Source organism: Desulfuromonas sp. TF (assembly GCF_000472285.1).
Lineage (GTDB): Bacteria > Desulfobacterota > Desulfuromonadia > Desulfuromonadales > ATBO01 > ATBO01.
Window position 1 is genome coordinate 125,269 of the sequence record NZ_KI421415.1, and the last position, 49,303, is coordinate 174,571.

Here is a 49,303-nt window from a genome sequence, read left to right on the forward strand (position 1 = left end):
TGCGGGGGAAGGATTTGAACCTCCGACCTTCGGGTTATGAGCCCGACGAGCTACCAGACTGCTCCACCCCGCGTCACGAATTCGAGAATCTAAACTTATCGCCGGGCAAAGTCAAGAGATTTTTTGACAGAGATTTTTTGACAGAGATTTTTTTGACGCTTTACCCGGCTCGCACTGCCTTATTTCCGCGCCAGCAGCGAGATACTCAGGGTCTTATCGCCGCAAGTCAGCCAGATTTCGCCATCCTGAACCGTGCACTGCAACGCCATGCTCCGCTGCACCAGGTTCGCCAGCCTCTTGCTCTGCTCTTCGGGAAGCTCGATCACACGAAGGTTGGGAAAGCGCTGAAGTTTGTCAGCGTTTCGCTGCCACCACAGCCCGGCGGCGCGGCCGCCATAGATATAAAGACAGACCTGAGCCGCACGATTGCAGGCCTTGCGCACCCGCCGCTCATCGGGGAGGCCGACATCGATCCACAACTCGATCTCGCCCGTGAGACTCTTCAGCCAGAGATCCGGTTCTTCGTCGACGCACAACCCCTTGGTGAAATTCAGGTTCTCATCGGCGTGCAGGGCAAAGGCGAGCAGCCGCACCATCATCCGCTCCTCGGTCTCCGACGGATGGCGCGCCAGGGTCAGCTGATGGTCGCCGTAATACGGGCGATCGAGGTCGGAGATCTGCAGGTGTGCTTTGAAGATGGTGGCGGTCAGGGCCATGGGGTGTCCTTGGAGAGATAAGAGAAAATTCGGCATCTTGTCGGGTGGTGCAGATGTCCGGGTGCGGGTGCGAGCAGCCAAGCTCCTGCAGAAGGGCGAAGGTACCTTGAGTGATATAGGGAACAACAACTCGGGCCCCTTCAGCGCTGACTCACTTCAAACGGCTTCTTCCAAAGGGTAGAATCGTTCCCCCTCCTGACGGATCTTCTCCCTCAGCCTCTCCTCCGGCAAGCGATCCCAGTGCAGCAGATCGATCTTGAACACCAGCGGCAGGGCATCGATTTTATTCCAGAGCCGGGGAAATTCGCTGTCGCTCAGGGTCGGCGCCACCACGGTCGGGTCGAAGTCGAGCTTACCCGCTACCCGAGGCCTCATCTTATCCGATAACCCCCGGTATTTCCATCGATAAACCTCTGTTCCCATGACCACCAATAAAAGAAACCGCCGCCGGGATGCTGCCCGGCCGGCGGTTTCTTGACTTTCTGTCTGAGGTGGTCGTCTCCTGTTAGGGGATAACTCTCTCACTCCTCCCCGAAGGGAAGGGTCTCCGCCAGTTCCTCGTCCGAGAGGTCAAAACAGCCACCGACCGATTCCAGAACCTCCGTGTACATGAACTCCGGCAGGCGATCGTCCTTGGCGGTAAAGCCGGCCGCCTTGTTGAACTGCTTCTCGAGCGTCAGCGACTGCACTCCGAGCCCCATCAGACGATTCACGTCCCAATCGCCGCCGAACTTGGCCGCCGCCATATCGACCAGATGCCCGAGAGCTTCCGGATCCTCGCAGCAGATTCCGGAGAAGATGCACATGCCCAGCGAATCGAACACGGTCATCACGATTTGCAGATTTCTCGAAAGCTCCACCTGACCGTCCTTGTTCGTTCCGCCCAGGGAGTGGTCGCCGATGGAGTTTCCAGCTGTATGGTCGGCCCCCATGGGGCTCGTCGCATAGGTGACGCCGGTGCCCTTCAGGCCCCGGGGATCATAGGCCGCCATGGACTGCCCCTTCACCGTGGGGATCCGCTTTACTCCGAGGTGGCGGCCGGTAGCTTCGGTGCCGTTGCCGAGCACCCGCCCCAGTTCCGTCCCTTCGATCATCTGCCGGGCCAGGAGCAAGGCGCCTTCGGCATCGCCGAACTCGATCACCCCTGCTTCCATGCACAGGGCGAGCGCACAACCGGTGTCCATGGTGTCGACTCCGAGGTCGTCGCAGAGCTTGTCCAGGGAGGCGATGACGTCGATGTCCCGGATGCCGCAATTGGACCCGAACAGCCCGATGGTCTCGTACTCGAACCCCGAGGTCAGGTAATTGCCGTCCCTGTCGTTATACACCTGGGAGCACCGGATCAGGCAGCCGTGATGGCAGATATGGGACATCTTTCCGCCCCTCTGCGCCTGCAGCTCGGCGATCCGCTCTCCGCTGATCTCCTCGGCATGCTCAAAGCGCCCCCGGCTGAAATTGTGGGTCGGCAGGATGCCCATCTCATTCGTCACGTTCACCAGAAGGGCGGTCCCCAGGGCCGGAAGGCCCTGCCCCGAAAAGGGATGCGCCATGACGGCTTTGCCGAAGGCCCTGTTGGCGGAAACGAATTTCTCCTTGTCCGCATACTCCCAACCTGTTTTTTTCACGTCCTTGAAGACGATGGCTTTCACCCCCTTGGAACCCATCAGGGCGCCGAGTCCGCCGCGGGCGGCGGACCGGGAAGGGTGTCCGTCGAGATCGGTGAACTGGACGGAGGAGTTCAGGTATCCCCGCTCTCCGCCCAGGCCGATCGAGGCAATGGAAATATCGCTTCCCATGTCCTTTCTCAGCTCTTCCCCAAGCCGATAGTTGTTCATCCCGAGGTAAGGCTGGGCCGACACGAACTCGACCCCCGAGGCGTCCACCACCAGCACAAACCACTCGCCTTTTTGCGGCTGGCCTTCCAGAACCAGACCGCGCAGATCGAGGGCGGCCATCCTTTTTGCCATGGTGCCGCCGGAATTGGCCTCCTTGATCGTCCGGGTCAACGGGCTTTTACCTCCCACGGAGATCCGGCCGGAGCAGGGAGCCACGGTGTCGGCAAACAGACCGGGACAGAGAATGAGCTTGTTTCCGGGACCCAGCGGGTCGGCCTTGGCATCGACCTCCTGGTGGAGGATTGTGGCGATAAGGCTGCGTCCCCCGACGAGCGGATATTTCTCGTCAGCGGCTTCGCATGAAGTTGTCTGGCTCTCCATGTTGATACGCAAGAGCTTTTTCATTTCTTTGCCTTTCTTCCTGCAGGGCACAGCCAAGAAGCGGGGACGGTATGACCGTCCCCGCTTGCTTGAGCTGAAAACATCCGATTCAGGGATTACCTTGCTTCTTTGGTTTCAAATTCATAACCACAGGCCGGACACTTCACTTTCATCTGCGAACCACCCTCGCTGTACTTCTTGGAACATGCTGAAAAAGAAAGGGCCATAAGAAGCACCATAAAAACGACGGTTAACTTTTTCATGTATGCATCTCCTCTTCAGGGGTTTAGAAAGAGTAATTCAACCAGATTTGGGCAAAGTAAGTGTCCTGGTCGTCGCCGAAAATTTCCTCAGCCGCATCTCCCGGTTTGGACCAGCCCGTGCCAAGATGAACGAACAGGTGATCGTTCAGCGGGGCATCGACAAACAGATTCACCTCGTCGGCCCATTCGTCCGAAGAAGTCGGAACAAAGAGCCAATAGTTCTCGTCGAGTTTGTGATTGAGGTACATGAGCGTCACGAATACCGCCTCGGCGGGGCTGAAACCGACCTCGGCCACGGCGACCTTCTTGTTGGAGTTGGGCAAATGCAGCTCTCCGGCAATTTCACCGATGACGAACCGGTTCCAGGCTGAGAATCCGCTGAACATCGGATCGTAATCAGAGGCTTCGTCGTCGGCCGGGTCGTCATCCCCCGAGAAGTAGAAATAGGAGCCGCGGACCCAGGGGGCGTAAGCGACGGGCAGGTTGTAGGTCGCGCTGGCGAAGCCGCCGAAAGCGTCCCGATCCCGGTCCTGGCCGGCGAGTACGCCCGCGTCGCCGGTCTGGTAGACGCCCTCGCCCTCCAGGAGCAGGCCTCCTATTCCCAGATGAACACCGAGGTCCCATGCGGTGGTGTCGTTGTCCGCCACCAGTCCTGGACCCAGATAGAAATTGTCATCGGTCGCACGGCTGCCGTCGTCGATCTTTTGATGAACACCGGCGAAAACATAGCTGGTTTCGCTGAAATTGTACTGACCTTGAAGTCCGGCCACTTCGACGTCTTCCACCGGCCCGAACAGGGCGGTCTCATCAAGCTTCTGGAAATAGTTGTCCGAACGGGCCCAGTAGAGGGTCGTGGTCAGATCCCCGAAGTTGCCGTCCAACCGGGCGGCAAAGGGGAAGCTGTCGTGGAAGTTGAGCCAGAGAGCCTGATCCTGACCTTCGCCGTCGGCCACGACCAGCCAGTTTCCAAGCCGGATATCCTGGCGCCCGACGGTCAGGTCGAAGGGGCCGCCGTATATCTCGCTGAACTTGAGCCAGGCCTGGTCGACGCTGACGTCGCTCTGGTCCTTGGCAATCCCGTAGACGTCCTGGTCGATGGTCTGGGTATACAGGGGGGCGAATTGCCCTGAGGCCTTGGCCCAGCCCATATCCTTTTCCGCCGTCAGCCGGAACACCCCGAAAATTTCGCCGAAACCCGTCGAGTCTTTGTCCGAAGACCCCACCGGTGCACCATAATAGGGGTCGCTGTCGTACCGGTAAAAGACGTGGAGGTTCATCCCCAATGACACCTTATCCAGGACATTGCCCAGTTCCTTGATTTCGACATCCGCATGGACCGGACCGGTTTGAATCGTCACCCCCAATACCAATAATAAACACCATACAACTTTTTTCATACTTCTCATTTTCTGCCTCCGCTTCCAAAAAGTGTTAATCCAGATTCCCCCCAAAACTTGAGGCTGGCCTCCAGTGGCCTCGCCGGCCTCACTGCAGCCGTTCCGACATGCCGATGCTTAAAACCTCCCGTGTACCGTATTGATGGTTGATCCGGTCTCCATTTTGAGTGCTAAATCGAGGGTGACCCGGGCGCAGGCAAAGGAATTGCCCCAGAGATTGGCCCCGGGCGGCAGCCCATCGAGGTCTCGCGGCCACCCTGATGCTTCATGGGAATAGGGTTTTCCCGGGTTGACGGTAATTTCCCCCGGTTTAAGATGGTCAGCGGCTACCACTCCGGTCACCCCGGGCAGGGAGGCCGGGAGCAACCCCGCCTTCCCCGGATGGCCGGCCGCCACCAGGACGGATCCGGCTTCCTGAACAGCCCGGCAGGCTTCCGCGAGAACTTCGCCTCCCGGGCCGGGAGACATCCCCAGGCTGAGGTTGATGATCCGGCACCCCTCGGCGGCCGCTCTCAGCAACGCCCGGGCCACCAGGGAGGGGTAGGAATCCAGGGTCTCGTCAAAGACCCGAACGACGAAAAGCTCCGCATCGGGCAGACCCTGGCGCAGGATTCCCGCTACTGCCGTGCCATGGCCGACAAGGTCCCGAAAATCCTCATCCTCCCGTATCCTTCCTCCTGCATCCAGGAAGATGCGCATTCCGCTGACCGCCCCTCGGACATGGGAATGCCAGGGATTCACTCCGGTGTCTACGATGCCGATGCGAAGGGGTTCGGGGGCTGAAGTAAGAAGCGGCTTCATGCGGAACGCCTTTCCGATTGGAGGACCGATTGCGCCGTCGCGGGGAACGACGGATCATCGCCCCCGGGTTCGGATTCCGGTCCCGTTCCCAGGGCGACCTGGAGTTCTTTCTCCCCGACCTTGCGCAACTGTCCGTCACGCAGGAGATAGAGGTGATCATAGGCCTCCAGTCCTCCCAGGCGGTGCGTAATGGACAGGATGATCCGGCCCTCAAACGCCTCCCAGAAATTCCGCCGCACCAGAGCCTCGGTTTCAGGGTCCAGGGCCGAGAAGGCTTCGTCCAGCACGAGGATCTCCGGATTCCTCAAGGCGAGGCGGGCCAGCCCGATCCGCTGTCTCTGCCCGTCGGAAAGGGACTGCCCACGGCCGCCGATGACGGTGGCGTAACCCTCCGGCAAGTCGAGGATGAAGGCATGGGCTTCGGCAAGACGGGCCGCTTCGATCATTTCCTGATGTGTGACGTCCGGGTTGCCGTAGCGCAGGTTCTCCTCCACCGTTGCGTGCAGGAGAAAAGGCTCGGCGCCGGCGTACCCCAGGTCCCCTGCCGCAGCAGCAACATTCGAGCCGAGCTCCGCGCCACCCAGGAAAAGTCTTCCTTCCTGCGGGGTGCGCAAACCGAACAGAATCTGCACCAGGGTGGATTTGCCGGCTCCGGAGGTCCCGAATATGCCCACTCTCTCTCCAGGGGAGACCCGCAAGTTCAGGCGCCGCAGCACCGGCGGATTTCCCGGGTAGGTGAAGCTGACTCCATCGACAGCCAGCTCTCCGCTGCCCATGGCTGCTTCGGCGACTGTGGCATCGAGAGTGCTTTCGCCGGCCAGCACCTCGGAAATCCTCGACAGGCTCACCCGAGCTTCCTGGAAACTGCGCACCATCCCCAACAGCCCTCGCGCCGGTCCGTAGAGCCGCCCCTGGTAAAGGATGAAGGCGACGAAGGTTCCCAGACCGATCTCGCCTGACTCCAGCAGCCTCCCCCCGAGAAGGTAGATCCAGGCAAGGCTCGCGGTCAGGGCCAGACCGGGCGCCCCCGAAGCGACGGAATCGAGGACCTGGAACCGCAGCATCTTGCGGACCATGCCGGCGTTCAGCAGGGAGAAGCGTTTTTGTTCCTCCTTTTGCGAGGCATGCAGGCGCACGGCTCGCAAGGCGCTCATCCGCTCCGAGAGAAAGTGAGACAGGTCGGCCATGGCTTCACGAAGGCCATGGGTGCCCTTTTCGATCGGATTGCGAAAGGCGGTCGTGATCACCAGGGCCACCGCGAGTCCCAGAAAGGACCACAGGGCCAGAGGCGAGGAGAGATTGAGCAGAATCACGGCGGCAACGATCAGGAACAGAACGTTCTGCAGGAAGCCGAGCACACCGTCAACGAGAAGAGCCTGTATTTTGGGAACATCGGCGCCGAAGCGGTGCAGGAGGTCGCCCTGGCGGAACCGCTCGAGTGACTCCAGGGGGGAGTTCAGACAGTGGGCAAAGAGCCTCTCCCGGATGGAGACGAGAACGTCGGCGGAGAGCCGGGCGTGGACCAGGCGCGTCACCGCTCCCAGGATAAGATCGAGTACGGCTAGGCCGACCAGCGCAGCTGCGATCTTCGGAACGACGGCATAGTCCCCCCTTTCGGCGACGGCGTCGATGAAGGTCTTCCCGATCAGCGGCGGCGCCAGAGAGACGGCTCCTCCGGCCAGTCCGAGGAAGAACATGGCCGTGATGAGCCGGCCCTTCCCTTTGAGATGCCTTGCGAACAGCCCCACCGAGGTCAGCATGCCGCCTCCTTCCGCATCGGGCGGTGCCAGACGTCCGGGTAATAACACAGATGCGCGCCCTCGCACATGGGGGCGGCCCCCCGCAGATCGACGACCGCCTGGCGGATCTCTTCCGGACCGCCTCCGTCACGGGCGATCTTCAGGGCCCTGGCGGCCAGTTCGACGGCTTTCTCCTTCCGCGGCAGGGACGCCTCGCGCCCCACCACCTTGAAGCTGGCGATCCCGATCTGCAGCAGGCGCGGCAGGGCGCACAGGCCGCAGGGTCCGACGGGATAGCCCCGGCTCGTCTGGCATCCGCAATGGTTCAAGGTCCATTTCCAGAAGGCATACCGCTCGAAGGTCTCGGGGTTCACCCCTTCAGTCCCTTCCCCGTCACCCAGGCAAAAGGTTCCGACGGCGTGGGTGGTGGCGCAGAGACCTTCCTCGAAGACGCAGCCGTCGTTCAGCAAAAAGGTCTCAAGCTCCAGGCCGGGGACGGAAATCTCTTCGATCTCGCCCAGGGCAAGATGCCTGGGCAGGATGACCCGGGAGACCCCCAGATCCCGGAAAAAGGCCGCTGAACCCGGGTTGTTGCAGGTGGCTAGGCTGGAGACGTGAAGCCTGGAGGCGGCGCCGGCTTCGGCCAGGGCCAGCAGCAGGTCCATATCGGCCACGATCAGGGCGGATGCCCCTTTTTCCAGCAGCAGGACGCCAAACTCTGCGAGCATCTCCACCGCCCCGGGAGGATACCAGGGGGCGTTTAGTGCGACGTAGACCGGTCGCCCTGCGGACGAGTCCACCGCCACCTCGAAGTCGGCGACATCCGGCATGCCTGCCGAGGAGGGAGCGCGGCGGTTGGCCCAGGTCTGGCCGAAACACTTCTCCCAGTCGGGCGGCGTCAGCCCGCAGAAAAATTCATCGGCGCCTGCCTCCAGCAGTGGGATCGTTTCCGCTGAATTTTTTAAGGGCGCTAATATCTTCACGGAGTCGGCCTTTCGTGGAGGACAATCCTGTCGCAGCGGGACAGGTGAGCCCCTGCCGAGACTTCGGAAACCTCGTAAAACAGAGTGTTGCCCGCCCTCCAGAGGGGCGTCGCGGTGTCCGGACGCTTCACGGGGAGGCAACGGTCCCGGCACAAGGCGGGGCAGCTCTTTCCAAGCCCTTTGGAGAAACTGTCCTCGGCATCCATCCCTTCGGCCTTGATCAGGCAATTGCGCCCCGAAACCGCAAAGGCGTAGGGAAGATGGATGGTTCGCTGGAGATCGGAGGCTTCGCTTTTCAGATAATTGCCCTCAAGGTCCGGATCGGTTTCGACGCCGACCACCCCGAAGCGCAGCAGGAGTGATCGCAGCCTGTCTCCCCGGTTCCGCCCCAAGGAACCCGGGGTCGGCGCTTCCCCCCGGGCCAGCCGGGGATCGCGGAGACCCCGATTGATCAACCGTCCGGCTCTTCGCTCGAAGAGGGGGTGGGAGTTTCGGAGCAGATCTAGAACCCCCCAGTCATTGAAGCTCACCGCCGGTGCGTATCCCCGCTGTCCGATCTCTGCCAGGAGCCGGTCAACCCGCTTGAGCCCCCCGGGAGTCACTATCGGGGTCATCAGCACGGCCTCGAATCCCGATTCTCGAGCCAGCTTGCAGAAGGATTCCGCCTCATCCGCGTCCGGCAGCAGGTCCTCGCAGAATTCGGTGCCGAAATAGAGAGCCTGAAGAGAACCCGGAGGAAGGGCGTCTTTCCACCGGGCCCGGCAGATGTCCCTGGGATCGGACGGCAGTTTTCCGGGGCGCGAAAGGCGTAAACCGTATTCCATAAAGTGATTCTTCGAAAGAGGAGCGCGGGGTCCGGCCGTTGCCGGGCGCGGACCCCACTGTTTGCTCAAAGTTTATGCCTGACCAGGGTCATGCCGTCGGTCTCCATGTTGATGACCTTGATGAATTCCATGGTCTCGGTATCGAAGACGGAGATGGTTGCGCTGCCCCCCGCATAAAGCTTTTTGCCGTCGCTGCTGGTCATCACACTGAAGCTGGTCCCTTCAGGGATGATCGCATGGTTGGTAATGGAATTGGTTTTCGCGTCGAGTTTGTATACCTCGTCCATGCCGCCGTAGATCTTGGAGCGATCCGGAGAATAGATCAAACTGTAGACAAAGGGCACGCCCCCCTGGACCATGCTCTGCTTGATCTCCCCATTGTGGGTATTGATCTCCAGCATGCCCAATCCTTCCATGTTGTAGTACGGGGAGAGGAAATACCCGTCGTTCTCATAGGTGTAATGCCAGAGGGGGAAGATGTTCATCCCTTTTTCGAACATGGGATATACCTCTGCAATCTTCATCTGTTCACCGGAGACATCGATCTTGAAGAGATCCTGCCCGATGGCGTAAACTTCCTTGCCGCCCTTGACGAGAACGAGCTGGAAAATACCTCTGGGAACCTTAACGCTCCGCAGGATCTTCCCGCTTTCGAGGTCGATCTGGGCGAGCATGGGCTCGGCGATGACGGCCTCCCCCCCTTCGGTGCGGCGGCCCACCAAATTGGCATAGATGGTTTTACCGTCACCGGCGGAGGTAATCCCGAATTCGAACCGCTCCCAGCCGTCCTCGCCTTTGCTGATGTCGAGCGTCTTCAGCAGTTTCATATCCTTCATGTCGACGATATTCAGGTAACGGCGGCTGGCGGCGACCACCATCCGCCTGTCGTCCGGCAGGACGGTGTAGGCGCGGGTCCAGCCCTTGACCGGTATCCGGGCTTCGATCGTATCGTTCTCTCCATTGATTACCTCGAGGACGTCGTAACCAAGGGAAAAGAGTCGATCCCTGGCCTGGGCCGGCCCGACAGGCGCCAGAAGACAGAACATCAAGGCTGTCAGAATAAAATATTTTGTGTTTTTCATGTATTCTCCTATTGACTTAATTGGACATCGATATGTTCACTGCCCCAGCGGAGGAACTCAGTCGTACTTGATCGTACGCCAGTCCCTGGCCATGTTCGAACAGACTTCATGGTATTCCGGGTTGTTGGTCAGCCCGTCGGGAGTCTGGGCCGGCCACCAGCAGTCGCCGGAGCACCCCATGAAGTCGCGTACCGAGGCCTGACAGTTGCCTATCGGGTGGGTTCCGCGGGGATTAGTTTCCCAGCCGGTGTCGAAAATCGTCGTGCAACCGACCGGCATGGCCAGTTCGGTGCCGCTCTCCAGAAGGGCTTCCACCTTTTTGCCTTCCCCTTTGGCCAACTCTTCCACGGCCTCTGCTTTCTTGTTCAGGGCCTTTATCCTCTGTTTTTTTTCCATCTCGCTCCCTTTCGCTTAATTAATGAGCCACAATTATTTGAATGTCGGATCAACAACCTGTTCTTTTCTCAAACTGTGCAAGCAGCTTGTCGGCCCCTGCGTGTCGCAGGTCGGCATAGAGTTCGATGCCGATCTGAAGCCAGCGCAGGATGAAGTTGCAGCTGCTCCCCGGAGGTATTCCCAGGGTGTTCTCCCTGAGGTGGTTTTCGTAATGACAGCCACCGGAGCAGAGAGTTCTGGCCCAGCACTTTTCACACATTTCGTCCTTTCCCGCCGTAACGTGGCCCAGGCAGGAGCGGATCTTTTCCGGATCGGGTCCGGTCTCCAGATTTCCCACCTCGAAGTCTTTCTCACCCGCCAGTCGATGGCAGAGGTAAAACTCTCCCCCGGCATCGACGGCCAGGTAGCCGTATCCCGCCCCGCAGGCGACGGCCTTGGTCTGCCCCATGTGCAGACGTCCGAGAAGTTCAATGAGATTGGCGAAGGGAAGAATCCTGCCCTCTCTGGCCGCTCTGGAGAAACGGCGGGCCATGGCGGCGAAGCTTTGCAGCAGCACGTCCTCCTGCTCCTGGTCGGGGAACAGGTCTTTACTGATGGGGCTCGCGGGGGCAATGCCGACTTCGTGGAAGCCAAGCCCCATCAGGTGGTCGAATACTTCTTCACATCGCGACCATTGATCAGGGGTCAACGTGACCCGAGCCGCAACCGCAGAGGTATTGTTCTCGAGAAGCGCCTGAACCTGGGGCAGGATCTTCGAGTAGCTTCCTTTGCCAGAGGCGTAGGGCCGGTTGGCATCATGCAGGTCGGGAGGGCCGTCGAGACTGACAGAGACAACGACCCGGTGGTCCCGAAAAAAGCTCACGATATCGGCGTTGAGCAGGGTGCCATTGGTTGTCAACGACACCAGAAGCCTTTTGCCCGCCGCAGAGGCCATTTTCTCCGCCTCCTCCACGGCGGCTTTTATCGCCGGCATGTTGAGCAGCGGCTCGCCGCCGAAGAGGACCAGGGTCAGGTCCTTGAGATCTCCCGATTCCTTGACCAGGTAACGGGCGGCTGCGCGTGCCGTCTCCGAGTCCAGAAGGCGTGACTGCCCTCCGTAGGAGCCGCCCTCTGCGTAACAGTAGGTGCAACGCAGATTGCAGTCCTGGGCCACTTCCAGCACCATGGTGCTCATGGGGAATTCCTCCGGGTCGAACCGGACGGGGGGCCACGATTTTGCGGAGCCCGCTGGTATCAGCAGGCGAATATCCCGCAACCCTTCCAGTACGTCGCGGTCGGATTCGGAGACTTTGCTCAGATCCACCGTGGGGTCGTTGCCCCAGCGGTTGATCACCTCCTGCACAGACGAGTCGATAAGGAACAGACTCGCATGATCGACCCCGTAGAGAATCGCCCCATCTTCCACTTCAAAAATGCGATGGTCGGCCCACTCGTGCGTCATGATTACTTGACCCTTGGAACGTAGTCGGGCGGCACCACGGCCAAGTCGGCTTCGGCGGCATACTGGCGCCCGCCCCTTTCGTATTCAGCCTGGACTTTCACCAGCCCGGTGCCTTCGGTCTTGTACTCACGGGTGAGGATCCGCCCGTAGTCGCTCGTGGGGAAGTAGTTTCCGTTTTTCCCGATACCGCCGACCCAGGCAAGGTCGTCATCTCCCTCTCGGGTGACGTACTCGGTCAGCTTGAATTGGGCGGGAACAGGTCCGAGAAGCAGGTCTCCGGCGTAAGCGAAGGCTTCGAACTGGACCCCTTCTGCCGGGAAATGGACTCCACCGTGCACCCGGGCGCGCCCCAGTCCGGGAGTGACCTTGATATGGTCGATCTGGTCGGCCAGGGTTACGGGGACCGTATTGAGATTTTTCACCTCGAGGTTGGCCCGGGCAGCACCCGCACCCCGATAGGCGACTTTTGCTATGATGGTTTCTCCGTCACGCCTGGCTTCCAGTACTTCTACATTGCCGCCGTTGAATTTAAGGTCTGTGGCCTTGACTTGCGGGAGCTTCACCCCGTCCAGTGTCAGGGTCGTGGTCTCCCCGGCCAGAAGAAAGGAAGGCGTCACCTTGAGGACCCGGGCCGAACCGTCCGCGGGATACCAGGTGCTTGTCGAGGTGCGGAAATCGGGAGCGGGGAAGTGATGCTGGCCCTGAATGACCCCGTTGGTGAAGGCGTAGGCGCCCCGGGTCTCGAAACTGTTGTGCTGGGTCTTGGTGCGCAGGGCGTGTCCGCCGTACAGGACAGCCTCACCCTGGAAGCGCTCGCTCATCCCGTCGTGGAAGTTCAAGGTTCCCATAACGGTGTAGTCGCCGTTCTGATCCGCCTTGATCGAAGCGTAACCGCGATAGTCGCCTTTGCCCGGCTCATTGCCCAGAATAATCCAGGAGCCGGCGAGATTTGCCTTGGGAGCCTCCCAAGCCTTGCCGTAGGGATGACTCTTGGCCAGGGAAGCCAGCATCTTGCCGGCTTCATCGTACCATTTCATTTCGCGCATCTGGCCGTCGATCGCCGGGTCCATGTAATAGTGGAAGTCGCGGATCTTCGCCCAGGCTGACTCGGTCATGCGATAGGAATAGATCTTGCCGGCGCTGTGGCACCGGACGCAGGTGGCGAAGAGTTGCCCCTCTTCGTCGCTCTGAGGCGCCTCAACTGTCTGGGGGTTGTTGTTCAGGTTCAGGTACGAGACCTTCTCCAACTCCTCGGGAGAGAGGATCTGCGTTTCACAGATTTCCTTCAGGAGAGCATCCCTCTCGCCCTCCTTCAGCTCCATCCCGTGCAGCCGAGCCATGCGGTCGATGACGACGCCCCACTCATCGGGAGTGGCGCGGATCTCTTCAACCCTTGCCATTTTTCCTTCCTGGACTGCGTGGCACCCGGAGCACTTCTCCATTGTCAGGGAATCCTTGCCGAATGCCATTGCACCCGTGGCGAGGGCTCCCATCGACACAAGCAACGTGATCAAAGCAATAACCGTTTTGCGCATAAACTTGCTCCTCCTGTTTGTTGTTCGTTTCCCATCCTTTGCCATGACTTCTCCTTTTTTTTCAATAAAATGAATTCTTATCCGCTCCTTGCGTCAGGACAAAATAAACGTACGGAACACACGCCAATCAACAACTATCAAACAATGTTCCATTTTGTTCACATCCCTTGGACAACAGCCCGCATGAAGCATAAGTCAGCGTTTTTAGAGTTTTAATTTATTTATTTTTTTTATCTAATGCAGAACAACGTTATCTTATGGATTTGGCGATTAATGGAATTGGGACGTTTTTGTCTCACATGGGCTGAAAAGCGTGAGACATTCTTGTCCCATCAAGAGGAAAAGCGGAGGAAGGATCTGACCGGTGAGGAAGAAGTTTTGAAGATCGACCACTGAATCTATAGCAATGGGGCGAGGGGTCATTCGTCTTCCGCCGCTTGCCATGTCAGGGCTCTGGATGGAAATCGGCATCGCGATGTAATGAGAAATTTGGGGGTGGGAGCGTTATGGACGGCAAAATTCCTGGGGCATGGGACTAAAATGTCTCAGTTGTTTCGATAGTGAGAGGGGTCGAGTTCGAGTTTCTGCAAAAGACGGTGAAGGTGGCGCCGATTCAGGTCTGCGTGTTCGGCTACTCGCGTAATGTTTCCCTGATAGTATTGCATCAGTTTCTGAAAATATTCGAGCCCCGCTTCCTCTAGCACGGACTCCTTGAGATCGGCGTAATTGCCCGGGGGCAGATCCGGCGCCGATCCGGTTCGCACATGGGGGGGAAGGAGTTTCACGTCCAGGATTTCCTGTTTGTGAAAGGTCATGATTTGCTCGAGCAGGTGGACCAGTTCACGGATGTTGCCGGGCCAGGGATAATGCCGCAAGATATCCATGGCCTCGGGAGTCACCCTTTTGACGTTGCGATTCAGCTTTCGATTCAGCCGATCCAGAAAATGGCGGACCAGCAACGGGATATCTTCCGGTCTTTCTCCCAGGGGAGGAATCTGTATTTCGATCACCTTGAGCCGGTAGTAGAGGTCCTCTCGGAACGTGCCTTCCTTCACCTCTTTTTCGAGGTTTCTGTTGGTCGCCGCCACCACCCGCGCGTCGGTCGATCGGCTCCGGGTCTCTCCCACCCGCGCAAACGTCTTTTCCTGGAGGACCCGCAACAGTTTTTTCTGCAGGATCAGTGGCATCTCGCCGATCTCATCGAGAAATACCGTGCCGTCGGAAGCCGCCTCGAAATATCCGGCCCGATCCTGATGGGCGCCGGTGAAGGCCCCTTTTGCGTGGCCGAACAACTCGCTCTCCAGGAGGGAGTCCGGAATGGAGGCGCAATCGACGGTCACGAGTGGTTTTTCCTTGCGTGAGCCGGAGGCGTGTATGGCCCGTGCGACAAGTTCCTTGCCGGTTCCGCTTTCGCCGGTAACCAGCACGGTGGAGTCTGTATCCGCTACAGCCGATACAGACTCGATGACCTTGCGGATCAGTGTGCTCTTGCCGACGATACCTTCGAATTCAGCCTTGCGGCCCGTGGTTTCCGCCAGGAGCCGGTATCGTTGCCTCTGGCCCCTGTGGTCCAGAGCCCTTTGCAGAGTCAATTCGATTTTATCCAGGTCAAAGGGCTTCTCCAGAAAATCGTAGGCGCCCTCCCGTACCGCCTGTACCGCCGTCTCTATGGTGCCGTGGGCGGAAAGGAGCAGAACAGGCAGTTCAGGCTGCACCTGAAGCGCGCGCCGCAACAATTCCAGCCCGTCCATCCCGGGCATTTTGAGATCGAATATCGCTGCATCTGGACCCCAGGAGCTGATATACGCCAGCCCCTGCTCCGATTCACACTGGCCCACCGCGTCGTAACCCATCGATTTAAGGGCCTGGACGAGTGCCGAGAGGAGAGCCTGGTCGTCGTCGACAACTAAAATTCGAGGTTCGCTCACGGTCATTCCGCCTCTCCTTCAGGAATCAGCACGCGGAAGCGACAACCCCGGGGGCTGAGATTCTGCACCTCGATCTTGCCGGAATGCCCCTCGACGATGCTGTTCACGACCGCAAGTCCGAGCCCGGTCCCTTTACCCACCTCCTTGGTGGTAAAAAAGGGATCGAAAACATGGGGCAGCACCTCTTCCGAAATGCCCGGCCCCTCGTCCTCGACATCGAGGATGAACAGGGAAACCTCACCCCGGGCAAAAACATACCTCGTACGCACCCGAACCACCCCTCCCCTGCCCTGGGCTGCAATGGCATTCCCCAGAAGGTTCCATAACACCTGCTTGATGCCGGATTGGTCGAGATTGAACTCCCGTGGATTCTCATCCAGGAAAAGTTGCAGATCAACCCCGTGGGCCCGCGCTTCATGACCGACCATTTCAACGACATCGTACACCAGGGCATTCGGGTTCAACCGGGTTTTTACGACGCTCTGAAGCCGGGAGAGGTCCAGAAGGTTACGCAGTTTTTCCTGAATCCTGGCGATCTCCGCCATCACCTTCTTCAGGCTGTCGGAGGCCCCGTCGGGAAGGTCGGGGCGACGCAGCAGCAGCTGGGTATAGGTTGAAATGGTCGCGAGCGGGTTGTTGACTTCGTGAGCAACCCCGGAGGCCAGACGCCCGACGGCCTTGAGTTTGCGTCCCTGTTCAACTTCGGCATACACTCTCTTAAGCTCGGATTTTTTCTCTCGAAGGCTCTCTGCCATGGAGTTGAGGGCCTGCGCCAGCTGCCCGAACTCCCCGCCTTCAACAGGCATTCTGCGGGAAAGGTTTCCGGCGCCGAAATCCTGTATCCCTCCCAGGAGGGTGCGAAGGCCCCGGGACTGGTGCGCCACCACCACATATCCGAGGCCAGCTACCGCGAGTATGGCGAAAACCAGGAGATGTACGAAATTGCCCCGGATTCGCTCAGCCTCTGAAAAAATGGCTTGAGCCTTCTCGTTCGCAGGGCCCAGGAGGTCGCTTTCAGGAACAAGGAGAAGAAGCCGCCATCCGAGGGGCTCCAGTTCGGCATATCCGACGAAAGCTCTCAAGTCTTCGGTTTCTATGAACTCTACGCCTGTTTTCTCCGATCTTGGCCTCATTGCGGCCTTTCCTGTTTCCGAAAGGTTATCCAGATCCAGAGTCTCCCCGGAAGACGAGGAGGGAGGTTCCAGGCCAAGGGCGGCAAAGGGAATATTTTTTGAGAACGCGAGAATTTCGCCCCTCGATAGAAGCAGCGAACTGGACCCCTCACTCAGATGGACCTGGCTTATCTCCTGGATAAGGGTCTCGACAGTGATGTCCACCCCGACGGTGGCCAGGTGCTCGCCTTCCACGAAGACCGGTGAGAGGCAGGAAATCATGTTGTGGCGGCTCAACGGATCGGTATAAACCTGGGTGAAAACCTCCTTTCCGGAGGGATTGTGATCAGGATCTGCAAGATAGTAGAAAGGCCAGGAGGTGACCTCCGGGTACTTTGGAAAATGCTGGAAGTCGCGCCAGGGGTATGTGCGGCTGATTCGGTCCTTATGGATGAACCATCCAAGGACCACTCTCGGGTCCAGGTCCACCAGGGGCTTCAGGATGGTATCCAGGCTTTCTGTTGCGGCAATCAATGAATCCAGGGACGAACTGTACCCGGGCACGTAGAGATCCGAATTTTCAATATCGGCATTCTCCATGGCGGGAATCAGGGAATCCAGAGAGAAAGGGCGTCTGGGGACATACAGACTTGAATTCCCGTCATCGACGGGATTGATGTAATCCCCCCCTTCATCCAACCGGTACCGGCTGCCGTTTCTGTACATAAAACGGGACGGATCTTCAAAGATGGCCCGGGACAAGGAACTCAGCAAATGAACCTCATCCCTGATATTGGAGAATTCAGTGGATATCTTTTCCGCTTTTTGAGCCAAATGATTCTTCAGAAATTCGACTTGGGAAGTTATCAGGGCGCTCCGGGCCTCCTGGAGTGAAACCTCCTTGATCGTGCGCAGGTGACGAAAGCTGAGATGGGAGATCAGCCCGATGGGCGCGAGGAAAAGAACCATGGCGCACAGGGAGAGTTTGAAAACAAGCCGTTTTTTACTCCAGAATTCTAAAACCATGATAGTTCAAAAACAGAAGTTGCCTGCTCTCGTTTATCGTTAAGGATCATTGCAGGTATGTGCGACCCTCGCCATGCGAATGGTCAGGGCGGCAGCGTTCCTGAACCGATTCTCTCATCCTGCATTTTGTCGGCCAAAATTGCGGCTTGATTCGTCAGAGTCCACCATTGACAGTTGGAATGAGCGGCCCATTCCTTCCCGTCCTGCCGCGCGTCCCCCCATACGGAAAACTGATTCTTGCCGCTGCGCTTGGCGACGTACATGGCTTCATCCGCCATGCGGAGAGCGCAGGAAAGACCTTCGCAGCTCGCGGGGAAAACCGTCACCCCCAGGCTGCATCCGATCCCCATGCCGATCGCGCCCACGTTCTCCACGATTTTTCCCGCTATGATCCGTGCATGCTCCTCGATGAGTTCAGCAGGGGCGGCGACGCAGACGCCGAATTCGTCACCGCCAAGGCGACCAACCACATCGCTTTCATGGAGCGCAGCTGCCAGGGCCTCGGCTGTTTTGACCAGCATCTCGTCCCCCCTTTCATGGCCCCAGGTATCGTTCACGTCCTTGAAGTTGTCCAGGTCGACAATCATGACAGCCAGCATGTCATTGGTTTGCCGGCAATGGCTGCGGAGGTTGTTCGCCTGCTCAACGAACAACGATCTTGCCGGCAGACCCGTCAGATGATCGAGGAGCGCATGATGGAGCGCCATGTAAGCACCCTCCCTGGCGACCACCGCCTTCTCGCGCTCCGACTGCGCCTGGATCACTTTCCGGATCGAGGCATTGCCCCATCGTGCGGCGAGAATGATAATGACGACACTGAAGACCGCGATCAGGCTGACCCGCATGGTGCGGTCGCGCCAGCCTTCAGTCACGGCTTCCCAGGGAATTCCAACCAGAACCACCATCCCGGAGCCGTCAACGCGTCTGTACGCGTTTATCCGGTCGATGCCGTCCATCGGGGAAGGGGCACGGAAGACGCCGGCAAGCTTCCGCTTCAGACGTTCCTGAAACAGGGGGCGGTCTCCGATATTCTGCCCGATGAATTCTTTGACATGCGGCCGGCGCGCGACAATGTCGCCATCGGCGCTAAATACCGCGATGCCCGGGTCCTTCGTGATCCCGGAGAAAAAATCGGTCAGATGCGAGCTGGAGACGCGGGCGGATGCGACGCCGGCAAATTCCCCTTGTCGATCCATTATGCGGCGACTGACGGTGTAGACAGCTTCGTCCCCATCTTCTTTCAAAACCGCTGGGCCGATAAAGAGAATGTCTTTCCCCACCATGATCTTCATGAATTCCCCTTCGGAAGCTCTGGTCGGGAGAGGATCCGGAGAATTTGAACTCGCCACAATATGTCCGTCCGGGTCCACGATCAGGACGCCGGTTCCCCCCGGTATGCGATCCGCAATCCGGCGAAGCGCCTCCCGCTCCTTCCTCTCCCTGAACACCTCCAATCCGCCCCCCAAACGGACGATCTCGCCAATCTGCGAAAGGGCGAGATCCGTGTCCCGGAGCGATCGGGCGGCCTGATCGGCCACCACGGACACCAGATCGCGCGCCATCACCTCATGTTCCGCTACGGCGCTCTCGTAGTCCCGGAGGATCGAGTAGCCCGCATTCGCAACGACGAAGAGCACCGTTGCAGCGGCGACGAAGAGATTGGCGAAGAGGGGCTTGCTGGTCATAGGGAACAGCGCTTTCTCCAAAGTTGGAAAAACGGAGTTTTAGTCTGACACAAAGGGATAAAAAGGGTCAAGGTTCATGCGTCCGAAACAAGGCTACGGGAGCTCGCCGCAATACGGATGATCGATGATCGGAGATCTGCAGGCAGGCTCATGAAGGGGTAAAGCGCAGGGGAAATAATAGAGGGGAGTCAGCCGAGCGGCTGCTTTTCGGATCATTTTTGTCTTAATTGATTGTTTTGATGTTTTTTTGATCTTTTTTTCACCTTCCGTAGACATCCCAGGGTCTATGATGCTGCACATCTTGCCACGAGTGCAGGCATGCCGATAAACACCGCCGGTTTTTACAACAATCCCATTTTCCCGCCCTGGAGAGTGCAACGTCATGATCATCCGCATTCTGACTTCGAGCCTGCTGCTGCTTTGGTTGACGTCCTTCGCCTCGGCCGAATCCCTCAACGGCACCTGCACGGTCCATTTCTACGGCAAGTCGACCCTGCATGATTTCGACGGCCAGGTCGCCTGCCACCCCTTCGACCTGGTTGTTGAGGAGAACGAATCGGGCACACAGGTCATCCGACAGGCGGTGGTGGAGATCCGTGTGCGGGAGATGGATACCGCCAACGACCGGCGCGACAACAAGATGCGCTCCATGTTCGAAAGCAGTAAATACCCTCTGATCCGGAGCCGTTTCGCCGATCTCGACCTGACGGCCTTGATTGAACGGTTGCAGGCCGGCGGTAGCGACCCTGCTCGGCTCGATTTCAATCTGCAGATCCGCGACAGGAGCCTGCCGATGCAGGCTGAAATCCGCAATATCAAGGCGGCGCCGGAGCAGATTACCTTTGATCTGGAGTTCCCGCTGTCGCTGGCCAGCTACCGACTGGAGCCGCCGAGCGTGCTCGGCCTGATCCGGGTCGACGACCTGGTCCGGGTCGAGGCCAGCGTGCAGCTGCGGCGGGACTGAAATCACCATTCCAGATTCTTCACTTCAACCAGGAGCCCAGCATGTCTGCATGGATTCAGCATATTGAAACGATGACCCCCGGTCTGGCCTATTCGCAGGAGTACGCCAGTCGCAAGATGCAGGAATGGATCGGGGATGAACGCCGCAAGCGGATGATCCGCATGCTTTATCAGAAGTCGGGGATCGCCCGGCGCCACAGTGTGATCAGCTCCTTCGACCAGAACCTGCCGGGCGACTTCTTTCCGATCGATGGCGACGGCCTCCGCCGCGAACCGACCACCGCCGAGCGCAACTCCCTTTACACCCGGGAATCCCGGCCGCTGGCCGTCGATCTGGCTCGGGCGGCGATCGCCAAATGCCCCGGCATCGAGCGCAGCGACATCACCCATGTGGTGACGGTTTCCTGTACCGGGTTCTGCAACCCGGGGATCGACTATCACATCATCACCGACCTGGGCCTCTCCCCGGCCACCGAACGCTACCACCTGGGTTTCATGGGCTGTTATGCGGCATTCCCGGCTCTACGTATGGCCAAGCAGTTCTGCCAGGCCGATCCGCAGGCGGTTGTTCTGGTGGTCTGCCTGGAGCTGTGCACCTTGCACCTGCAGCTCAGTGGCAGTGAAGACTCCCTGCTGGCCAATTCACTGTTCGCCGACGGCGCCGCAGCGGCCATCGTCAGCGGTCGGCCGCCGCAGGCCGGGCGGACGGGTTACCGGCTCGGCGAGTTCCACTCGACCCTGATTCCGAGCGGCAAGGCAGACATGGCATGGACCATCGGTGATCTCGGCTTTGACATCTCCCTGTCGAGCTACGTACCGAAGATCATCGGAGCCAATATCCGTGAGGCGCTCAGGCCCGTTTTGGACGGCCGGCAGCTCAAGCTCGACGACATCCGTACCTGGGCGGTGCACCCAGGCGGCAGAGCGATTATCGACAAGGTAGCGGAGAGCCTCGACCTGGAGCCGGAGCAGGTCGCGGCATCACGGCAGGTGCTGCAGCAGTATGGCAACATGAGCAGCGCCACGGTGCTGTTCGTGCTCAAGCAGATCCTCGCTCAGACCGATGGACCAATGCGCGAACCGGTCTGCGCCATGGCCTTCGGTCCCGGCCTGACCGTGGAGATGGGCCTGCTCGAAGCCGAGCGCGGTGCGGGCCATGGTGTCAACCGTCGTTGCCGCGAGGAAGCGGTGGCGGGCGCCTGATCCCGAGCTGAATCTGCTGATGAACTGTCAACCTTTCCTGCCACCCGCGTCTGCTGCAGCCCGACGGCCTGGCTCTGCTCACCGACCTGACCAGGCGGGTCGCCGCGATCGAGGGGGTCCGTCAGGTGCTCAGCCTGGCCAATGCCCGCCAACTGGTCGTCGGGCGCTATGGCGCCGGGGCCGTGCCGCTGCTGCCGGCCCCAGAGCCGCCTGGGGATTTCCAGCGGCGGCTGCAGAAGGCCTGCGGACGAATCCTCACTACGAGGGGCTGTCGGCCGGCCGGCGCACGGCCGGCCTGCTGGAACGGCTCAGTACCGAATAAGGTCGTGCTGAGTACTGGATGCGAGACGGTCGCCGGTTGGCGGGCGTTCACGCGCATCGTCCATCGCGGATCGCTCGTACGAGAAGAAGGAGTTTACCGATGAGACTGAGTGTGGCCACCAACTTCGACCGGGAACTGGTCGAGCAGTGCCGGGACTACCCGGTCACCGAGCTGTTCGGCAAGCTGCGCACCGACGCGGTGGGCGGCGGCCGGGCTCCCTACCAGTTGGCCAAGGTGTCGCGCCGGCAGCTGGCCGAGCATGTTCGCGATTGCCGCGATGCCGGCTTCGCCTTCAACTATCTGCTCAATGCCTCCTGCATGGGCAATCGGGAAATCACCCGCAAGGGACAGGAGGAGATCAATCGGCTGCTCGACTGGATCAGTGACATCGGAGTCACGGCCGTGACCGTCGCCTCGCCGTTCATGCTGCAACTGATCAAGGCCCGCCAGCCGCATCTCAAGGTGCGCATTTCGGTGTTCGGCGGGGTCGACCGGGTACGAAAGGCCCAGATGTGGGAAGAGCTCGGCGCCGACTGCATCGTTCTCGACAGCATCCTGGTCAATCGCGAACTGGAGACGCTGAGGCAGATCCGCAAGGCGGTCAACTGCGACCTCGAGCTCATGGCCAACAACAACTGCCTGACCGGCTGCGCCATGTCGCCGATGCATATGAACGCCCTGGCCCATGCCGGCCAGTCCTGGCACGCCAACAAGGGGTTCTTCATCGACTGGTGCTTTCTCAAGTGCACTGAGATGAAGATGCGCGACCCGGTCCACTACCTCCGTTCGGAATGGATCCGCCCCGAGGACCTGCAGATCTACGAGGAGCTCGGCTACGACCTGTTCAAGATCGCCGAGCGCGACATCCCCACCGAGATGATGATGACCCGGGTCAGGGCCTACGCCGGGCGCCGCTATGACGGCAATCTGCTCGATCTGGTACAGGCCTACGGCTTCCAGGGGATCCGTGCGGATCATGCCTATTACCGGCGCGGCCTTGGGTGGTTGCTGCGCTTCATCATCCGCCCCGGTCTGGCCAACCCGCTGCGCATGCTGCCGCTCAAGCGCTTGGCCGAATTGCGCGGCATGACCCGGCCGCTCGAAGGTCCGGCGCCGGTGGTCATCGACAACCGGGCGCTTGACGGCTTCATGGAACGTTTCCGCTCCGCCAGCTGTATCGGGGTCAATTGCGAAGACTGCCGCTGGTGCCACGAGTTCGCGGCCAAAGCGGTCAAGATCGACGACGCCAACCGTGCCGAGGCGGTGGCCGCCTATGAGGAACTGTTCGCTTCGCTGAATGGCGGCAGTATGTGGAGCTATCTCCAGGAGCGCAAAAACGAAACAGGTGCCGACGGCAACCAGGCTCCATGCGTCGAACTGAAGGAGTGCGGACATGGCCGGCAGCGGTAAATTCACCCTGAAGATCCGGGATTACCTGCATGCGCCGGAGCGCAAGCGGGCATACAACGAACAACACTTCAGCGAGGCGGCAAGTCGCTATGACTTCGCCACCCGGGCCATGTCGCTCGGCCGCGACCGCGCCTGGAAACATCAGTTGGTCGCCGCCCTTCCGGATTTCCCGGCGCCGGTCTGCGTCGACCTCGCCTGCGGCACCGGCGACATCGCCTTTCTGCTTGCCGAAAAGTATGCCGACGGCAGGGTTCTCGGCATCGACCTCACCGAGCCGATGCTCGCCCTGGCCCGCCAGCGCAATCGCACCCCGCGCGTGGAGTTCGTGCGGGGCGACATGGCGGAGACCGGCCTGGCCGACGCCAGCATCGACATCGTCACCGGAAGCTACGCGGTGCGCAACGCCGCCTCCCTGCAACCAGCCTTTGCCGAGATCCGCCGCATCCTGCGCCCCGGCGGTTTCGTCGCCCTGCTCGATTTCTCCAAGCCTTCCAGCCGCTGGTTTCAAAACCTCCAGTATCTGGTTCTCAAGTACTGGTGCGGCCTTTGGGGCCTGCTGCTGCACGGCAATCCGGAGGTGCACGCCTACATCGCCGCAAGCCTCAGGGCTTTCCCGGACCGCGAAGAACTGCGCCGGCTGGTGGGGGAGAACGGCTTCGCTGTCATCCATTCGCGCAGCTTCTACTTCGGCGTGCTGGAATTATTGATACTGCAGAAGCCGTTGTGACCAATTCACCCCGATGCGCCTCCTGGCGCATCAAATAAGAAACCGCCGCCGGGACACTGCCCGGCTGGCGGTTTCTTTAAATCTTTTGTTTTTTGGTATCCCGCGACGCAGGAGCCTACTCCTCCCCATTCCCCCGAAACCACTCCACAAACCGCTCAATCCCCTCCTCGATCGCCACCTCCGGCGCGTAGGCGAGCATCTTGCGGGCCTTGGCGATATCGGCAAATGTGCAGAGGACGTCGCCGGGCTGCATGGGGAGCCGGCTGAGCTCGGGCTCGCGTCCCATGGCCTCGCCAAGCAGACGTACCAGGGTGGAGAGGTCCACCGTCCTGGATTCTCCGAGATTGAAGATCTCGTAGACGGGGCGTTTGGCTTTTTCCAGCCAGCGCAGGGCTCCGGTCACCCCCTGCAGGGTGTCGGTGACGTAGGTGTAGTCGCGCCGGGTGCTGCCGTCTCCGAAGAAGGGGAGCGGCCGGTTTTCGCTGATCAGCCGGGTGAACTTGTGGATGGCCAGATCGGGACGCTGCCGGGGTCCGTAGACGGTGAAGAATCGCAGGCAGGCGACGGAGAGGCCGTAAAGGTGATGGTAGTTGTGGCAGAGGAGCTCTCCCGCCTTCTTGGTGGCGGCATAGGGGGAGATGGGGAGGTCGACCGGGTCGGTTTCAGAGAAAGGCACCTTTTCGTTGTTGCCGTAGACCGAGGAGGAGGAGGCGAAGGCCAGCCGCTTCACCCCGGACCTCCGGCACTCTTCGAGCAGGTTCAGGGTTCCGGTGACGTTCACCTCGTTGTAGAGCAGGGGATTCTCGATGGATGGGCGTACGCCGGCCATGGCGGCCAGATGGACGACGGCGGACTTGTCGGAGGAACCCAGGGCCAGAAAGGCGCGGCGCAGATCGCCCGGAGAGCGAAGGTCTCCCCGGAGAACGGTCAGATGCCCCTCCGTCTCAGCAGCGGTGCGACACACCGCCTCCAGATTGGCCATCTTGATTTCCGGGGAGTAAAAGTCATTGAAGTTGTCGAAGAGGACGACCCGCCGCCCCTGCCGCAGCAAGGTCTCGCAGAGATGGGAACCGATGAATCCGGCGCCGCCGGTGACCAGGATGGTGTCCATGAAGACCTCAGCGCTTTTTCACCAGGGCCGCAAGCTTCTCCTCGGCCTGGAGCTTTTCGACGACTTGGCCGGCCGCCTCGGCGGTGGCAAAGGGTCCGACATAAACCCGGTGCCAGATCCCCTTCTCCTTCAGATCCGCCTGCTCCGTGTAGGCCGCGTAGGCCCTGCCGGACAGGCGCTCCTTGAGTTTCAGGGCGTCCTCCGAACCGCGGAAGGAGGCCGCCTGCACCACGTAGGCGCCCTCCGGCGAAGCCTGGGGCCGGGAAGCCTCCTTGACAGCGGGAGCGGCGTCAGCGTTCCGAACCGGTTCGGAAGGTGCCGCCGGCTTTTCCTGTTCCATTTTCGGAGACGCCGGCCTCGGCGGCAGGTTGATGCCGCTGCCCAGAGGCGGCTGTTCTCCCTTGGGGAGCGTATCGTAAAAGGTCAGGCTCTCCGCCGGACGCTCGGCGGCTGGGGCGGCGGGGGTAATTTCGCCCCCATCCCCCTTAGCGGCCACGGGCAAACGCGGTGCGGCAGGGGAAACCGCCGTCGCTCCGGAATCGCGGGAGCCGCTGCGGCCGACCATCACCCCCAGGGTGAAGCTGACGAGGGAAACGCCCAGAATCAGGACCAGCAGAATCAGCGCCTGCCGCTTTTCCATCCGGCGCTGGGTCCGGGAAACTACCTGACGGTTCATGAACACCTCCCAGTCACATCTGCTCCGGGGCTGAAACCCCCAGCAGGAGCAGCGCATTCTCCAGAACGACGCGTACGCAGTTGATCAGATAAAGCCGCGCCCGGCTGTCTTCGGGGTCCTCTCCCAGAACCCGGTGGCGATTGTAATAGCTGTGCAGTTGGGAAGCCAGTTCCTGCAGATAGAAGACGATGCGGTGGGGCTCGTAGTGGCGGGCGGCTCCTTCGACCGTTTCCGGGTAGCGAGCCAGAAGCTTGGCCAGGGCCAGCTCCTCCTCGAGCACCAGGCGGTCGAAATCGACTTCGCCCGGCGCGGGCGTCGTCACCCCCGCCTCTGCGGCATTGCGGTTGATGCTGCACACCCGGGCATGGGCATACTGGACGTAGTATACCGGGTTATCCGTGCTCTGCTGCTTGGCCAGATCGAGATCGAAGACTAGCTGGGCGTCGGTGCGGCGCATGAGAAAGAAAAAGCGCGTGGCGTCCCGTCCCACCTCGTCGATCAGGTCACGCAGGGTGACGTAACTGCCGGCCCGCTTGGAGATCTTCACCTCCTCGCCGCCGCGCAGCACGGTGACCATCTGGTGCAGCACGTAGTCGGGCCACCCCGGAGGGATTCCCGCATCGAGCGCCTGCAGGCCGGCCCGCACCCGGGTAACGGTGCTGTGGTGGTCGGACCCCTGCTCGTTGACCACCCGGGTGAATCCCCGTTCCCATTTGCAAAGGTGATAGGCGACATCAGGGACGAAGTAGGTGTAGGTGCCGTCGGCCTTGCGCATCACCCGGTCCTTGTCGTCTCCGAAGTCGGTGGTGCGCAGCCAAAGGGCGCCGTCCTTCTCGTAGGTGTGCCCTTTCTCGATGAGGCGGCGCACCACGGCCTCGACGCGCCCCGCGGCATACAGGCTCGACTCGAGGAAATAGACGTCGAAACCGACGTCGAAGGCGGCCAGATCCTGATCCTGCTCCCGGCGCAGGCAGGCGACGGCGAAGCGGCGGACGGCCTCCAGGTCGTGGGGTTCGGCCGCGGAGGTGACATGCTGGTCGCCCGCGTCGACGGTCTCGCCGGCCAGGTAGGCGCGGGCGACGTCGCGGATGTAGTCGCCCTGGTAGCCGTCGGCCGGCCAGCGCGGGTCGTCCGGATCGATGCCCAGACAGCGCGCCTGCACCGAGAGGGCCAGGTTGGCGATCTGGGCGCCGGCGTCGTTGTAATAGAACTCCCGGGTGACGTCCCAGCCGGTCGCCTCCAGCAGTCGGCAGATGGAGTCGCCGACGGCCGCGCCGCGCCCGTGCCCGATGTGAAGAGGACCGGTGGGATTGGCGCTGACGAACTCCACCTGGACCTTCTGTCCGGCGCCGGTACGACTGCGCCCGTAACGGTCGCCGGCACGGGTCACCTCGTCGAGGACGCCGTACCAGCAGCGGTTGGAAAGAAAAAAGTTGATAAATCCGGGACCGGCGATTTCCACCTGCCGCCAGAGACCGTCCCCCTCTCCCAGGGCGGCGACGATCGCCTCGGCGATCTTGCGGGGAGGCTTCTTCTCCGCCCTGGCCAGCATCATGGCCGCATTGACAGCGAAATCGCCATGTTCGGCGCTGGCGGGGACTTCCAGGGTGAAATCGGGTATTTCTCCGGAATGGAGGACGCCCTGCTCATAGCAGCTCAGGAGAGCCTTCCGGACATGTGTTCTCAGTCGTTCCTTCATGGGATTTTCAATCTTTCTCGGGGGGATTCAAATGGAGTGTATGTTATCGCCACAGTCGCGGTGCTGTCAAGGAAAGGGAAGAGCAGTCGGAAAAATCCCTTCATTGCAGAAGAACCCAAAAAGTCCTGTCCGCTATGTCGATAGCGTCCGGTCAAGGGGAAGAATCGCCGGTAATATCTATGAACCTTTGATGGAGGAGTCCCGACGCGGAGCTGCGCCGGTAAGTGGATGAATTCGAGGAGGCGGTGCCGAGGATGCAGGATGCAAAAAAAACAGCAGCCCCGGACGGAGCTGCTGTTTTTCGAATATGCCTGTCAATTCACTTGGGACAGACGTTCAGGGCCTGAAGCCCTTTGGCGCCGTCGGCGAGTTCGAAGGTAACTTCCATCCCCTCACTCAGTGACTTGTATCCCTCCATGAGGATGGAGGTAAAATGCACGAAAATATCATCCCCGTCCTCCTGGGCGATAAATCCGTATCCCTTGCTGCTGTTGAACCATTTGACTCGACCTGTCTTCATGGGCATGCCTTCCCTCCTTTTCAGGCGATCCGCCGGTGCAGAAAAGTGTTCCTTTTTCCGACGGTCTCAAATGCAATCCGTTCAGTCTTCCTTCCCCTTCACTCCTTTTTCCCTTGCGCAGGGAATTGGTAAACCAGTTCATCCGCCTTGACCATCCCCAACTCCCGCCGGGCGATGTCTTCTATATAGCGGCGGTCAGAGCGCAAACTCTTGATCTCCTGGCGCAGAGCGCTATTGATCTCCTCCATTCGCTGAAGTTCCGCCTGCAGGCTCGCCTTCTGCCGGTTGAATTGAATCGCCCTCAAGATACCCTTGTCGCCGAAAAGCGCCATTCCGAGCAGTAGAAGAACCAGCAGGAGAGGCCAGACAGTTGTTTTTCGTGGGGCTGACGAAGGGGAAGACATCCAGAATTTCTTTCAATCAAAAAAACCGACGCCCGCCGGTTAAAACCGGCGGGCGCCTCTCCTTCAACTACTCGACGGAGACCAGTTCCCTGATTTTTTCCAAGGACTTTTTGCCGATTCCCTTGACCTTGCCTAGATCATCGACTGCGCTGAAAGGTCCTTTTTCAGTGCGATAGGTAATAATACGTTCCGCCGTCACCTGACCGATTCCCGGCAGGCTCTGGAGCTCCTTTACCGTTGCGGTATTGATGTTGACGGTGGCTACATCGACGGCCGCCATCTTGACATGCTCGTCGGCGGCCAGAGATGCCACAGGCACGGTAAAGCACAAACAGGCTGCAGCCAGTACGACAGTGATGAACCTTTTCATAAAATCCCTCCTGTTTTTTTAGTGTTTATTGCCTCCTCGCCCGACCCGTGAATTCCCCTCCGTCCCCCCTTTCACGATATAAAATGTACTGCTCGGGTCGGGGATCATGAAACACGTGAAAAAACACCCCTAGAAAAAAAATACTGATCTTAATTAACACAGACGCAGAGTAAGATCAACGAAGAAGTACCCATCTCGGTGAACAAGTGAATCCACGATGCCGGCGACTATCCTTCGGGACCTCCCAGACTTCCCCCGAATTCGGTCAATTTACCGACTCCGGAGAGGGCAAATGTGACCAGGTATTCCTTGTCCTCCAGGCGGTCGCGAAGGGTCAGGAAGATACTCCAGCACTGGGCCCTGTATTCGATATTCAGAACCCTTTCCAGGGTGAGTTGTTCCTCGAAATCGTAGCGGTGCTGATAGTTGACATAAAACGGCTTGAACCAGGCCATATCGAGAGCGCCGGCCAGATATCCCAGGCTTTCCTTCCTGTAGCGATATTCGAGGTCCAGGCCGTTTCCCGCTCCGTTCCGCACTCCGCCACGGGCATTGAAAACTGTAAACCGGTTGAAACCGTCCTCTCTGGAATTCACATCGTAACGGGTATCGACATCGAGATAACTCCACCGGGTGGGTCGCAGGATAACCTCCGCTCGGATATCGGAAAAAGGGCGGAGGTCATCCTGCGGATTCAACCTGTCCCGGCGCGATTCGCGGACATCGTACTCCTGGGAAAGACGGAGATAAAGGAACTCATGATAGATGACGTTGTCCGCCTCGGGTTCGAGGCGAGCAGTAAACCTGTTGACGATGGCAAGGGCAATCTTGTTTTCGGGACCGATGTCGTCGACAGCATCAAACTGAGGGAGGTGGTCCTGATTTTCGGGAGAGATATAGGAGTAGACGAGTTCCGGCTCGATGCTGTGGCGAATTTTCTTGATCACTTCACCGTCCGGAACGAAAACACGTGAGAAGCGGGTGACAAGCCGGTTGGAAAAATCGAAAATCCCCTCCCGCTCATGCCCGGGCCCCTCCTCGGACGTCCAGTAAAGGCGCTCCGTGTACCCGACCTCGGGCTGGACTTCAAACAGCCGACCCGCGTGAAATAAGGCGGATAGGGCCGGACGTGCGGTCAGGCGCTGGCCCTTGACCCCTTCCTGCCGCCAGAAATACGTATAGGATGAACCGAAATCAAAATAGAAGGGGGTTTCATCGAAATGGCGGAGTCCGGAAGCCAGATCGATTTCCGGCAGACGCTGCAGAGTCTGGTCATTGTTCTGTTCCAGGTCTTTGGTGTACTTGAGCAGCCCGGTCAGGTTCATTTTCTCCCAGTTGCGGCTGGCGGTGACCACCGACTGAGCCTTGTCCTTATTGTATTCCCCGGCCACTTCCCCGAAATCGTCGAAATAATCGCGGCTGCTTACATACTCGACATCGGCCGCCAATCTGACTTTCCCGGGGAGATGGCCGAAATGCAGCCAGTCGAAGGCATAGCGGTTATCAAAGTCCTGGAAACCATTTATGTGATACCCCTTGAGGATTCCTTCATTGTCTTCGCCGAAGATATACCGGTATTCAAGCCCCTTCCCCAGACCCATGTCCGAGAGGTAGTCCAGATAGAAGGTGGCATCGAGGTGACGGTCGATGACCTGATAATAGGCCAGGGAGATTTCCGTGCCGCGCTTCTTCGAATAACCGTATCGGGGATTGAGGAATCCCGATTCCCGCTCCGTTTTTACCGGATAAATGAGGTAAGGGGTATAAAGGACGGGGATATTGTGGATGTAGAATATCGCGTGTTTCGCTCTGGCGTATTTTCCCAAGGTCACATTGAACTTACGGGCGCCGAATTTCCATGAAGGAACAGGGCCATCGCAGGTGGTGAAAAATCCGTCCCGCACCTGGTAGGTCTGCTCTCCCAGTTTTTCTATTTCCGCGCCGGCAATATGGAAATTGCGGTCGCTGAGCAGGATATGGCCATTGGTCATCCGCCCCGTGCCGGAATCGAGATCGATCACCATGTTCTCGGCCTCCAGGAGCCCTCCCGGTTCGACCAGTCGGACATGACCTTTGGCGGATGCCTCGCCGGTAGCGGTATTCCATTCGATCCGGTCGGAAAGAAGGCTTACCCCCCCTTTATGCAATTGCACCTGTCCCGAAGCCCGGTAGGTGGAAGTCGCCTCGTCATAGGTCAGCTCATCGGCCTCGATGGCAACCGGAGATTGAGTGTCCAGGCCGGCGCCTATTTCCTGTGACCAAGAAGTCCCCGCGAGCAGCAGAGAGAAAAAAACAAACCAGGACACACTCCTGAAATAACAAAGCAGATCGTTCACGCGGAAGGCATCTCCTGATTCTGCAAAAATTCACGGGCGGCCGCCGCCAGAAAAAGCGAACCGGCCACCAGAACGATTTCATCACGCCGGCGGTCCCGGAGGGCCGCCGCAAGAGCAGCCTCAGGGGTCTCATATGCTTCGGCAGGTACCCCCGCCGCCGCCCCCTGCTCCGCCAGCAGTTCGGGATCGACGGACTCTTCCACGGGGGGCCGCGTACAATACAGGGCCGAAACGTGAGGAAGCAGCGGTCCAAGAATATCCCGAATCGGCCGAATTCCCTTGATCCCCGCCACCCAACGCACGCCTGTAATCGGCAACGAGGAAAGATAGGCGGCAAGAACCCGGGCTCCTCCCTCATTGTGGGCCCCGTCAATGAGGACCTCCCGGCGCCCTCCCCACCACTCCAGACGACCAGGCCAGCGCACCCGTTCAATCCCCTCGCGCAGGGCCGCCCCGGGGATGCCCGCCCCCTGAAGGCGAAGTACGGCGGCGGCGGCGAGGGCCAAAGAGAGGTTCTCCTGCTGATGCGCTCCTAGCAGGCCGGGCCGCAGACCGGATAATTCGAGACCCATTCCGTGGAAACCGAAACCGTCCGGTCCCCCATCCGGCGAAAAGTCCCGGCCGCAGAGAAACAGGGAGGAATGACGAGAGCGGGCTTCCTCCATCAGGACCTCGAGGGCCTCCGGTTCCTGCCGGCCGACGATCACCGGAACCTTTTCCTTGATGATCCCGCCCTTCTCCCGAGCGATGGCCGCAAGGTTGTCGCCGAGATGTTCAGCGTGATCGAAACAGATCGGAGTGATCACGCAAAGACGCGGATTGACGGCGTTGGTGGCGTCCAGCCGCCCTCCCATACCGACTTCGAGAATGGCGAAATCCACCTGCCGTTGTTGAAAATGGAGCAGGGCCATGGCGGTGGTGAATTCGAAAAAGGTGGCGGGAACTCCTTCCGCCAGAGAGCGGAGTAAAATGGTGATCCGGGCCACCTCATCTTCCGCGATGGCGTCGCCATCGACCCGGATGCGCTCGGTGAAGCTATGGAGATGGGGCGAAGTGTAGAGGCCTGTCCGGTAGCCCGCGTGCTGCAGAATTGCGGCCAGAGCGGCGGATACCGATCCCTTGCCGTTGGTTCCCGCCACATGGATGATCCCGTACCCTCGCTCGGGATGCCCGCACCGCTCGAGCAGGGTCCGGATATTTTCCAGGCCGAGCTTGATGCCGAATCGCTGGAGGCCATACAGATAATCGAGGCTCTCCCGGTAGTTCACGGCTAGCTCTTGGTAAAGATGCGCAGAATACGGGAGAGGCGCTCCTTCATTTCCTGGCGCCGCACAATCATATCCACCATCCCGTGCTCCAGCAGATATTCGCTGCGCTGGAAGCCTTCGGGGAGCTTCTGTCGGATGGTCTGCTCTATCACCCGCGGGCCGGCAAAACCGATCAGGGCCCTAGGCTCGGCCATATTGACATCGCCGAGCATGGCGAAGCTTGCGGTGACGCCCCCCGTCGTCGGGTCTGTCAGCACCGAAATGAAGGGGATTCCGGCCTTCTTCAGCTTGGCCAGGGCGGCGCTTGTCTTGGCCATCTGCATCAGCGAGAGGATACTCTCCTGCATACGGGCGCCGCCGGAAGAGGAAAAGATGAGAACCGGAGCCCGCTTTTCCAGCCCTCGTTCGATGGCGCGGGTGATTTTCTCGCCGACCACCGATCCCATGCTCCCGCCCATGAATCCGAAATCGAAGACTGCCATCGATACCTGAAGCCCGTCGATGGTGCCATCGCCGCAGATGATCGCGTCTCCCCCGCCGGCCTTCTTCACCGCGGCTTTGATCCGGTCCTTGTATTTCTTGGAATCCTTGAAATCCAGAAAATCCACCGATTCCATGCCGGCGTCATGCTCGACAAAGGATCCCTCGTCCAGAATCAGGGCGATACGCTCCCGGGCGCTGATGCGGAAATGATAATCGCACTTGGGGCAGACATTCAGGTTGCGCTCGATTTCCTTGGTATAAATGATTTCGTTACAGTTTTTGCACTTGGTCCAGATACCTTCGGGCATCTGTACTTTTTTCGTTTCCACTGGCGCGAGGGGCGCCTTCATTTTTTTGAACCAACCCATGTCTTTACCTCATCATTTTCTTCGGCCGGTGCCGTTCAGAAGAGAAATTTCTCCCCTCAAGCACCTGTAGTCGATCGTCTCCAAGAGAGTTCAGCTCCGCAAGAATTCCTGAAGAAACTGGGGCTTCATATTATTGTTCTTCGACCCGCAGTCCCCCCTTGAGAGCCCGAACGAGAGCCTGAACCTGCGGCAGAAGTTCCGGGGATTTCCCGTAGGCCGCGATGACCTTCACCAGGGCGCTCCCCACAACCACGGCATCGGCGAACCTGCCGACCGCGGCCGCATCGGCCGGGGAGGAAATCCCGAAACCAACGGCGACCGGCACGTCGGATTCGGCTTTCAGGGTGAGAACCGCCTCCTCGATAGCGGCGGCATCCACCTGCCCGGCCCCCGTCACCCCGGTCATGGAGACGTAGTAGAGAAACCCCTCGGCTTCTGCGGCAAGACGCGAGGCCCGCTCCGCCGGAGTCGTGGGGGCCAGCAGGGTGATCAGATCGATTCTTGCGCTGCGTAGGAAACCGGTGATCTCAGCCGATTCCTCGGGAGGCAGATCAACCAGAAGCAGTCCGTCCACCCCTGCAGAGGCGGCCTCTTCGGCGAACCGTCGGGGGCCGTAATGGAGGATCGGATTGTAGTAGCCCATGAGCACGATGGGGATATTGGTGTGTTCCCTGATGCGCCTTACCGTCTCCAGTATTCCACCCAGGGTCGTACCCGAGGCCAGAGCCCGCTCAGAGGCCGCCTGAATGGTGGGACCGTCGGCCATGGGATCGGAAAAGGGGAATCCGAGTTCGAGCAGATCGGCTCCGGCCTCTACCAGGGCGTGAATCAGCTCTTCGGTGGTGCCGAGGTCCGGATCCCCGGCCGTGATGAAGGGGATGAGGGCCGGTTCACCTTTCTGCCGCAGGCGGGCGAAAGTCGCTTCAATGCGTCCCATGGTCTTACCTCTTTTCCAACCTAAATTCCGTCAGTCTAATCGAACGACCACCCCTTTTCAACCGTTTTCTCCCGCCGCCAGGGTACGAACTTTCTCCAGAAGAGCAAGGAACATCTCCCGGTTCATGCGTCCGGTCTGAATGTTGTAGCGGCTGGTGTGATAGCTGGCCACTATCCAGGGTCCGCCGGGCGGGCGGTAAGAGGCGCCATGGGCGAAGGGATAGGCGCCGATGCGATCGATGGTGCCCCGGGCACGGAGCAGACGCAGATAGCTGGTGTAGGCTCCCTGGCCCAGCAGCACCACCACCTTCAAGCGATCAAGACTCTCCAGTTCCCGGGCCAGAAAAGGCCGACAGCGTTCGAATTCGGCCGTATCCGGCTTATTGTCGGGAGGAAGGCACTTGACGGCGTTGGTGATGTAGAGGTCCCTGAGCGTCAACCCGTCGCCGCGATCGGTCGCCTCCGCCTGACCGGCAAAACCGGCTTCATGAAGCAGGGGATACATGAAATCGCCAGCCCCGTCCCCAGTGAAAGGCCGCCCGGTGCGGTTGGCTCCATGCGCTCCGGGAGCGAGCCCGACCAGGCAGATCCGGGCCTGGGGATCTCCGAAACCCGGAACGGGAGCGTTCCAGTAATCGTTTCGCGACAGTCCCCGGCGCGGCGGCAGGACGGCCATATGGCGAATCAGCCGGGAACACTGGCGGCAACCGGCCAGGCCGGGCAGATCGGCTCCGAGCATCTATGACTTCTCCATCTGCTGCAGGCGAGCCTTCAGGGCGACAAGCACGGCCTCATGGTATCTGGCGAACTCTTCTTTGCCCGTAAAACCGGCCAAAAACGCCTGCGGCCCCTTGATGAAGCTCTTCAGGCTTATTCGGGTACCATCGGGTGCGGCCTCCAGCACCACCGAAGTTCGGGTCACGCTGCCAAGAATTCCCGGGCGCTCCCAGGTCATTTCCCTCGCAGGGAGGACCGTCTCGACCGTGGCGGGGTCCTTTTCCGGCCTCCCCTTGAGAACCAGGTCCAGGGTGGCCCCCTTACGCCAGCCGGGAGTTAGACGGGCCTCCCGCACTCCCGGCCACCATGCCGGCCATTTTTCCACATCGGTCAGCACCGGCCAGATTTCCATCGCCGGCCGGTCGATCGTCAGATCATTCTTCACTGCGAAGGTCCGGTCGCTGAACGTCACCAGCAGGAAGCCGATGGCCATGCTCAGAAGACCGGCCATAATGGCGACCTTTTTCAGCATTGCTTCTCCCGGCCGGATCAGTTCTTGGGCGGCCTGCCGCCCGGAGACGAGTTTTTCGGCTTCTGGACGCTTCCCCGGCGGTGGGGACGCCGGTGCCGTATCTTCTCCCCTCCGGCGACCCTTTCGGGAACGGGGGCTTTCTTGCGGGGAACGGACCGTTTGTAGTCCCAGCAGAAATCCTCATCCTCCGGATAGGCGCTGGGAATCTTGTGTCCGATGTATTCCTCGATGTCAGGCAGGTGGAAGACCATGTCCTCATCTGCGAAGCTGATCGCCTTGCCCAGCGCGCCGGCCCGTGCGGTGCGGCCGATGCGATGCACATAGTCCTCGGGATCCTGGGGGAGGTCGTAGTTGATCACATGGGTGACCGCTTCGACGTGGATGCCCCGGGAGGCCACGTCGGTGGCGACGAGGAAGGTCAGCTTCCCCTCCTTGAAATCGGACAGAATGCGCATCCGCTTGTTCTGGGGGATATCCCCGGAGATGACGGCGGCCTTGAACTCATTGGCCTTCAGGCGGTCAGTCAGATGTTCTGCCTCCCTCTTCGTATTGACGAAGACCAGTACCCGCCCGGCGTTCTCCTCCTTCTTCAACAGTCCCAGCAGGAGAGGAAATTTTTCCCTGCGTCCGGCGTGATAGAGTATCTGTTCCACTCGTTCGGCGGTCACCTGCTGCGGCTCGATCTTGACCCTTTCGGCCAGGTTCATGAACTCGTAGGCCAGCTCCATGACTCGGTGCGAGAGGGTGGCGGAGAAGAGCATGGTCTGACGCTTCTCGAAGGGCGGGAGTTTGCGCATAATGTAGCGGAGGTCCTTGATGAAGCCCATGTCGAACATCCGGTCCGCCTCGTCGATCACCAGGGCTTCGATGCGGTCGAAGGAGAAGACCCGCTGCTTGGCGTAGTCGATCAGGCGCCCGGGGGTGGCGACGATGATATCCACTCCTTCCCTGAGAGCCTGGCGCTGTTTGTCGTAGTCCATCCCCCCGAAGATGGCCTGGACCTTCAAGGGACAATGGGTTCCCAGACCCTTGGCATCCGCAACGATCTGCACCACCAGCTCCCGTGTCGGCGCCATGATCAGGGCCCGCGGGTTGTTGCTGGTCGACCGCCCGCTTTTGATGAGCCGGGTGAAGAGGGAAACGAGGAAGGCGGCAGTCTTTCCGGTCCCTGTCTGGGCCTGGGCAGCCACATCCTTTCCCTCCAGCGCCAGGGGAATGGATTCCTCCTGCACGGGGGTTAGGTCAGTGAAGCCGACATCCTCGATCCCCTTGAGGACCTCGGCGGGCAGGTCAAGTTCGGTAAATTTCATGATTTCCTTTCCAGAACAGGTTTCAGATTAAGTACAAGCTGATACCTGATGTTAATGGTTCCAGGGCGGATCAAAAGTGTCCGGATGCAAGGCGTCCGTCCGGCCGGCGAGTGAGGCGTACCCGGAGGGTACGTCGCAGGGAGGCGGACGGACGGCAACGCAGCAGGCGGGCGCTATTCATCCACCCCTAGAGTTCGACGCCCATGGCTTCGGCGACCGTATGGATGTCCTTGTCCCCCCGGCCGGAGAGACAGACGGCGATCACCGTCTCCCTGGGGAGGGTGGGAGCGAGCTTCATGACCTGTGCCACGGCGTGGGCGCTCTCCAGGGCGGGAATGATCCCTTCCATTTCTGTCAGGGCCTTGAAGGCCTGCAGGGCCTCGTCATCGGTAATCGAGACGTACTCGGCCCGGCCGAGTTCGTGCAGATGGGCGTGTTCGGGGCCGACCCCCGGATAGTCGAGGCCGGCGGAGATGGAGTGGGCGTGCTCGATCTGCCCCTGATCATCCTGCAGCAGGTAGGTCTTGTTGCCGTGCAGCACCCCGACCCGTCCCGCCCCGATGGAGGCGGCATGTTTTCCCGTCCCCACGCCGAGGCCGGCGGCCTCCACCCCGAGCAGGCGCACCCCTTGGTCGTCTATGAAAGGATAGAACATCCCCATGGCGTTGGAGCCGCCGCCTATGCAGGCCACCGCCACATCGGGCAGGCGGCCCTCGGCGGCCAGGATCTGCTCGCGGGTCTCGCGGCCGATCACCGCCTGGAAATCCCTCACCATCCGGGGATACGGATGCGGACCGGCCACGGTGCCGATGACGTAGAAGGTGTCGCGCACATGGGTCACCCAGTGGCGCAGGGCATCGTTCATGGCGTCCTTGAGCGTGGCGGTCCCGCTGGTGACGCCATGGACTTTCGCCCCCAGCAGCTTCATGCGGAAAACGTTGAGAGACTGGCGGCGGATATCCTCCGTCCCCATGAAGATTTCGCACTCCAGGCCGAATAGAGCCGCCACAGTGGCTGTCGCCACCCCGTGCTGGCCGGCCCCGGTCTCGGCGATGACTTTTTTCTTCCCCATGCGGCGCGCCAGCAGCACCTGCCCGACGGTGTTGTTGACCTTGTGCGCCCCGGTGTGATTGAGATCCTCCCGCTTGAGATATATCCTGGCGCCGCCCAGATGCTCGGTGAGACGGCGGGCAAAATAAAGGGGGCTGGGGCGCCCCACATAGTCCTTGAGATAGTAGTCGACCTCCGCCTGAAAGGAGGGATCGGCCTGCGCCTCGCGATAAGCCTCCTCCAGCTCCAGCAGGGCCGGCATCAGCGTCTCGGCGACATAGCGGCCGCCGAACTGGCCAAAATGGCCTTTATCGTCGGGAAAATTGTACATCGATTATCTCCGTATGGAACAAGTGATCAGTGATCAGTAATTAGTGATTGGCAAAGGCATTGCTGCAAGAAGGTTTTTGTTTTTCCACGAATCACCAGTCACGAATCACCGGTCACCGCCTTTGCGTTTCTGATGAACGCCTCGACTTTTTTCGGGTCCTTGCGTCCCGGGAAAGCCTCCACTCCGCTGGAAACGTCGACTCCGTATGGACGCACCGAGCGCACCGCCTCGGCCACGTTGTCCGGATTCAGCCCTCCGGCCAGAATGATGCGACGCGTCTCGGCCGCCCGGGCCGCCAGCTCCCAGTTGAAGACATGCCCGGTGCCGCCGTAGATGCCGGAGACCCAGGCGTCGAGCAGCAGGGCTGAAACGGCGTAATCGGCCAGAGGGACCAGACTGGACGCATCCTTGACCCGCAGGGCTTTGACCACCCGATGGGGAGGGAGAAGGCAGTCTTGAGGAGTCTCGTCGCCATGCAGCTGAAGCGCATCGAGGGCACAGAATTCGGCGATTTCCCGGACGCGCTGCGGCTCCTCATTGACGAACAGTCCCACAGCGGTCACAAAAGGCGGGAGTTCGGCAATGATTCCTCTCGCCTGCTCGGGGGATATGCAGCGAGGACTTTTGTCGAAGAAAACGAACCCCAGCGCGTCCGCCCCGCAGTCGGCGGCATGCACAGCGTCGTCGATATTTGTTATGCCGCAGATCTTGACTTTAACCATAAAAAAGTCTCTACAACTCTCCCAACAGTTCACGCAGTTTCGCTCCGATGTTGGCCTCCCGCATCAGGCTCTCGCCGACGAGAAAGGCCCTGGCGCCGCCCCGTTGCAGCCTGACCACGTCGGCCCGGCAGTGGATGCCGCTTTCGCCGACGATCAGGCGGTTGCCGGGGACGTGTTTCGCGAGCCGCTCGGTCGTGGACAAATCGGTGACGAAAGTGCGGAGGTCGCGGTTGTTTATGCCGACCAGCTCGCAGTTGACTTGCAGCGCCGTCTCCAGTTCCTGTTCGTCGTGGACTTCGAGGAGCACGTCGAGACCAAGCTCCCGGGCCAGAGCTGTAAAATCCCTCAATTGCACCAGGTCGAGCATGGCGGCGATGAGGAGAACGGCATCGGCTCCCGCCGCACGCGCCTCGTAGAGCTGGTAGGGATCGCAGACAAAGTCCTTGCGCAGAAGAGGAAGCTTGACGTGTCTGCGGATCTCCGTCAGATACTCCAGACGGCCCATGAAGAAACGCTCATCCGTCAGGACGGAGAGGCAGGCGGCACCGTTGGCCTCATAGATTTCAGCGATGGCAACGGGGTCGAAGTCGGGGCGGATCACCCCTTTCGAGGGGGAGCCTTTCTTCACCTCGGCGATTACCGGGGTCCGGCCCTCTCCCTCCACCGCGTGCAGCGCCTGAACGAAGCCGCGGGGTCGGTCCTCGAGTTCGGTCAGGCGGGCACGCAGTTCCTGCTCGGGGCTGCGGAATTTTGCCGCAGCGACCTCCTGGCGTTTATGGTCGATAATTTTGTCGAGAATCATGGGTCAATTCCGCGAGGCGTGAGGGGTGAGGCACAAAATCGATTTTCTCGCTCCTCACACCTCACGCCTCACCTCAATGTTTTTATTCGTTCGTCAGTCGCACCAGACCGTCCAGCTTCTCCTGCGCCCGACCCGAGTCGATCGCTTCGGCGGCGGCGGCGATTCCCGCCTGCACCTCATCGACTACGTCGGCCGCAACGAGGGCGAAAGCTGTGTTGAGCAGAACCACGTCCCGCTTTGGGCCTTTCTTTCCTGCGAGGACATCCCGGACAATAACCGCATTCTCGCCGGCATCGCCCCCCTGCAGGTCGGCCAGAGTACAGCGGGTCAGATCGAAATCCTCGGGCTCAACCGTGTAGAGACTTACCTTGCCGTCCCTGATCTCTCCGACGCGGGTCGGAGCGCTCAAGGTCACCTCGTCCATGCCGTCCATGCCGTAGACCACGAAGCCCCGTTTGCAGCCGAGCCGAATCAGCACCGAAGCGAGAGTTTCCACCAGCTCCTCCCGGTATACTCCCAGGACCTGCCGGTCGGCCCCGGCGGGATTGGTCAGCGGTCCGAGAATGTTGAAGATGGTGCGGATGCCGATCTCCCGGCGGGGTCCGATGGCGTGCTTCATGGCTCCGTGCAGGGCCGGGGCGAAGAGGAAACCGATCCCCACCTCCCGGATGAACTCCCCCACAGCCTCCGGCGTCACATCGAGATTCACGCCCAGCTTTTCCAGGACATCGGCGCTGCCGCAGGCCGAGGAGATGCTGCGGTTTCCGTGCTTGGCCACCTTGATGCCGCACGCGGCCACGATGAAGGCGACGGTGGTGGATATGTTGAAGCTGCGGGTGCCGCTGCCGCCGGTGCCGCAGGTATCGAGGATGGTCTCCCGGTCGAGGTTGATATCCTCGCGGTCGATATCGAGGACGGGGCCGACCCTGATCGGGGTGGCCCGGTCGCGCATCACGCGGGCGGCGCCGGCAATCTCGGCCACCGTCTCCCCCTTCATGCGCAACGCGGCAATGAAGGCGCCGATCTGCGCCGGAGTCGCCTCTCCTCCCATGATCTGGTTCATCACCTCGATCATCTCGGCTTCGGAAAGGTCCTGCCGCTCCACAACTTTTGCGATCGCTTTTTTGATCATAAAGGCCGTCCTTTGTCAGTTGTCATTTGTCATCTGTTTAAGAACCGAAACCAATGACAAGTGACCAATGACCAATGACTCTCGACGTGGCCATCAGGACACGTCGAGAAAATTCTTCAACAGCTTTTTCCCCTCCACCGAGAGGATCGACTCGGGGTGAAACTGCACTCCCCAGAGGGGAAGTTCGACGTGCTCCATGCCCATGATCTCCTGCTCCTTGGTCCAGGCGGTGATCTTCAGGCACTCCGGCAGGGATTCCAGCTCGACGATCAGCGAGTGGTACCGCGTGGCGTCGAAGGGGTTGGAGAGGTCCTTGAAAAGGCCTCGGCCATCATGATGGATGGGGCTGGTCTTACCGTGCATGAGGGAGGCGGCGCGAACCACCCGTCCCCCGAAGGCGTGGCCGATGGACTGGTGCCCGAGGCAGACACCCAGAATCGGCATCTTGCCGGCCAGTTCCCGGATCGCCGCAACCGAGATCCCCGCCTCGACGGGAGAACACGGTCCTGGGGAAATCACCAGCCGCCGCGGCTTTTTCCGCTGGATTTCGTCAACGGTGATCTTGTCGTTGCGGAAGACTTCCACCTCCTCGCCCAGTTCCTGAAAATACTGGACCAGGTTGTAGGTGAAGGAGTCGTAATTATCGATCATCAAAAGCATAGGAAAACCTCGAAAGGCCGTGAACGGTGAACCGTGAACCGGAAAAGCTGAGCCACGGATCACGGATCACGGATCACGAATTAATCCAACCCTTGCTGCGCCAATTCAATCGCCTTCATCACACCCCGGGCCTTGTTCAGCGTTTCGTCATATTCGGTCTCAGGGACGGAGTCCGCGACGATTCCGGCACCGGCCTGAAGATGGATTCGGTCCCCCTGAACCACGAGCGTGCGGATGGCGATGGCCAGATCCATGTTGCCGGAGAAGGAAAGATAGCCGACCGCTCCGCCATAAATCTCGCGCCGGCAGGGTTCCAGCTCGTCGATGATCTCCATGGCACGGATTTTGGGAGCTCCCGACAGGGTCCCCGCAGGGAATGTGGCGCGGAAAACGTCGAAGGCGTCGCGCCCGGGCTCCAGCTGGCCCCGCACATTGGAGACGATGTGCATGACATGGGAGTAGCGCTCGATCACCATCAGTTCGGAGACCTCAATGCTTCCGGTGCGGCAGACCCGCCCCAGGTCGTTGCGTCCCAGGTCTACGAGCATGATATGCTCGGCGCACTCTTTCGGATCGGCCAGCAGATCCTCCACCAGTCGAGCGTCCTCGGCGGCATCGGAACCTCGTGGGCGAGTGCCGGCGATGGGGCGCACCTCCACCTGGTCTCCTTCCTTGCGTACCAGCACCTCGGGGGAGGAGCCGATGACCAGGGTTTCGCCGAAACGCAGGAAGAACATATAGGGGGAGGGGTTGATGGTACGCAGGGCCCGGTAGATATCGAAGGGGTCGGAGGCAAGTGGAGCGGAGAACCTCTGCGAAAGAACCACCTGGATCACATCGCCGGCGCGCACGTATTCCTTGCACTGCTCCACGGCCCGTTTGAAGGCATCCGGGGTGAAATTCGGGGTCAATTCCACCGCAGGGGAGAGCGCGGCTTGCTGCTTGCGGACGGGCAGCGGAGTCCGCAGCTGCTCGATCAGGGCATCGATCCCGGCGAGGCCCCGGCGGTAAGCGGAGGCGGGATCTTCTCCGGGCGGCAGGTGGACGTTGCAGAGCACCTTGATCTTCTGCCGCACGTTGTCGAAGATCAGCAACGTTTCGGTAAGGAGAAAACAGGCATCGAAGGTCCCTATATCCTGTTTTCCGGAATCGGGAAGGTCTTCGACGAAACGGACCATATCGTAGCCGAGATACCCGACGGCGCCGCCGAAAAAACGGGGCAGGCTCTCGATCTGCACCGGCCGGTAGGGAGCCATGAACGACTTGAGTTCATCCAGGGGATCGGAACTTTCCCCCTCGCGCAACAAACGGCCGTTCTCAAGGATTTCGAAGCGCCGTCCGCGGCAGCGGAAGACCTTCCCCGGACCGCTGCCCAGAAAGGAGTAGCGGGCCCATTTCTCACCACCTTCAATGCTCTCGAGAAGAAAAGAGGTCCGGCCGTCGTCGATCTTTCTGAAGGCGGAAACCGGAGTTTCCATATCGGCCATGATCTCCCGGTAGACGGGTATGAGATTGCCTTCTTCGGCGTGAGCGAGGAATTCTTCGAGGGTGGGGGAATACATGAAGTCTCCGGTGCTTGAAATGGGGCACAATAGCACGGAAAGCGCGGAATCGTCAAGAATTGGGGCGGCAGAGGGAAAGAAGCGTGGGACCTTACAAATCGTTCAACAGCCGATAGATTTTCTGTTCCAGTTCCCAGACCCCCGCCGCCCGGTCTTCCTCCCCCTGCTCATCGAGCAGAAGCCGGGCTCGGTCAAGCTGAGAGTGGGCCTTGAGGAGCACGGGAGTAAGTTGGGATTCCAGACGGATGCGGGGGATCTCCCCAACCGAATCCTGCAAATCCTTCAGCTCCAGGGTGGCTTTGCCGATCATCCTCAACTCCGCCATGTCCTCGGAAGCGGCCACATCCTTCATTTCTTCATAATACGCCTGGATCTCGTTTACCAATTGCCGGTAACGATCTGAAATACTCATGGGATGTTCTCTCTTTGTCAGTGATTCGAAAGACGGTCTTTTCAAAGGGTATCATCCTAGTCAAAAGTTGCGGCAAAGACAATGGAGAAACCTCTCAACCGTCCTTTTCCGAAGGGTTCAGGCGAACCAGGGTGGCCCCCCATCCTCCGGCGTCTTCTCCCGCCGGTCGAAAGGATCGCACCTCCGAAAGGCGGCCCAGAATGGCATGCACCCTGCGCTGGAGCACCCCCGTTCCTTTGCCGTGGATGATGCGCACATCGAGAATCCCGTGTTTCCGGCATTCTTCCAGATAATCCGGCACAAGATCCTTCACCTCCTTCGGGCGGAAGGTGTGCAAGTCAAGGACCCCGTCGATCGGCAGTTCGATGGTATCGGGAATTTCGGGCTCATCGCTTTCGACGCTCAAAGTCTCTTATCCTCCGGCCCGTTTCACCACGTAACCTCGCTTCTGCAACTCGGCCACAAGAAGATCCGCATGATCCCCCTGGATTTCGATATTGCCCTCCTTGACCGTTCCGCCGGTGCCGCAGCGGCGTTTCAGTTCTCCCGCCAATGACCTCAGCGCCTCACCCGCGAGGGGCACGCCGACGACCACGGTCACCGTCTTGCCGCCGCGGCCTTTGGACTCACGGCGGACGCGGACGATGCCGTCCCCGCTCTCCGATGTCTTCGACCGGGCGCAGGCGCACCCGGCCACCGGCTTGCCGCACCCGGGGCAGATCCGGCCTTGATCCGAGGAATAGACGAGTCGCGTGCCGTCTTTCATGAGCAACCACCTTTAATTTGGAAGCTTTTGGCTTTTACCGGGTAACCTGGCAACAGAGAGATTTAATTGAAATTCATGTTTGATCCGATTTTATCAGATTTGATCGGATGTTATCCGCGTGCAGGTTTTTGACCTTTATGGAGAGTCACGCCTTCCGAATTCTAGGGCATGGAGATCCGGTTCGTCAACCTGCGACCGCTCTGCGGATTGAACGGCTGGCGAAAAATTGACTTTCCCGGCGCCGAATGTGTTAGATTGACAGTTTGAAGATTTTTCAACATCCGTGAAAAGAAGAAAGAAACACCGATGGCCATAGAATGGTACCCCGGGCACATGAGCAAGGCACGGCGGCAGATTGCCGAGACGATGCCGAATTTCGACGTGATCGTCGAGGTTCTCGACGCCCGCCTCCCCGCCTCCAGCGCCAACCCGCTGTTGGCCGAGCTGCGCGGGGTCAAGCCCTGCATCAAGGTCCTCAACAAGAACGATCTTGCCGACCCCGCAATCACCCGGGCCTGGGTAAAACATTTTGAAAAGGAAGCCGGTGTGCGCGCCCTTCCCCTGGAAGCCCGCAAGCGCATCGAGGCGGGGCGCATTCCAAAACTCTGCCGCCACCTGGCGCCTCACCGCGGCAAGCCCGGCAAACCGCTGCGGGTCATGGTCATCGGCATTCCCAATGTCGGCAAATCGACCCTCATCAATACCCTGGCGGGGAGGACCATCGCCCGGGTCGGCGACAAGCCCGCCATCACCACCTGTCCGCAGCAGATCGATCTGCGCAACGGCATTCTGCTCTCCGATACGCCGGGGCTGCTCTGGCCGGTGATGAGCGACCAGAATGGAGCGTATCGGCTCGCCGCCAGCGGCGCCATCGGCGACAGCGCGATGGACTATGCCGATGTGGCCCTCTTTGCCGCCGACTTAATGGCACAGTACTACCCGGAGTTTGTCCTGAAGCGCTATAAACTCGACGCAATGCCCGAGACCGCCACCGCCCTGCTCGAAGAGGTCGGCCGGCGGCGAGGCTGCCTGGTCAGCGGCGGGGAGATCGACCTGCACCGGGCCGCCGAAGCCTTTCTGCGGGAGCTTCGTGGAGGGATGCTCGGCCGGGTCAGCCTCGAAGCGCCCGGGCGGGATTCGGAAGCCGCCGGGAAGAGGGAGAATGAAGAGGAAGGGATTTAGCTGCCGGAACTGCGGCCACTGCTGCCTCCATCTCGTGGATGCCTACCGGGGCTGCATCTCCGACGGCGATCTCGAACGATGGAAAAGCGCGGGACGCAGCGATATAATGGCCCGGATCGACACTCTCGATCTCGGCCGGGGCAATATCCTGCATCTCGCCTGGATCGACCCCGAGACGGGTGAGGATGCCGACCGGTGCCCCTGGCTCCTGGACCTGCCGGAAGGAGCCGGCCATCTCTGCGGTATCGAAGACATCAAGCCGGACCATTGCCGCCAATTCCCCGACAATCGCAAGCATGCTCTGCAGACGGGTTGTCCGGGATATTCAATTCCGGCGGCAGGCTCACCTCCGCCGAATAGTGATGAAATGCAAGAGGCCCCCATTCGAAAGAGGAAAAACCATGGGTAAAGACCTGTATGTAGGGAACATCTCGTTCAAGGCCACGGAAGAGGATATCCTGAAGCTGTTTTCGGTGGCCGGCCGGGTGAAATCGATCCACCTGATAAAAGACCCGAAAACGGGTCAGTTCAAGGGATGCGGATTCGTTAAGATGGCCGATGTCGAAGCCAAAAAGGCGATCGCCACCCTCGATGGCACCCTCCTGGTCGACCGCGTCATTGAGGTGAGCGAGGCCCGGCCGCAAAAGCCTGCCGAGCAGAGGAGCGCCGGCGTCAGTGAAAAACGAGGACAGGGGCGAGGCCCCGCTGGGAGACGGAAATAGATCGTTCCACTTTCACCTGCGGAAACGTAAAAGGGCGGCCTCTTCGGACCGCCCTTTTACGGTAAACCTAAGTCAAATCCCCCCGAATGATCGTCAGTCGATCACCGTCACTTTCGTAATGACCACCGGCTCCACCGGCACGTCGTCATGCCCGGCCACGGAATTGGTGGGGCGCTGCTCGATCATGTAGACCACGTCCATCCCGTCCACGACCTTGCCGAATACCGCATAGCCGAAATCCGCCGGACTCGTGCCGGTGTTGTCCAGAAACTTGTTGTTCTCCGTATTGATGAAAAACTGATCCGTGGCGCTGTCGACCTCGCCGGTGCGGGCCATGGCGACGGTCCCCGTTCTGTTCTTCAGCTTGTTGCGGGCCTCATTGACGATCGGTGGCCGGGTCGTTTTCTCCTGCATGTCCTGAGTGAGGCCGCCGCCCTGGATCATGAATCCCTTGATCACCCGATGAAAGATGGTGCCGTCGTAGTGACCGGAGCGGGCATAGGAGATAAAATTCTCGACTGAGACAGGGGCCTTTTCAACATCGAGCTCGAGGATGATCTCGCCGAGGGACGTTTCCATCTGAATGAAGGGATTCGATACGCTCATGGTGGTATACCTCTGATTGAATTTGGGGATGCACATCACGGAAGGGATTATAAGTAAAACATTGCCGCGAGACAAGCAGAAGCGGGTTGATCAGGGATCCTCAAGGGTAGTATCCTCTTTTCGAAGAAACCATATCCTCCAATATAAATGCCATGACCTGGAACAACCGTGAAAAAGTACGACTGGACGACTGACGATACCGACCTGCCCCGGCGCTTCATCGGGATCTTCCGTTACAGCCGGCGCGCCCTGGAGCTGGTCTGGTCGACCCGGCGCGACCTCACCCTGGTCCTCGCCCTGCTGACTCTGGTCGCGGGGATCCTGCCGGCGGCCGTCGCCTGGGTCGGCCAGCTGATCGTCGACGGAGTGGTGGCGGCGATCGAACTGCACAAGACCTCCGGCGCCGCCGAAACCGCCCCGGTCCTCCTTCTTGTCGCACTGGAGGGCGGCCTCATCGCGTCCATTGCCGGCGCCCAGCGCGGCATCTCCGTCTGCCAGTCTCTGCTGCGGGCTTTGATGGGGCAGCGGATCAATCTCATGATCCTGGAGAAAGCCCTCACCCTGCGCCTGGCCCATTTCGAGGATTCCGAATTTTACGACAAGCTCACCCGCGCCCGCCGCGAAGCCTCCTCGCGCCCGTTGAGCTTGGTCAACCGCACTTTCGGACTGGTGCAGAATGCCGTCTCCCTTACGAGCTATGCGGTGCTCCTGGTGCAGTTTTCTCCCTGGGCGGTGGCGATCCTGTTTGTTGGCGGGCTTCCCGAGTTCATCGCCGAGGCCAAGTTCTCCGGCGACAAGTTCCGGCTTTTCCGCTGGCGCTCGCCGGAGTCCCGGATGCAGCTCTACATCGAGACGGTCCTCGCCCGCGAGGACCACGCCAAGGAGGTGAAGCTCTTCCGCCTCGGGCCGAAACTGCTGCAGCGCTATCGCGACATCTTCGCCCGCCTCTATGCCGAGGACCGCCTCCTGACCCTGCGCCGGGATTTCTGGGGCTTCTCCCTCGGGCTGATCGGCACCGCCGCTTTCTATGGCGCCTATGCCTGGATTGCCCTGGCAGCCATCGAGGGCGCCATCACCCTCGGTCAGATGACCATGTACCTGATGCTGTTCAAACAGGGGCAGTCCGCCGTTTCAGCCAGCCTCTCAGCCATCAGCGGCATGTACGAAGACAACCTCTATCTTTCCAACCTTTACGAATACCTCGAGCAGGAAGTCCCCCAGCCGGCCGGGGAGTTCACCGCCGGGCCGTGTCCCGGAGACGGCGTCCGCTTCGAAGGGGCCAGCTTCACCTATCCCGGCGGCGAGCAGCCGGCGCTGAACGACATCACCCTGCACCTGAAACCCGGCCAGAGCCTGGCCCTGGTCGGAGAAAACGGCTCCGGCAAAACGACCCTGATCAAGCTGCTCACCCGCCTCTATACACCGGATTCGGGACGGATCCTTCTGGACGGCCTCGACCTGCGGCAGTGGGATACCGATGCCCTTCGCCGACGCATCGGAGTCATCTTTCAGGATTTCGGCCGCTACCAGATGCTGGTCGGCGAGAATATCGGCGCCGGCGACGTCTCCCATTTCGACGACCGGCAGCGCTGGCACGAGGCCGCCGAAAAAGGGATGGCCGCCCCTTTCATCAAACAGATGACCGAGGGCTACGATACCCAGCTCGGCCGCTGGTTCAAGGGAGGCCGCGAGCTCTCAGGGGGGCAGTGGCAGAAGATCGCCCTGGCAAGGGCCTTCATGCGCACCGGCGCCGACATCCTGGTCCTCGATGAACCGACGGCCACCATGGACGCCAAAGCCGAGGCGAGCCTGTACGAGCACTTCCGCGAACTCTGCGATGGAAAGATGACCATTCTCATTTCGCACCGTTTCTCCACGGTACGAATGGCGGACCATATCGTGGTCATTGGCGGAGGGCGAATCGTGGAGCAGGGGGGACATGATCAATTGATGGCGCAGGGAGGCCAGTACGCCCAGCTCTTCACTCTGCAGGCCAGGGGGTATCGCTAGTGTCCCGATTAATTAATTCCGTCCATTAATTCTGGCCCTTTTGGCCGCTAGCTGCGTTGCGTCTCCTCGGCTTAGCTCAGGCTAGGCCTGCGTCGACGCGCCTTGCCAGCAACCAAAATGCCTCAGAATTATATGAATGGACTAACCAAACGGGACACTAGGCTGCGATCTTTCCGAAAGGGTTCCGGCTCTCAGGTCCTTATGCGCTTGGGAGCACAGAGATTGAAGCCCCGGTCGACCCGTCCGCCGCAAATCGCGCAGACATACTTCGGATTTTTCCTCAGAAGAGCCAGTTCGTTCTCCGGCAGATGGGTTTTCATGCTGCACAGGTGCAGATGGTGCTCATGGGGCTTTTTGCAGGAAAGCTCCCGGGCCATGGCATAATCCTCCTTTTGGGGGCGCTTTTTGCAGCGTCTCAACTCTCCAGACGGCGGTCTTCCCGAAGCAGTCGGACGATTTCATCGGCTGGCAGCGGCTTGCTGAAGTAGTAACCCTGCAGACCGTCGCATCGGCTCTCACGCACGAAGGCCAACTGCTCCTTCGTTTCCACCCCCTCGGCAATTGCAGTGAGTCTCAGGCTGTGTGCTATGGCCACGACGCTGGTGGCGACCGCCGCGGCACCTGCATCGCTGGTGACGTCGGTGATGAATGAGCGGTCGATCTTAAGGCTGTCGACGGGAAAACGCCGCAGGTAATTCAGACTTGAGTAGCCGGTTCCGAAATCGTCCAGGCTGAGACCGATACCGAGTCCCTTGAGCCGGTGCATGGTTGGGGCTTTTTGCAGGAAAGCTCCCGGGCCATGGCATAATCCTCCTTTTGGGGGCGCTTTTTGCAGCGTCTCAACTCT

General features: G+C 60.0%; 49 protein-coding genes and 1 tRNA gene. 8 read left to right on the forward strand and 42 right to left on the reverse strand.

The features are described 5' to 3' along the window. From DTF_RS0106320 to DTF_RS0106405, 17 genes are all read right to left on the reverse strand, one after another. Nucleotides 1-73 (reverse strand) — tRNA-Met (locus DTF_RS0106320). Nucleotides 74-179: 106 nt separating this feature from the next. Then, nucleotides 180-716, reverse strand: a complete 537-nt coding sequence (locus tag DTF_RS0106325; protein WP_027714644.1) for a YaeQ family protein — start codon at nucleotides 714-716, stop codon at nucleotides 180-182. Nucleotides 717-872: 156 nt separating this feature from the next. Next, a complete protein-coding gene (locus DTF_RS0106330; RefSeq protein WP_027714645.1) occupies nucleotides 873-1,091 on the reverse strand; it encodes a hypothetical protein in 219 nt (72 codons plus the stop codon). Between the two features lie 146 nt (nucleotides 1,092-1,237). Next, on the reverse strand, nucleotides 1,238-2,956 hold the full coding sequence (locus DTF_RS0106335; RefSeq protein ID WP_027714646.1) for an aldehyde ferredoxin oxidoreductase C-terminal domain-containing protein: 1,719 nt from the start codon (nucleotides 2,954-2,956) through the stop codon (nucleotides 1,238-1,240). 92 nt (nucleotides 2,957-3,048) lie between these two features. Beyond that, nucleotides 3,049-3,195, reverse strand: a complete 147-nt coding sequence (locus tag DTF_RS26440; RefSeq protein ID WP_155890733.1) for a hypothetical protein — start codon at nucleotides 3,193-3,195, stop codon at nucleotides 3,049-3,051. Nucleotides 3,196-3,218: 23 nt separating this feature from the next. Beyond that, nucleotides 3,219-4,553: an alginate export family protein gene (locus DTF_RS0106345; protein ID WP_162148600.1), complete on the reverse strand. Its 1,335-nt coding sequence runs from the start codon at nucleotides 4,551-4,553 to the stop codon at nucleotides 3,219-3,221. A 156-nt stretch (nucleotides 4,554-4,709) separates the two neighbouring features. After that, nucleotides 4,710-5,393, reverse strand: coding sequence for a S8 family serine peptidase (locus DTF_RS0106350; protein WP_027714648.1), 684 nt, complete (start codon nucleotides 5,391-5,393; stop codon nucleotides 4,710-4,712). Beyond that, nucleotides 5,390-7,153, reverse strand: coding sequence for an ABC transporter ATP-binding protein (locus tag DTF_RS0106355; protein ID WP_027714649.1), 1,764 nt, complete (start codon nucleotides 7,151-7,153; stop codon nucleotides 5,390-5,392). The genes DTF_RS0106350 and DTF_RS0106355 overlap by 4 nt, the downstream gene beginning before the upstream one ends. Then, nucleotides 7,147-8,115 carry a U32 family peptidase gene (locus DTF_RS22215; protein ID WP_051361009.1) on the reverse strand — a complete coding sequence of 323 codons (969 nt, stop codon included), beginning with the start codon at nucleotides 8,113-8,115 and terminating at the stop codon, nucleotides 7,147-7,149. The genes DTF_RS0106355 and DTF_RS22215 overlap by 7 nt, the downstream gene beginning before the upstream one ends. Next, entirely contained in the window at nucleotides 8,112-8,939 is an 828-nt protein-coding gene (locus tag DTF_RS25270; RefSeq protein ID WP_027714650.1) for a hypothetical protein, read from the reverse strand. The genes DTF_RS22215 and DTF_RS25270 overlap by 4 nt, the downstream gene beginning before the upstream one ends. Nucleotides 8,940-9,004: 65 nt before the next feature. Continuing rightward, entirely contained in the window at nucleotides 9,005-10,021 is a 1,017-nt protein-coding gene (locus DTF_RS0106370) for a YncE family protein (protein ID WP_027714651.1), read from the reverse strand. Between the two features lie 57 nt (nucleotides 10,022-10,078). Next, nucleotides 10,079-10,417 carry a quinohemoprotein amine dehydrogenase subunit gamma gene (gene qhpC, locus DTF_RS0106375; protein WP_035055953.1) on the reverse strand — a complete coding sequence of 113 codons (339 nt, stop codon included), beginning with the start codon at nucleotides 10,415-10,417 and terminating at the stop codon, nucleotides 10,079-10,081. Between the two features lie 49 nt (nucleotides 10,418-10,466). Continuing rightward, nucleotides 10,467-11,858, reverse strand: a complete 1,392-nt coding sequence (locus tag DTF_RS22225) for a radical SAM protein (protein ID WP_051361012.1) — start codon at nucleotides 11,856-11,858, stop codon at nucleotides 10,467-10,469. A 2-nt stretch (nucleotides 11,859-11,860) separates the two neighbouring features. Then, nucleotides 11,861-13,393 carry a hypothetical protein gene (locus tag DTF_RS0106385; RefSeq protein WP_027714653.1) on the reverse strand — a complete coding sequence of 511 codons (1,533 nt, stop codon included), beginning with the start codon at nucleotides 13,391-13,393 and terminating at the stop codon, nucleotides 11,861-11,863. 545 nt (nucleotides 13,394-13,938) lie between these two features. Then, on the reverse strand, nucleotides 13,939-15,327 hold the full coding sequence (locus DTF_RS0106395; protein ID WP_035055955.1) for a sigma-54 dependent transcriptional regulator: 1,389 nt from the start codon (nucleotides 15,325-15,327) through the stop codon (nucleotides 13,939-13,941). Continuing rightward, nucleotides 15,324-17,459 (reverse strand): ATP-binding protein, encoded by a 2,136-nt coding sequence (locus DTF_RS0106400; protein ID WP_027714655.1) that lies wholly within the window; start codon nucleotides 17,457-17,459, stop codon nucleotides 15,324-15,326. The genes DTF_RS0106395 and DTF_RS0106400 overlap by 4 nt, the downstream gene beginning before the upstream one ends. 83 nt (nucleotides 17,460-17,542) lie before the next feature. Continuing rightward, nucleotides 17,543-19,144 carry a diguanylate cyclase gene (locus DTF_RS0106405; RefSeq protein WP_027714656.1) on the reverse strand — a complete coding sequence of 534 codons (1,602 nt, stop codon included), beginning with the start codon at nucleotides 19,142-19,144 and terminating at the stop codon, nucleotides 17,543-17,545. A 382-nt stretch (nucleotides 19,145-19,526) separates the two neighbouring features. On the opposite strand from DTF_RS0106405, the gene DTF_RS0106410 reads away from it, so the two are divergent. The 4 genes from DTF_RS0106410 (at nucleotide 19,527) to DTF_RS25275 (ending at nucleotide 23,769) form a co-directional block, all read left to right on the forward strand. Then, complete coding sequence (locus tag DTF_RS0106410) at nucleotides 19,527-20,108, forward strand: YceI family protein (RefSeq protein WP_027714657.1); 582 nt, start codon at nucleotides 19,527-19,529, stop codon at nucleotides 20,106-20,108. 41 nt (nucleotides 20,109-20,149) lie between these two features. Further along, the gene (locus tag DTF_RS22230) at nucleotides 20,150-21,310 is read left to right on the forward strand and encodes a type III polyketide synthase (RefSeq protein WP_081702828.1); all 1,161 of its coding nucleotides are present in this window, start codon (nucleotides 20,150-20,152) and stop codon (nucleotides 21,308-21,310) included. 421 nt (nucleotides 21,311-21,731) lie between these two features. Continuing rightward, nucleotides 21,732-23,042, forward strand: coding sequence for a U32 family peptidase (locus DTF_RS22235; RefSeq protein WP_051361013.1), 1,311 nt, complete (start codon nucleotides 21,732-21,734; stop codon nucleotides 23,040-23,042). After that, nucleotides 23,026-23,769, forward strand: coding sequence for a ubiquinone/menaquinone biosynthesis methyltransferase (locus tag DTF_RS25275; RefSeq protein ID WP_051361015.1), 744 nt, complete (start codon nucleotides 23,026-23,028; stop codon nucleotides 23,767-23,769). Before DTF_RS22235 ends, DTF_RS25275 begins: the two co-directional genes overlap by 17 nt. Before the next feature lie 115 nt (nucleotides 23,770-23,884). Here DTF_RS25275 and DTF_RS0106435 read toward each other — a convergent pair whose 3' ends face one another. The 22 genes from DTF_RS0106435 to DTF_RS0106540 form a co-directional block, all read right to left on the reverse strand. Then, nucleotides 23,885-24,880, reverse strand: a complete 996-nt coding sequence (locus DTF_RS0106435; protein WP_027714658.1) for a GDP-mannose 4,6-dehydratase — start codon at nucleotides 24,878-24,880, stop codon at nucleotides 23,885-23,887. Between the two features lie 7 nt (nucleotides 24,881-24,887). Further along, complete coding sequence (locus tag DTF_RS0106440) at nucleotides 24,888-25,556, reverse strand: SPOR domain-containing protein (RefSeq protein ID WP_027714659.1); 669 nt, start codon at nucleotides 25,554-25,556, stop codon at nucleotides 24,888-24,890. Between the two features lie 13 nt (nucleotides 25,557-25,569). Next, nucleotides 25,570-27,255, reverse strand: a complete 1,686-nt coding sequence (gene argS / locus DTF_RS0106445) for an arginine--tRNA ligase (protein ID WP_027714660.1) — start codon at nucleotides 27,253-27,255, stop codon at nucleotides 25,570-25,572. 319 nt (nucleotides 27,256-27,574) lie between these two features. Beyond that, nucleotides 27,575-27,775: a cold-shock protein gene (locus DTF_RS0106450; protein WP_193352689.1), complete on the reverse strand. Its 201-nt coding sequence runs from the start codon at nucleotides 27,773-27,775 to the stop codon at nucleotides 27,575-27,577. Between the two features lie 98 nt (nucleotides 27,776-27,873). Next, a complete protein-coding gene (locus DTF_RS22245) occupies nucleotides 27,874-28,179 on the reverse strand; it encodes a septum formation initiator family protein (RefSeq protein ID WP_051361018.1) in 306 nt (101 codons plus the stop codon). A gap of 67 nt (nucleotides 28,180-28,246) precedes the next feature. Further along, entirely contained in the window at nucleotides 28,247-28,549 is a 303-nt protein-coding gene (locus DTF_RS0106460; RefSeq protein ID WP_027714662.1) for a helix-hairpin-helix domain-containing protein, read from the reverse strand. A 227-nt stretch (nucleotides 28,550-28,776) separates the two neighbouring features. Then, on the reverse strand, nucleotides 28,777-30,885 hold the full coding sequence (locus DTF_RS0106465; protein WP_027714663.1) for an LPS-assembly protein LptD: 2,109 nt from the start codon (nucleotides 30,883-30,885) through the stop codon (nucleotides 28,777-28,779). Further along, complete coding sequence (locus DTF_RS0106470; RefSeq protein ID WP_027714664.1) at nucleotides 30,882-32,153, reverse strand: folylpolyglutamate synthase/dihydrofolate synthase family protein; 1,272 nt, start codon at nucleotides 32,151-32,153, stop codon at nucleotides 30,882-30,884. The genes DTF_RS0106465 and DTF_RS0106470 overlap by 4 nt, the downstream gene beginning before the upstream one ends. 2 nt (nucleotides 32,154-32,155) lie before the next feature. Continuing rightward, nucleotides 32,156-33,004 (reverse strand): acetyl-CoA carboxylase, carboxyltransferase subunit beta, encoded by an 849-nt coding sequence (gene accD / locus DTF_RS0106475; protein WP_027714665.1) that lies wholly within the window; start codon nucleotides 33,002-33,004, stop codon nucleotides 32,156-32,158. 130 nt (nucleotides 33,005-33,134) lie between these two features. Beyond that, nucleotides 33,135-33,941 carry a tryptophan synthase subunit alpha gene (gene trpA, locus DTF_RS0106480; protein WP_027714666.1) on the reverse strand — a complete coding sequence of 269 codons (807 nt, stop codon included), beginning with the start codon at nucleotides 33,939-33,941 and terminating at the stop codon, nucleotides 33,135-33,137. Between the two features lie 57 nt (nucleotides 33,942-33,998). Then, nucleotides 33,999-34,679, reverse strand: a complete 681-nt coding sequence (locus DTF_RS0106485) for a uracil-DNA glycosylase (protein ID WP_027714667.1) — start codon at nucleotides 34,677-34,679, stop codon at nucleotides 33,999-34,001. Further along, on the reverse strand, nucleotides 34,680-35,189 hold the full coding sequence (locus DTF_RS25280) for an SRPBCC family protein (protein ID WP_051361019.1): 510 nt from the start codon (nucleotides 35,187-35,189) through the stop codon (nucleotides 34,680-34,682). Nucleotides 35,190-35,206: 17 nt separating this feature from the next. After that, nucleotides 35,207-36,499: a DEAD/DEAH box helicase gene (locus DTF_RS22255; protein ID WP_051361021.1), complete on the reverse strand. Its 1,293-nt coding sequence runs from the start codon at nucleotides 36,497-36,499 to the stop codon at nucleotides 35,207-35,209. A gap of 187 nt (nucleotides 36,500-36,686) precedes the next feature. Then, a complete protein-coding gene (trpB, locus tag DTF_RS0106500; RefSeq protein WP_027714668.1) occupies nucleotides 36,687-37,880 on the reverse strand; it encodes a tryptophan synthase subunit beta in 1,194 nt (397 codons plus the stop codon). Nucleotides 37,881-37,978: 98 nt separating this feature from the next. Next, on the reverse strand, nucleotides 37,979-38,602 hold the full coding sequence (locus DTF_RS0106505; protein WP_027714669.1) for a phosphoribosylanthranilate isomerase: 624 nt from the start codon (nucleotides 38,600-38,602) through the stop codon (nucleotides 37,979-37,981). Between the two features lie 10 nt (nucleotides 38,603-38,612). Beyond that, on the reverse strand, nucleotides 38,613-39,404 hold the full coding sequence (trpC, locus tag DTF_RS0106510; RefSeq protein ID WP_027714670.1) for an indole-3-glycerol phosphate synthase TrpC: 792 nt from the start codon (nucleotides 39,402-39,404) through the stop codon (nucleotides 38,613-38,615). An 82-nt stretch (nucleotides 39,405-39,486) separates the two neighbouring features. Then, nucleotides 39,487-40,536, reverse strand: a complete 1,050-nt coding sequence (gene trpD, locus DTF_RS0106515) for an anthranilate phosphoribosyltransferase (RefSeq protein WP_027714671.1) — start codon at nucleotides 40,534-40,536, stop codon at nucleotides 39,487-39,489. A 93-nt stretch (nucleotides 40,537-40,629) separates the two neighbouring features. Further along, nucleotides 40,630-41,196: an aminodeoxychorismate/anthranilate synthase component II gene (locus DTF_RS0106520; RefSeq protein WP_027714672.1), complete on the reverse strand. Its 567-nt coding sequence runs from the start codon at nucleotides 41,194-41,196 to the stop codon at nucleotides 40,630-40,632. 80 nt (nucleotides 41,197-41,276) lie between these two features. Further along, a complete protein-coding gene (gene trpE, locus DTF_RS0106525; RefSeq protein WP_027714673.1) occupies nucleotides 41,277-42,758 on the reverse strand; it encodes an anthranilate synthase component I in 1,482 nt (493 codons plus the stop codon). Between the two features lie 91 nt (nucleotides 42,759-42,849). After that, complete coding sequence (locus DTF_RS0106530) at nucleotides 42,850-43,170, reverse strand: hypothetical protein (protein WP_027714674.1); 321 nt, start codon at nucleotides 43,168-43,170, stop codon at nucleotides 42,850-42,852. 94 nt (nucleotides 43,171-43,264) lie between these two features. After that, the gene (locus DTF_RS0106535) at nucleotides 43,265-43,576 is read right to left on the reverse strand and encodes a Smr/MutS family protein (RefSeq protein WP_027714675.1); all 312 of its coding nucleotides are present in this window, start codon (nucleotides 43,574-43,576) and stop codon (nucleotides 43,265-43,267) included. Nucleotides 43,577-43,582: 6 nt separating this feature from the next. After that, nucleotides 43,583-43,936, reverse strand: a complete 354-nt coding sequence (locus tag DTF_RS0106540) for a translation initiation factor Sui1 (protein ID WP_027714676.1) — start codon at nucleotides 43,934-43,936, stop codon at nucleotides 43,583-43,585. A 306-nt stretch (nucleotides 43,937-44,242) separates the two neighbouring features. Here DTF_RS0106540 and ylqF point away from each other — a divergent pair, with 306 nt between their 5' ends. From ylqF to DTF_RS0106555, 3 genes are read left to right on the forward strand one after another with little or no spacing between them, the layout of a single operon-like run. Next, nucleotides 44,243-45,118, forward strand: a complete 876-nt coding sequence (gene ylqF / locus DTF_RS22260) for a ribosome biogenesis GTPase YlqF (protein WP_051361023.1) — start codon at nucleotides 44,243-44,245, stop codon at nucleotides 45,116-45,118. Continuing rightward, complete coding sequence (locus tag DTF_RS22265) at nucleotides 45,099-45,527, forward strand: YkgJ family cysteine cluster protein (RefSeq protein ID WP_051361025.1); 429 nt, start codon at nucleotides 45,099-45,101, stop codon at nucleotides 45,525-45,527. The genes ylqF and DTF_RS22265 overlap by 20 nt, the downstream gene beginning before the upstream one ends. Continuing rightward, nucleotides 45,520-45,840 carry an RNA-binding protein gene (locus tag DTF_RS0106555; protein WP_027714677.1) on the forward strand — a complete coding sequence of 107 codons (321 nt, stop codon included), beginning with the start codon at nucleotides 45,520-45,522 and terminating at the stop codon, nucleotides 45,838-45,840. Before DTF_RS22265 ends, DTF_RS0106555 begins: the two co-directional genes overlap by 8 nt. Before the next feature lie 93 nt (nucleotides 45,841-45,933). On the opposite strand, the gene DTF_RS0106560 is transcribed toward DTF_RS0106555, so the two are convergent. Next, a complete protein-coding gene (locus DTF_RS0106560) occupies nucleotides 45,934-46,446 on the reverse strand; it encodes a peptidylprolyl isomerase (RefSeq protein WP_027714678.1) in 513 nt (170 codons plus the stop codon). Nucleotides 46,447-46,614: 168 nt separating this feature from the next. Between DTF_RS0106560 and DTF_RS0106565 the strand changes: the two genes are divergently transcribed. After that, nucleotides 46,615-48,456, forward strand: coding sequence for an ABC transporter ATP-binding protein (locus tag DTF_RS0106565; RefSeq protein ID WP_226989196.1), 1,842 nt, complete (start codon nucleotides 46,615-46,617; stop codon nucleotides 48,454-48,456). Between the two features lie 191 nt (nucleotides 48,457-48,647). Here DTF_RS0106565 and DTF_RS0106570 read toward each other — a convergent pair whose 3' ends face one another. After that, entirely contained in the window at nucleotides 48,648-48,833 is a 186-nt protein-coding gene (locus DTF_RS0106570) for a hypothetical protein (protein WP_027714680.1), read from the reverse strand. Nucleotides 48,834-48,871: 38 nt separating this feature from the next. Beyond that, the coding region (locus DTF_RS26930; RefSeq protein ID WP_193352687.1) for an EAL domain-containing protein at nucleotides 48,872-49,303 on the reverse strand (432 nt) is incomplete at its 5' end.

Excerpts from the sequence above, each read along its gene's own strand:
- DTF_RS0106325 (WP_027714644.1), bottom strand. The coding sequence starts at position 716 with ATGGCCCTGACCGCCACCATCTTCAAAGCACACCTGCAGATCTCCGAC.
- DTF_RS0106330 (WP_027714645.1), bottom strand. The coding sequence starts at position 1,091 with ATGAGGCCTCGGGTAGCGGGTAAGCTCGACTTCGACCCGACCGTGGTG.
- DTF_RS0106335 (WP_027714646.1), bottom strand. The coding sequence starts at position 2,956 with ATGAAAAAGCTCTTGCGTATCAACATGGAGAGCCAGACAACTTCATGC.
- DTF_RS26440 (WP_155890733.1), bottom strand. The coding sequence starts at position 3,195 with ATGAAAAAGTTAACCGTCGTTTTTATGGTGCTTCTTATGGCCCTTTCT.
- DTF_RS0106350 (WP_027714648.1), bottom strand. The coding sequence starts at position 5,393 with ATGAAGCCGCTTCTTACTTCAGCCCCCGAACCCCTTCGCATCGGCATC.
- DTF_RS0106355 (WP_027714649.1), bottom strand. The coding sequence starts at position 7,153 with ATGCTGACCTCGGTGGGGCTGTTCGCAAGGCATCTCAAAGGGAAGGGC.
- DTF_RS25270 (WP_027714650.1), bottom strand. The coding sequence starts at position 8,939 with ATGGAATACGGTTTACGCCTTTCGCGCCCCGGAAAACTGCCGTCCGAT.
- DTF_RS0106370 (WP_027714651.1), bottom strand. The coding sequence starts at position 10,021 with ATGAAAAACACAAAATATTTTATTCTGACAGCCTTGATGTTCTGTCTT.
- qhpC (WP_035055953.1), bottom strand. The coding sequence starts at position 10,417 with ATGGAAAAAAAACAGAGGATAAAGGCCCTGAACAAGAAAGCAGAGGCC.
- DTF_RS22225 (WP_051361012.1), bottom strand. The coding sequence starts at position 11,858 with ATGACGCACGAGTGGGCCGACCATCGCATTTTTGAAGTGGAAGATGGG.
- DTF_RS0106385 (WP_027714653.1), bottom strand. The coding sequence starts at position 13,393 with ATGCGCAAAACGGTTATTGCTTTGATCACGTTGCTTGTGTCGATGGGA.
- DTF_RS0106395 (WP_035055955.1), bottom strand. The coding sequence starts at position 15,327 with ATGACCGTGAGCGAACCTCGAATTTTAGTTGTCGACGACGACCAGGCT.
- DTF_RS0106400 (WP_027714655.1), bottom strand. The coding sequence starts at position 17,459 with ATGGTTTTAGAATTCTGGAGTAAAAAACGGCTTGTTTTCAAACTCTCC.
- DTF_RS0106405 (WP_027714656.1), bottom strand. The coding sequence starts at position 19,144 with ATGACCAGCAAGCCCCTCTTCGCCAATCTCTTCGTCGCCGCTGCAACG.
- DTF_RS0106410 (WP_027714657.1), top strand. The coding sequence starts at position 19,527 with ATGATCATCCGCATTCTGACTTCGAGCCTGCTGCTGCTTTGGTTGACG.
- DTF_RS22230 (WP_081702828.1), top strand. The coding sequence starts at position 20,150 with ATGTCTGCATGGATTCAGCATATTGAAACGATGACCCCCGGTCTGGCC.
- DTF_RS22235 (WP_051361013.1), top strand. The coding sequence starts at position 21,732 with ATGAGACTGAGTGTGGCCACCAACTTCGACCGGGAACTGGTCGAGCAG.
- DTF_RS25275 (WP_051361015.1), top strand. The coding sequence starts at position 23,026 with ATGGCCGGCAGCGGTAAATTCACCCTGAAGATCCGGGATTACCTGCAT.
- DTF_RS0106435 (WP_027714658.1), bottom strand. The coding sequence starts at position 24,880 with ATGGACACCATCCTGGTCACCGGCGGCGCCGGATTCATCGGTTCCCAT.
- DTF_RS0106440 (WP_027714659.1), bottom strand. The coding sequence starts at position 25,556 with ATGAACCGTCAGGTAGTTTCCCGGACCCAGCGCCGGATGGAAAAGCGG.
- argS (WP_027714660.1), bottom strand. The coding sequence starts at position 27,255 with ATGAAGGAACGACTGAGAACACATGTCCGGAAGGCTCTCCTGAGCTGC.
- DTF_RS0106450 (WP_193352689.1), bottom strand. The coding sequence starts at position 27,775 with ATGAAGACAGGTCGAGTCAAATGGTTCAACAGCAGCAAGGGATACGGA.
- DTF_RS22245 (WP_051361018.1), bottom strand. The coding sequence starts at position 28,179 with ATGTCTTCCCCTTCGTCAGCCCCACGAAAAACAACTGTCTGGCCTCTC.
- DTF_RS0106460 (WP_027714662.1), bottom strand. The coding sequence starts at position 28,549 with ATGAAAAGGTTCATCACTGTCGTACTGGCTGCAGCCTGTTTGTGCTTT.
- accD (WP_027714665.1), bottom strand. The coding sequence starts at position 33,004 with ATGGGTTGGTTCAAAAAAATGAAGGCGCCCCTCGCGCCAGTGGAAACG.
- trpA (WP_027714666.1), bottom strand. The coding sequence starts at position 33,941 with ATGGGACGCATTGAAGCGACTTTCGCCCGCCTGCGGCAGAAAGGTGAA.
- DTF_RS0106485 (WP_027714667.1), bottom strand. The coding sequence starts at position 34,679 with ATGCTCGGAGCCGATCTGCCCGGCCTGGCCGGTTGCCGCCAGTGTTCC.
- DTF_RS25280 (WP_051361019.1), bottom strand. The coding sequence starts at position 35,189 with ATGCTGAAAAAGGTCGCCATTATGGCCGGTCTTCTGAGCATGGCCATC.
- DTF_RS22255 (WP_051361021.1), bottom strand. The coding sequence starts at position 36,499 with ATGAAATTTACCGAACTTGACCTGCCCGCCGAGGTCCTCAAGGGGATC.
- trpB (WP_027714668.1), bottom strand. The coding sequence starts at position 37,880 with ATGTACAATTTTCCCGACGATAAAGGCCATTTTGGCCAGTTCGGCGGC.
- DTF_RS0106505 (WP_027714669.1), bottom strand. The coding sequence starts at position 38,602 with ATGGTTAAAGTCAAGATCTGCGGCATAACAAATATCGACGACGCTGTG.
- trpC (WP_027714670.1), bottom strand. The coding sequence starts at position 39,404 with ATGATTCTCGACAAAATTATCGACCATAAACGCCAGGAGGTCGCTGCG.
- trpD (WP_027714671.1), bottom strand. The coding sequence starts at position 40,536 with ATGATCAAAAAAGCGATCGCAAAAGTTGTGGAGCGGCAGGACCTTTCC.
- DTF_RS0106520 (WP_027714672.1), bottom strand. The coding sequence starts at position 41,196 with ATGCTTTTGATGATCGATAATTACGACTCCTTCACCTACAACCTGGTC.
- trpE (WP_027714673.1), bottom strand. The coding sequence starts at position 42,758 with ATGTATTCCCCCACCCTCGAAGAATTCCTCGCTCACGCCGAAGAAGGC.
- DTF_RS0106530 (WP_027714674.1), bottom strand. The coding sequence starts at position 43,170 with ATGAGTATTTCAGATCGTTACCGGCAATTGGTAAACGAGATCCAGGCG.
- DTF_RS0106540 (WP_027714676.1), bottom strand. The coding sequence starts at position 43,936 with ATGAAAGACGGCACGCGACTCGTCTATTCCTCGGATCAAGGCCGGATC.
- ylqF (WP_051361023.1), top strand. The coding sequence starts at position 44,243 with ATGGCCATAGAATGGTACCCCGGGCACATGAGCAAGGCACGGCGGCAG.
- DTF_RS22265 (WP_051361025.1), top strand. The coding sequence starts at position 45,099 with ATGAAGAGGAAGGGATTTAGCTGCCGGAACTGCGGCCACTGCTGCCTC.
- DTF_RS0106555 (WP_027714677.1), top strand. The coding sequence starts at position 45,520 with ATGGGTAAAGACCTGTATGTAGGGAACATCTCGTTCAAGGCCACGGAA.
- DTF_RS0106560 (WP_027714678.1), bottom strand. The coding sequence starts at position 46,446 with ATGAGCGTATCGAATCCCTTCATTCAGATGGAAACGTCCCTCGGCGAG.
- DTF_RS0106570 (WP_027714680.1), bottom strand. The coding sequence starts at position 48,833 with ATGGCCCGGGAGCTTTCCTGCAAAAAGCCCCATGAGCACCATCTGCAC.